The sequence below is a fragment of the Clostridium sp. chh4-2 genome, assembly GCF_002899675.1.
In the GTDB taxonomy this organism is placed as follows: domain Bacteria; phylum Bacillota; class Clostridia; order Lachnospirales; family Lachnospiraceae; genus CHH4-2.
In genome coordinates this window covers 1-53,373 of sequence record NZ_PKUU01000032.1, presented here as the reverse complement: position 1 = coordinate 53,373, position 53,373 = coordinate 1, and the positions used below count along the sequence as shown (strand labels likewise).

Annotated in this window: 55 protein-coding genes and 1 pseudogene; 8 read left to right on the top strand and 48 right to left on the bottom strand. The window is 46.0% G+C overall.

Annotation, left to right across the window (positions count from 1 at the left end):
- Positions 1-27: 27 nt before the first annotated feature.
- Together C0033_RS27255 and C0033_RS24485 are read right to left on the bottom strand one after the other, a co-directional pair.
- Positions 28-168 carry a hypothetical protein gene (locus C0033_RS27255; RefSeq protein ID WP_180994885.1) on the bottom strand — a complete coding sequence of 47 codons (141 nt, stop codon included), beginning with the start codon at positions 166-168 and terminating at the stop codon, positions 28-30.
- Positions 169-180: 12 nt separating this feature from the next.
- A complete protein-coding gene (locus tag C0033_RS24485) occupies positions 181-1,020 on the bottom strand; it encodes a YitT family protein (RefSeq protein WP_103230473.1) in 840 nt (279 codons plus the stop codon).
- A 248-nt stretch (positions 1,021-1,268) separates the two neighbouring features.
- Here C0033_RS24485 and C0033_RS24480 point away from each other — a divergent pair, with 248 nt between their 5' ends.
- From C0033_RS24480 to C0033_RS24470, 3 genes are read left to right on the top strand one after another with little or no spacing between them, the layout of a single operon-like run.
- Positions 1,269-1,895, top strand: coding sequence for an HTH domain-containing protein (locus tag C0033_RS24480; protein WP_103230472.1), 627 nt, complete (start codon positions 1,269-1,271; stop codon positions 1,893-1,895).
- Between the two features lie 17 nt (positions 1,896-1,912).
- Entirely contained in the window at positions 1,913-2,596 is a 684-nt protein-coding gene (locus C0033_RS26770) for a hypothetical protein (RefSeq protein ID WP_146043811.1), read from the top strand.
- The gene (locus C0033_RS24470; protein WP_103230470.1) at positions 2,584-3,759 is read left to right on the top strand and encodes an MBL fold metallo-hydrolase; all 1,176 of its coding nucleotides are present in this window, start codon (positions 2,584-2,586) and stop codon (positions 3,757-3,759) included. Before C0033_RS26770 ends, C0033_RS24470 begins: the two co-directional genes overlap by 13 nt.
- A gap of 104 nt (positions 3,760-3,863) precedes the next feature.
- Here C0033_RS24470 and C0033_RS24465 read toward each other — a convergent pair whose 3' ends face one another.
- The 32 genes and pseudogenes from C0033_RS24465 to C0033_RS24305 form a co-directional block, all read right to left on the bottom strand.
- Positions 3,864-6,104 (bottom strand): glycoside hydrolase family 3 N-terminal domain-containing protein, encoded by a 2,241-nt coding sequence (locus tag C0033_RS24465; protein WP_103230469.1) that lies wholly within the window; start codon positions 6,102-6,104, stop codon positions 3,864-3,866.
- A 248-nt stretch (positions 6,105-6,352) separates the two neighbouring features.
- Positions 6,353-6,583: an HPr family phosphocarrier protein gene (locus C0033_RS24460; protein WP_103230468.1), complete on the bottom strand. Its 231-nt coding sequence runs from the start codon at positions 6,581-6,583 to the stop codon at positions 6,353-6,355.
- A 115-nt stretch (positions 6,584-6,698) separates the two neighbouring features.
- A complete protein-coding gene (locus C0033_RS24455) occupies positions 6,699-8,234 on the bottom strand; it encodes a response regulator (RefSeq protein ID WP_103230467.1) in 1,536 nt (511 codons plus the stop codon).
- A gap of 5 nt (positions 8,235-8,239) precedes the next feature.
- On the bottom strand, positions 8,240-9,925 hold the full coding sequence (locus C0033_RS24450; protein WP_103230466.1) for a sensor histidine kinase: 1,686 nt from the start codon (positions 9,923-9,925) through the stop codon (positions 8,240-8,242).
- A complete protein-coding gene (locus C0033_RS24445; RefSeq protein ID WP_242984587.1) occupies positions 9,922-11,163 on the bottom strand; it encodes an extracellular solute-binding protein in 1,242 nt (413 codons plus the stop codon). The genes C0033_RS24450 and C0033_RS24445 overlap by 4 nt, the downstream gene beginning before the upstream one ends.
- A 211-nt stretch (positions 11,164-11,374) precedes the next feature.
- Positions 11,375-12,013, bottom strand: coding sequence for an orotate phosphoribosyltransferase (locus C0033_RS24440; protein WP_103230465.1), 639 nt, complete (start codon positions 12,011-12,013; stop codon positions 11,375-11,377).
- Positions 12,014-12,678: 665 nt separating this feature from the next.
- Positions 12,679-13,479, bottom strand: a complete 801-nt coding sequence (locus tag C0033_RS24430; RefSeq protein ID WP_103230463.1) for a DUF4253 domain-containing protein — start codon at positions 13,477-13,479, stop codon at positions 12,679-12,681.
- A 16-nt stretch (positions 13,480-13,495) separates the two neighbouring features.
- Positions 13,496-14,149 carry a pentapeptide repeat-containing protein gene (locus C0033_RS24425; RefSeq protein ID WP_103230462.1) on the bottom strand — a complete coding sequence of 218 codons (654 nt, stop codon included), beginning with the start codon at positions 14,147-14,149 and terminating at the stop codon, positions 13,496-13,498.
- 38 nt (positions 14,150-14,187) lie between these two features.
- Positions 14,188-15,198 (bottom strand): aromatic acid exporter family protein, encoded by a 1,011-nt coding sequence (locus C0033_RS24420; protein WP_103230461.1) that lies wholly within the window; start codon positions 15,196-15,198, stop codon positions 14,188-14,190.
- A 41-nt stretch (positions 15,199-15,239) separates the two neighbouring features.
- Positions 15,240-15,773: a hypothetical protein gene (locus C0033_RS24415; RefSeq protein WP_103230460.1), complete on the bottom strand. Its 534-nt coding sequence runs from the start codon at positions 15,771-15,773 to the stop codon at positions 15,240-15,242.
- 263 nt (positions 15,774-16,036) lie between these two features.
- Positions 16,037-16,567, bottom strand: coding sequence for a hypothetical protein (locus C0033_RS24410; protein WP_103230459.1), 531 nt, complete (start codon positions 16,565-16,567; stop codon positions 16,037-16,039).
- Between the two features lie 2 nt (positions 16,568-16,569).
- Positions 16,570-17,607, bottom strand: a complete 1,038-nt coding sequence (locus tag C0033_RS24405; RefSeq protein ID WP_103230458.1) for a DUF1700 domain-containing protein — start codon at positions 17,605-17,607, stop codon at positions 16,570-16,572.
- Positions 17,600-17,923 carry a PadR family transcriptional regulator gene (locus C0033_RS24400; protein WP_103230457.1) on the bottom strand — a complete coding sequence of 108 codons (324 nt, stop codon included), beginning with the start codon at positions 17,921-17,923 and terminating at the stop codon, positions 17,600-17,602. Before C0033_RS24400 ends, C0033_RS24405 begins: the two co-directional genes overlap by 8 nt.
- A gap of 181 nt (positions 17,924-18,104) precedes the next feature.
- A complete protein-coding gene (locus tag C0033_RS24395; RefSeq protein ID WP_180994884.1) occupies positions 18,105-18,767 on the bottom strand; it encodes a DUF1062 domain-containing protein in 663 nt (220 codons plus the stop codon).
- A gap of 134 nt (positions 18,768-18,901) precedes the next feature.
- Positions 18,902-19,183, bottom strand: a complete 282-nt coding sequence (locus C0033_RS24390; RefSeq protein ID WP_103230455.1) for a CD3324 family protein — start codon at positions 19,181-19,183, stop codon at positions 18,902-18,904.
- A gap of 327 nt (positions 19,184-19,510) precedes the next feature.
- Complete coding sequence (locus C0033_RS24385; RefSeq protein WP_103230454.1) at positions 19,511-20,002, bottom strand: metallophosphoesterase family protein; 492 nt, start codon at positions 20,000-20,002, stop codon at positions 19,511-19,513.
- A 63-nt stretch (positions 20,003-20,065) separates the two neighbouring features.
- On the bottom strand, positions 20,066-20,857 hold the full coding sequence (locus C0033_RS24380; RefSeq protein WP_103230453.1) for a nitroreductase family protein: 792 nt from the start codon (positions 20,855-20,857) through the stop codon (positions 20,066-20,068).
- Between the two features lie 83 nt (positions 20,858-20,940).
- Positions 20,941-21,531 carry a hypothetical protein gene (locus C0033_RS24375; protein WP_103230452.1) on the bottom strand — a complete coding sequence of 197 codons (591 nt, stop codon included), beginning with the start codon at positions 21,529-21,531 and terminating at the stop codon, positions 20,941-20,943.
- A gap of 109 nt (positions 21,532-21,640) precedes the next feature.
- Positions 21,641-22,165 carry a hypothetical protein gene (locus C0033_RS24370; RefSeq protein ID WP_103230451.1) on the bottom strand — a complete coding sequence of 175 codons (525 nt, stop codon included), beginning with the start codon at positions 22,163-22,165 and terminating at the stop codon, positions 21,641-21,643.
- A 228-nt stretch (positions 22,166-22,393) separates the two neighbouring features.
- Positions 22,394-22,672, bottom strand: coding sequence for a DUF4160 domain-containing protein (locus tag C0033_RS24365; RefSeq protein ID WP_103230450.1), 279 nt, complete (start codon positions 22,670-22,672; stop codon positions 22,394-22,396).
- Positions 22,665-22,934 carry a hypothetical protein gene (locus C0033_RS24360; protein WP_103230449.1) on the bottom strand — a complete coding sequence of 90 codons (270 nt, stop codon included), beginning with the start codon at positions 22,932-22,934 and terminating at the stop codon, positions 22,665-22,667. Before C0033_RS24360 ends, C0033_RS24365 begins: the two co-directional genes overlap by 8 nt.
- 100 nt (positions 22,935-23,034) lie before the next feature.
- Positions 23,035-23,514 carry a 23S rRNA (pseudouridine(1915)-N(3))-methyltransferase RlmH gene (rlmH, locus tag C0033_RS24355; RefSeq protein ID WP_103230448.1) on the bottom strand — a complete coding sequence of 160 codons (480 nt, stop codon included), beginning with the start codon at positions 23,512-23,514 and terminating at the stop codon, positions 23,035-23,037.
- Between the two features lie 14 nt (positions 23,515-23,528).
- Complete coding sequence (locus C0033_RS24350; RefSeq protein WP_103230447.1) at positions 23,529-25,442, bottom strand: leucine-rich repeat domain-containing protein; 1,914 nt, start codon at positions 25,440-25,442, stop codon at positions 23,529-23,531.
- Between the two features lie 10 nt (positions 25,443-25,452).
- Entirely contained in the window at positions 25,453-26,451 is a 999-nt protein-coding gene (locus tag C0033_RS24345) for an alpha/beta hydrolase (protein ID WP_347501220.1), read from the bottom strand.
- Between the two features lie 151 nt (positions 26,452-26,602).
- The gene (locus tag C0033_RS24340; RefSeq protein WP_103230446.1) at positions 26,603-28,450 is read right to left on the bottom strand and encodes a DUF6320 domain-containing protein; all 1,848 of its coding nucleotides are present in this window, start codon (positions 28,448-28,450) and stop codon (positions 26,603-26,605) included.
- 28 nt (positions 28,451-28,478) lie between these two features.
- Positions 28,479-28,967 (bottom strand): GNAT family N-acetyltransferase, encoded by a 489-nt coding sequence (locus tag C0033_RS24335; protein ID WP_103230445.1) that lies wholly within the window; start codon positions 28,965-28,967, stop codon positions 28,479-28,481.
- Positions 28,968-29,040: 73 nt separating this feature from the next.
- Positions 29,041-29,742, bottom strand: coding sequence for a response regulator transcription factor (locus tag C0033_RS24330; protein WP_103230444.1), 702 nt, complete (start codon positions 29,740-29,742; stop codon positions 29,041-29,043).
- A gap of 18 nt (positions 29,743-29,760) precedes the next feature.
- On the bottom strand, positions 29,761-30,342 hold the full coding sequence (locus tag C0033_RS24325) for a helix-hairpin-helix domain-containing protein (protein WP_103230443.1): 582 nt from the start codon (positions 30,340-30,342) through the stop codon (positions 29,761-29,763).
- A 97-nt stretch (positions 30,343-30,439) separates the two neighbouring features.
- On the bottom strand, positions 30,440-30,868 hold the full coding sequence (locus tag C0033_RS24320; RefSeq protein ID WP_103230442.1) for a DMT family transporter: 429 nt from the start codon (positions 30,866-30,868) through the stop codon (positions 30,440-30,442).
- 64 nt (positions 30,869-30,932) lie between these two features.
- On the bottom strand, positions 30,933-31,805 hold the full coding sequence (locus C0033_RS24315) for an ROK family protein (protein WP_103230441.1): 873 nt from the start codon (positions 31,803-31,805) through the stop codon (positions 30,933-30,935).
- Between the two features lie 77 nt (positions 31,806-31,882).
- Complete coding sequence (locus C0033_RS24310) at positions 31,883-32,722, bottom strand: bifunctional 5,10-methylenetetrahydrofolate dehydrogenase/5,10-methenyltetrahydrofolate cyclohydrolase (RefSeq protein ID WP_103230440.1); 840 nt, start codon at positions 32,720-32,722, stop codon at positions 31,883-31,885.
- Between the two features lie 81 nt (positions 32,723-32,803).
- A pseudogene (locus tag C0033_RS24305) lies at positions 32,804-33,280 on the bottom strand (PD-(D/E)XK nuclease family transposase); the annotation flags it as partial.
- A 262-nt stretch (positions 33,281-33,542) separates the two neighbouring features.
- Between C0033_RS24305 and C0033_RS24300 the strand changes: the two are divergent.
- Genes C0033_RS24300 through C0033_RS24290 form a run of 3 tightly spaced genes read left to right on the top strand, consistent with a single transcriptional unit; the run spans position 33,543 to position 35,955 of the window.
- Positions 33,543-34,343: an ATP-binding cassette domain-containing protein gene (locus tag C0033_RS24300; protein ID WP_103230438.1), complete on the top strand. Its 801-nt coding sequence runs from the start codon at positions 33,543-33,545 to the stop codon at positions 34,341-34,343.
- 15 nt (positions 34,344-34,358) lie between these two features.
- Positions 34,359-35,162 (top strand): ABC transporter permease, encoded by an 804-nt coding sequence (locus C0033_RS24295; protein WP_103230437.1) that lies wholly within the window; start codon positions 34,359-34,361, stop codon positions 35,160-35,162.
- A 4-nt stretch (positions 35,163-35,166) separates the two neighbouring features.
- Entirely contained in the window at positions 35,167-35,955 is a 789-nt protein-coding gene (locus tag C0033_RS24290) for an ABC-2 family transporter protein (RefSeq protein ID WP_103230436.1), read from the top strand.
- On the opposite strand, the gene C0033_RS24285 is transcribed toward C0033_RS24290, so the two are convergent.
- The 8 genes from C0033_RS24285 to C0033_RS24250 all read right to left on the bottom strand — a co-directional run bounded on the left by C0033_RS24285 (position 35,942) and on the right by C0033_RS24250 (position 43,429).
- The gene (locus C0033_RS24285) at positions 35,942-36,574 is read right to left on the bottom strand and encodes a cyclodeaminase/cyclohydrolase family protein (RefSeq protein WP_103230435.1); all 633 of its coding nucleotides are present in this window, start codon (positions 36,572-36,574) and stop codon (positions 35,942-35,944) included. The two genes, C0033_RS24290 and C0033_RS24285, sit on opposite strands and share 14 nt — an antisense overlap.
- Positions 36,575-37,004: 430 nt before the next feature.
- Positions 37,005-38,012 (bottom strand): choloylglycine hydrolase family protein, encoded by a 1,008-nt coding sequence (locus C0033_RS24280; protein ID WP_103230434.1) that lies wholly within the window; start codon positions 38,010-38,012, stop codon positions 37,005-37,007.
- A gap of 231 nt (positions 38,013-38,243) precedes the next feature.
- Complete coding sequence (locus C0033_RS24275; RefSeq protein WP_103230433.1) at positions 38,244-38,558, bottom strand: PTS sugar transporter subunit IIB; 315 nt, start codon at positions 38,556-38,558, stop codon at positions 38,244-38,246.
- Complete coding sequence (locus C0033_RS24270) at positions 38,555-39,868, bottom strand: PTS transporter subunit EIIC (RefSeq protein ID WP_103230432.1); 1,314 nt, start codon at positions 39,866-39,868, stop codon at positions 38,555-38,557. The genes C0033_RS24275 and C0033_RS24270 overlap by 4 nt, the downstream gene beginning before the upstream one ends.
- A gap of 70 nt (positions 39,869-39,938) precedes the next feature.
- Entirely contained in the window at positions 39,939-41,363 is a 1,425-nt protein-coding gene (locus C0033_RS24265; RefSeq protein WP_103230431.1) for a family 1 glycosylhydrolase, read from the bottom strand.
- A gap of 2 nt (positions 41,364-41,365) precedes the next feature.
- Positions 41,366-41,689, bottom strand: a complete 324-nt coding sequence (locus tag C0033_RS24260) for a PTS lactose/cellobiose transporter subunit IIA (protein ID WP_103230430.1) — start codon at positions 41,687-41,689, stop codon at positions 41,366-41,368.
- 22 nt (positions 41,690-41,711) lie between these two features.
- Positions 41,712-42,020, bottom strand: coding sequence for a PTS sugar transporter subunit IIB (locus C0033_RS24255; protein ID WP_180994883.1), 309 nt, complete (start codon positions 42,018-42,020; stop codon positions 41,712-41,714).
- Between the two features lie 269 nt (positions 42,021-42,289).
- Complete coding sequence (locus tag C0033_RS24250; RefSeq protein ID WP_103230428.1) at positions 42,290-43,429, bottom strand: amidohydrolase family protein; 1,140 nt, start codon at positions 43,427-43,429, stop codon at positions 42,290-42,292.
- 167 nt (positions 43,430-43,596) lie between these two features.
- On the opposite strand from C0033_RS24250, the gene C0033_RS24245 reads away from it, so the two are divergent.
- Entirely contained in the window at positions 43,597-43,974 is a 378-nt protein-coding gene (locus C0033_RS24245; RefSeq protein WP_103230427.1) for a LysR family transcriptional regulator substrate-binding protein, read from the top strand.
- 82 nt (positions 43,975-44,056) lie between these two features.
- Here the strand turns inward: C0033_RS24245 and C0033_RS24240 are convergent, their stop codons facing one another.
- The 6 genes from C0033_RS24240 to argC all read right to left on the bottom strand — a co-directional run bounded on the left by C0033_RS24240 (position 44,057) and on the right by argC (position 51,117).
- Positions 44,057-45,931 carry a BglG family transcription antiterminator gene (locus C0033_RS24240; protein WP_103230426.1) on the bottom strand — a complete coding sequence of 625 codons (1,875 nt, stop codon included), beginning with the start codon at positions 45,929-45,931 and terminating at the stop codon, positions 44,057-44,059.
- Between the two features lie 17 nt (positions 45,932-45,948).
- A complete protein-coding gene (locus C0033_RS24235) occupies positions 45,949-47,151 on the bottom strand; it encodes an aspartate aminotransferase family protein (RefSeq protein ID WP_347501221.1) in 1,203 nt (400 codons plus the stop codon).
- 34 nt (positions 47,152-47,185) lie between these two features.
- Positions 47,186-48,079 carry an acetylglutamate kinase gene (gene argB, locus C0033_RS24230; protein WP_103230425.1) on the bottom strand — a complete coding sequence of 298 codons (894 nt, stop codon included), beginning with the start codon at positions 48,077-48,079 and terminating at the stop codon, positions 47,186-47,188.
- Between the two features lie 110 nt (positions 48,080-48,189).
- On the bottom strand, positions 48,190-49,413 hold the full coding sequence (gene argJ, locus C0033_RS24225) for a bifunctional glutamate N-acetyltransferase/amino-acid acetyltransferase ArgJ (RefSeq protein WP_103230424.1): 1,224 nt from the start codon (positions 49,411-49,413) through the stop codon (positions 48,190-48,192).
- Between the two features lie 64 nt (positions 49,414-49,477).
- Entirely contained in the window at positions 49,478-49,954 is a 477-nt protein-coding gene (locus C0033_RS24220) for a GNAT family N-acetyltransferase (RefSeq protein WP_103230423.1), read from the bottom strand.
- 122 nt (positions 49,955-50,076) lie between these two features.
- Complete coding sequence (argC, locus tag C0033_RS24215) at positions 50,077-51,117, bottom strand: N-acetyl-gamma-glutamyl-phosphate reductase (protein ID WP_103230474.1); 1,041 nt, start codon at positions 51,115-51,117, stop codon at positions 50,077-50,079.
- 309 nt (positions 51,118-51,426) lie between these two features.
- On the opposite strand from argC, the gene C0033_RS24210 reads away from it, so the two are divergent.
- On the top strand, positions 51,427-52,653 hold the full coding sequence (locus C0033_RS24210) for an argininosuccinate synthase (RefSeq protein ID WP_103230422.1): 1,227 nt from the start codon (positions 51,427-51,429) through the stop codon (positions 52,651-52,653).
- Positions 52,654-53,373: the final 720 nt, after the last annotated feature.

Here is a 53,373-nt window from a genome sequence, read left to right as displayed (position 1 = left end):
GCCTGCCTTGTTCTGTCCTTACGGGCCTTAGTTGTTCTTAGGGGCGAATCCCGAATCCGATCTGGCTGCATCTTCCTTCCCCGGCCCGGACGGCCCCTCCGACCTTCGTCTCCCGGCTCTGCCTCCCGATTCCGGGCGTACCTTTCCGTCACCCCCGTTAAATAACAATTTGATTGATTTTTATTTATATTTTTTTTGAATCGTGAAGCCTCTTCCCTTTACTTCGCTGACCTGATTGATGATCATAAACGCCTGATCGTCGATCTTCATCACCAGCTCGTTCAGCTTTGATAATTCACGGCCGGACACCACCGCTAAAACCGCATAGGATTCATTTCTGGAATATCCGCCTTCAATCTCGAACAGCGTGGTTCCACGGTCCATTTTCTGCTGGATCTGCCTGCTGATCTCTTCGAACTGCTTGCTGATGATCTTCACCTGCATTTGGTTTCCGCCGATTAACAGCACCTTGTCCAGAACTACCGTATAGATCAGCACCAGAAGCAGTCCGTAAAGGATCTGTTCTTTATCCGCAAACAGCATCTGAAACAGCAGAATCAGACAGTCAAATGCATACATGCCCACGGATACGGGCAGCCGGAACTTTTTATTAAGAACCAGCGGCGGAATGTCCATACCTCCGGTAGATGCTCCCGACCGGATTACAAGGCCGATGCCTCCGCCGATCAGAAGACCGGCAAATATGGTGGCCAGCATCTTATCCTCTGTGATCACAAAATCACCGATCATTCTCTGAAGCTGCCCTAAAACCAGCGGATAGTAAAAGCTGCTGATTAAAGTGGTCACCGCAAACGCCTTTCCAAGAATAAAAAGCCCTAATAAAAACATCAGCAGGTTAAACACCGCCACGAAACCTGCAATCGGTATCCCGGCATGATAGTTGGCTACTAAAGCGAGTCCGGTAGTCCCTCCGGTAATCAGATGGCCGGGCAGCACAAAAAGTGCGACAGCCAGAGCATACAAGGTGTTTCCCGCTAAAATAAATAAAATCTTTTTCATCTGTTTTCCCTCTCCATAATGATCTTACCCTCACAGCCTGAAACGCCCGGCATAGGAGGTGACGGGTATGATTATCCCACATTTAAATAAATCCTGCAACCCTTACTGATGACACGGAGAACCATAAGAAGGTTATTTGAAAAATTATGATTATTTCATCTGCCCGAACTGAATTTTTTTATGCGTGCCATACTGTTGTCATGGTGATATGATATAATTTACTCATTCACACAGCAGGAGGATGGTATATGAAAACATTTCTTGCTCCTAACGGGGAGTATATCACTGTACCGGATGGCAGAGTGACGACATTCGGACTAAGCGAAGAACAGAATAAATTGGTGGAAAACGCGTTGCCTGCAAAGGGCTATGAGTTGTTTGACACCGATGCACCAACCGATTTGATTGCTATTTCTGCCACCGCTCTCATAATAAATGCAGCGGCTTTGGATGCAGACAGCAGAGAAATGGTTCTTGATTATTATACCGAAGCCGGCGGCTGTACGGATGAAACCGTGTTCTGGCTCGGTTATCCCAAGCCCCCACACAACTTGCAGGCAAAGTTCATGTGCTATGAAAATTTTGAAGAACTTGCTTCCACTTTAAAATACCGCCTTTTATCCGCACACAGTAAATCCAAAAAGGCGAAGAACTTCAGCAAACAGCTCATGGACTGCCTGCGGATTCTGTCACTCATCCGTTCCCGCCCCGGCATAAGAACACAGGAGCTGGTAAATGAATTGGAGTTATCAACAAGAACGGTTCAACGGTATATTTCCACATTGCAGGCGGCAGGCGAATGGATCGCATATGACCACTCGAAGAAAGGCTGGTATTTACAAGATGGTGTGTCCGTATTTTTCGGAGATTATTGATAGAAAGGATCTGCGTAATGAGCAAATGGAAAAATTCACAGCTATTCAAGGATAGGATCACAGTATCAAATTATGATATGCTGATAAGAGAACTCACTGCTGCAATTGACAGTGGTACATCTGATTTGACAGCTCTTCTCTTTGGCACACAAACGCCTGATTTATATTCTAATCATGGTACATACAAGCTCGGACACCATAATTATTGTGCGGGACTAAGCAGTGAGCGTTATACCGAAAAACGGCTGTGTAAATGTATGTACTATCGAAACAGCACATACTCCAAACGCTGCGGCAAGTGTGCGTTGCAAGAGCATTTTGATCTTATCGGTGATTATAAAATTACCGATTATGAAGTTCCCGCTTTTTATTATGGAGACGGCATCGGTAAAATTGATCTGATTATCAGCATGGACACTGTTCACTATGCAACAGAGGTCAAGCCCTACAAAGGCAACTCTGAATCCCTGCTGCGCATGATCGCAGAGATTATGACCTACACCGAGGGCTACCCGCCGGGAACCTATAAAAAAGCAATAGCATTTTTTGAAAAAAATCAAGATAATGGGGAAAAAACTGCACAGCAAAAGGAGTTTGAAACTGTTAATCCAGCTTTATTAACTTTGCTAGAAAAGGCGGATATTACCATATTCTGCTTTAAAGAAATAAACGGAAGCGCGTATCAGATATGCAAATTATAATCCATCGTGGAACACACCAAATCGGCGGCGCTGCAACCGAAATCCGCACAGCTGCAACCCGAATACTGATCGATTTGGGCGATGAGTTGAGCATAAATGAAAATTTCACATCCGCCCCCTTATCCATTCCAGGTGTTACAGATACAAATGGCAGCTGTGCTGCTGCCCTATTTACCCATAATCATATGGATCATATCGGACAATTAAAAAATATCCGTGATGGGATTCCACTGTATATGGGCCCTTTTGCAAAGGCCGTTTTGCTTGCCGCCTTGCCGAAATCTGATACCGCTTTGAAATCACGGGTTGAACAGGCAATGATATTTACGCAGGGAGAGCGTTTTCCAATCGGAGATATGTTCATCACACCCTTTTCTGTTGACCACTCTGCCTGCGACAGCTATATGTTTCTGGTTGAGGCCGGCGGAAAGAAAATTCTGCATACAGGTGATTTTCGTCTGCATGGTTTCCGCGGCAAAGCAATGCCGAAAATTCTTAATAAATTGATCGGTAATGTGGATGCGCTGATTATTGAGGGAACAGCCTTTTCCCGTACTGATGCAAAGCTAATGACCGAGCGGGAATTGCAGCAAAAGGCCAGAGCATATATGGAGCAGTACAACTATGTTTTTGTTCTCTGCGCATCCACAAATCTGGAACGAATATGTGCGCTTTCAAAAGCTGTGCCACAGGGTAAATATTTTATCTGTGACGAATATCAGAATCGGTTGCTCGACTTGATACAGCAGTATTGGGGCAATTACTCACCGCTCTATCGGAATATAAAAAAAATAATATACGGCGAAAATCTGCTGTCCCGATTCCATAAAAATGGATTTCTGATGATGGTGCGGGACAACCGCAATTTCAGAGAAATTATCCGCAGCTTTCCCGCAAAACAGAGCATTATACTTTATTCCATGTGGAACGGATATCTTACCAGACCGGGCAGCACAATCCCTGATTTTCTAAATCTGGCAGAACAATGGGAACCGCTGCATACCAGCGGTCATGCTTCACAGAAAGATATTCAAACGGTAATTGAAAAAGTAAATCCAAATATGATCATCCCCATTCATACCGACATGCCCGATATGCTAAAAATGCTTTGCCCGAACAGACACATTGTCATTTTGAACGATAGAGATCAGATCGATGTATGATTAAAAATGGCTTATTACACCTTGTTTAAACCGTATCCAGAGGCCGGCCACCTCCGCTCCGGTTTCCGTCCATACCATTTGCTTTTCCGGCGTACCTTTTGAGCTTAGAAATTCAAGCCAAAACCAAGTTCGTAATAATTGCCAAGTTCATCCCGGTAAGCATAGGCTTTTCCATTTTCATCTTTCATATCATCGGGCATATAGCGGTCTTTATCGTATCCCGGCACATCGTTTGGTGAAATGCATACTCCGCTTTTATCCACTGCGATCACGGAATCTTCTTTCGGCAGCGTGATGGGCATCTTTCCGGTTGGGTTATATGTACCGGTCACCACATCCAGAACCGCATCCGTATACGTATCGAATCCGGCTAACAGAGCGTCTGCATATGGCTCCACATTGCCCACCATCCAGGCCAGAGTGAAATTGATATTGGAGATAACTGCGCCGCCGTTTTCATGCACAGTTTCATAAATTTTTTTGATCCTGTCCACACCGGACAGGGTAGTTTCTTCGTGGAAAGTTTCCGCCGGACAGCCATTGCCGTCCACATCAGCCACTTGTTTTTTATCACAGATATCCAGCTCCAGATATCCCTTTGTCGCATTGAAATACTCGCCTGAACTGGGGTTTATTAATAAAAATGCATAGCCGGCATCCTCGTAAGAATCGGTCAGCACAAGGCCATGTTTACCGGCAATGGATTCTCTCAGCTTTTCCGTCTCCTGAACCGCAGCTTCTCCGTCCTTTTTAAAGCATTCCACATATACCTTTTTGCCGGACAGCTTCTCAGAATTAAGGGGAAGTACCCCGTCTTTATTCTTTAAAAGGACTACAGACTGCTGATGCACCCGGTAAGCGTCCTTCCAGTGTTTTTCTGTGGCAATCACTTCTGCGGCCGTTTCGGGATCGCGGTAAGGGTTTTCAAACAGCCCCAGTTCGAACTGTTCTTTTAATGTGCGGGCTGCTGCCCTGTTTAATGCTTCTTCCGATAAAGTCAGCTGCTCGGCCGTATACCCCGCAGGAACCGGATGTCCCTGGGTTGTATAATATCCGTTTTTCCATCTTTCGTAAGCTTCTTGTGCCGAAAATACGTCTAAAGAACCGCTGATCATATCCACGCCCGAATTGACTGCGAGAGCGATTCTGGACGGCACATCCAGTTCTTCCACGCCCCATGCCATCTTATTGGTGATGCCGGAATCGCTGTTTATGTATCCTTTAAATCCCATCTGTTCTCTTAAAAGAGTTTCCGTAAAGAACCGGTTAAATGCAAAGCCAAGTGGTTTCATCTCTATCTCATTGCCCAGCATATCATACTGTTTTTGGCTCTTTTGTGCCGCAGGTTTCGCATAATAGGGCATGATCGAAGACGCATGACGGTCCACCGCAGTTTGGAATGCGGGAATATGGTATTTTTGAAGGCTGTTTTCCGTTTGGTACACATTCCACTGTCCCTGCTCATAATGAGGATCGAAACCATTTTCCCTGGCTCCTCCTCCCGGGAAATGTTTGACTGTCACGGCTACTCCGTCCGTGGTTACCCCTTCCCCGCTTCCCTGGATGCCCGGAATCAGGCGATCCATAATTTGAGAAACCAATTGGGGATCTTCTCCAAACGTACCGTAACTTCTCTGCCATCTGGGATCAGTGACCACATCAGCCATGTACATATAGCCCTTTTTCATGCCCACTGCGTCCCATTCTCTGCGGATGCATTCTGCAAAGTCTTCAATCAGTTCCGGGCCGTTCCCCTTCACAGCCGCGCCGATACCCATAGTGCCCGGCCATGTGGCAAATACGCCCGCCGCGTCGTTCATTCCGAAAACCATCTCCCCATTTTCATTGCGGGAATTGGATGTGATCAGCATGGGAACCGCGTGTTCTCCTTCTTCGGCCAACAGGTTTAACTGGTTAATCCAGTCTGCCAGTTCTTCCGGTTTTGGATTCTGGCGGAAAATCAGATGGCGGATTCCCATCTCTTTCACCGTGTATGTAGTTCCATATGATTTTTCCACGTTAAATATGGACTCGTCTTTTTCAATAATCTCTTCATTCAAAAGACCGGTCGCGTCCACTTTTTCCTTGTCCTCCTGAAACAGGCCCATCTTCCAGGTATTCAGAAAGAGAAGTCCGAATTTCTCTTTCGGGGATAATTCCTCTGCCAGAGCTTTTGCCCTTTCTTCAGGCGTTTTTCTCCAATCCTTATAGACTGCCAGTTTGCCGTCTCCGTTTAAATCTTTGAAATACAGACCGTCCTGTTCGATCACGGGCTTTACGGTCACCCCGATTACAGGACCATTTTCATTGTTGTAATAGCGTATGCGTGAGGTTGCTTTTTCCATCGTTTTCCCATCCTTCTATCCTTTGCCGGCCAGCATATTTTATGGTTTTATTTTACCATAAGAGATTTTTTATAGTTAGGATTTTATTCTATTATTTAGGATTATTTCATAATTTGATGCGTTAAAAACCGCATACCCCTAAGTTAACATTAGCGCCTTTTTTCTCAGACCGAACCTACCCATATAATAAAAAGAGGCTTCACCACAGCCTGCGCCATAATGAAACCTCTCATATCCAATTCTTTTATCTATGCAACCAAATATTTTTCAATGTCTTTTTCCAGAGTACCGCATTCTTCATTATATACAATCAATTCTGAAATATTTCCCATACCAAGACCGATAACACCTAAAATTGACTTTGCATCAATGAGGATATGGCCTCTTTTCATATCCATATCGAACGGATATTTGGTCACGCAGTTCACAAATTCCAGAACTTCTTTTGGATCTTTGAAGCTTACTTTCATCTGTTTCATATTGCATCTCCTCTTTCTTTTCTCTTCTTTATTATGTTACCCATAATAATCGATTCGAAACAATAAAAACAGGGTAAATTTTTTAAAAAGGAGTAAATTTCTAAGCAAATTCGAGTTAAATTTCCCTTTTTCGATATTCTGCGGGCAGAACTCCCACCTCATCCCGGAACACCTTGCTCATGTATTTAGGATCGGAATATCCGGTCATGGCCGCAATCTGAGCCAGTTTTAAATCGGATTCCAGCAGCAGCTTTTTAATTTTTTCAATCCGGTAGGCGCGGATCGTTTCCGTAAATGACTTTCCCGTCTCTTTTTTAAACTGGGTGCTGAGATATTCATCTGAAACGTGCAGCTTTCTGGCCGTTTCCTCCAAGGTGATCCCCTGGCTGTAATATTCCTGGATCAGAAGCCGGGCTTTTTGCACCAAAGGGCTTACCTCATCCGCTTCACCGCTCTTTTCCTGATCCGTTAAAAAATTCAGTTCAAAAAATTCAGTTAAAGTATCTGCGATTTCCTTCCAGGTATTCGAAGCCGACAGGCGCATGAGCAGCTTTTGTGAAAAACCGCCCTCTCCCTGTCCGCCGTACTCCTTTGCCGCATGGGCCAATGTCATGAAAAAGCGGATAAATCCATCTTTAATATCTTTCGGCTCATATACCTCTCTGGTGCAGGCGCTGTTTAAAACCGCCAGACATTGTTTGTACTCCTCCATATCCCTGTTGGCCGCCGCACGGCGTATCTTATTTTCCAGATCCATGGGAAATTTAAACGGCACAGGAGACAGCCCATCGATCAAATTCCGGCTGATCAGAGTTCCGGCAGGAAGAAGCAGATTCCATTCCAACTCCTCCATCATCTCTTTTAACAGATCCCGCAGACCGCCCAGACCTTCACATTCTCCCCAAACGCCAACGATCCTGCTGCCCAGATTGGAGACCAGCATAGGAAAAACCGACTGCCGGAAATAATTTTCCAGCCCGTCATCCGTCCTTTTCTTATAGATGATCACAGCCACAGCCTTCTTGTCCTCTAGCGTCATCACCACACTGTCGAATTTCTGCGTATTGCTTCCCACATTTTCCAACAAATGCACAGCCGCCTGGCAGGACTCTTCATATATCCCGTCCAGCCACACAAGAAGCATTTCCACAGGATCGGCGGCATTAAAACCGTATTTATCCTTGAGTATCTCTTCCAGTATATCATCCTCCGCCAAAGCCCCTGTCAGACTGCTCTTAAATACATACTCCAAAGAATAGATCTGTTCCTGAAACCGCTCCTTATCCAGAGATTCTTCCACCTGATGAAGCGCCTTTTTCAGTTCCGCAATCTTGATAGGTTTCAGCAGATAATTCTCAATCCCCAACTCTATGGCCTTCTTCGCATAATTAAAATCGGAATAGGCGGTGAGAACGATCACCTTGCAGTCAATCTTCTCTTCCCTCACCTTTTCGAGCATGGTGAGACCGTCCATATCCGGCATCTGAATATCCATAATCACTAAGTCCGGCTTTATCTCCTTTATCAGCTTCAGCCCTTCCACTCCGTCGGCGGCTTTTCCGGCCACCTGGTATGTGCTGTCAATTCTATGAAGAATGTTGGCTAATCCTTCCCGAATCGGCTTTGCATCCTCTACCACCACGATATTCATATCGCTTACACCTCCTCTGCGGGTATGAAAAGATGAACCCTGGTATAGCTTCCCTGACAGCTTTCAAAATGAAGCGATGCCTTGCCCGAATAATAAAGCCGCAGCCTTCTGCGCACATTGACGATGCCCAGATGTTCTCCCATAACGGCGTTCTTATCGTTCAGCTGTCCGAGAAGACCTTCGCTGATTCCCTTTCCATTGTCTTCAATGATGATGTGAAGCTGATGATCTTCCACGCTCATTGATATTTTGAGGACGCAGTCCCCTTCTTTTTTGTACAATCCATGTTTGATCGCATTTTCCACAAATGGCTGCATCAAAAGCTTATGAATCCGGCAGTTCCATGCCTCATCGGTAATGTCGATCTGAAGATCCAGCTCTCTTCCCAGCCTGGCGCTTTGTAGGAGAATATACTGTTCCAGCCAGCTGATTTCCTGGCGGATCGTAGTTCTGGCCCCTGCATTTCTCACCGCATACCTGAGAATATCGGCCAGCGCGCCCACCATCTCGCTGATCTCATACTGTTCGTTTTCAATGGCTTTCCAGTTGATCGTGTCCAGGGTATTATATAAAAAATGAGGATCGATCTGGGCTTCCAACGCGGACAGCTCCGCATTCTTCTGCTCCAATACCGCCTGTTTGATCTGTTTTAAAAGCTCATCCAGCTGTCCCACCATCTCATTAAAACGGGAGGCAATTCTCTGCACTTCAATTGACATCGTTTCCTGTATGGGAATTCTAACCGAAAAATCTCCGCTTTCAGCCGTGTTCATGGCCTCCACCACCGTATCCACAGATTTCAGAATCGGCCTTGTGATATAATCCACCAGAATTACCATGATCCCGATAATCCCCACCGCGATCAGCAGATAGTAACCCGCCTGTCCCCATATGGCTTTCCTGTATTCGCTGAGCTCATAAAGGCTGACGATCTCCCAGCCGGATCTTTCATTCATCTTGGAAACCATCTGCATTCCGGGCTGAAATACCAGTTCTTTCTCCTCTCCGATCAGTATTTTTTCAGGAGCGCTGACAATGGAATCCCCATCTAACAGAAACACCTGGTTTTTACCGCCAAAATCCACCGCGTCCCTTAACTCGTTCTCATTGATGCTTATCACAACCGTTCCGATCGGTTTATGAATATCCCTGTAGTCCACCAGCCTTCTGGCTATCTGGAACATATAAATCTCTTCGTCGCCTAAAAGAACAGGTTCCCGTTTCCATCTGTAAGCCACACCTTTTTCCACGATTGGAACCGGAATCTGGGTAGTCCAGCTGCTCTTTGACGACGAGGATGAGAGGGAATCATAAAAGAAGCGTTTCTGATTGATCGTGTCCACAACAATCCCCTCCACGCTTACATTGCTGTTGCAGATATGGCTCAGCCTCCTGCGGAGCATACTGCCGTTTACATCCAGATCGTCTTCATTTATATTGATATTTTCCACGATTTCAATAATCTGATCGTCGGTACACAGTTCATAAAGAAGTGTCTCATACTTATCCAAAACCAAATCCAGACACTGATCGGACTTTTCCATGCTGTTTTGAACTTCCCGTTCCATGCTGCCCTTGATACTGCTCCAAAGCCTGTACTGGGAAATCAGGGCAAAAAGGCCGATGGTAAATACAGATGAAAAAAAGATGGCCGGAATCAGCATTCCTCTCAGGCTCTTCGCTTTTTTCATTGGTTCTCCTTCCTGATTTCCGAGATATTAAAAGCAGCTTCTTCTAAAATATCATCCAGAGTACCCTCTCCGATAATCACCTGGCTCAATGTATCCGTGACAACCAATGAAATCTTCGGCCACATTTTTGTAAATTCTCTGGATCTGGCCGATTTATAGTAATCGATAAATTTCCTCTGCATCTCATCCGTTGGATACTGCCGGCTCTGCACCTCCTCAATCGGAGCCAAAAGTCCGAAATTATCCATATATCCGGCCATTCTGTCCTTATCTGCAAGAAACTTTAAAAATTCTATGGCTTCTTTCTCATGATCACCGGAAGTAACTCCAAATATCTCACCGCCTGAAACCGTAACTTCCTCCTCGCCGGAAGGCACGGAAACCACTCCAAATTCCAGATCCGGTCTATGCTCTCTTATCGGCCCGATCGCCATTGAAGTATTGAACATCATAGCGATATTGCCTGCCTCAAACTGCTTCATCAAATCGCTGAGCGTAAGGCTGATGCACTGCTTTCTTAAAATGCCGCTGTCCCTAAGGTTTACAAGCAGCTGAAACGCCTGCCTTCCTTCCGGTGAATTAAGCGTATCCACATCCGCTCCCATGGACCACAAAAGCGGCAGAAAACTGAACATAGCCTCCTCGCTTTGAAGCGCCGACATGGCAAATCCGTCCACGCCTTCTTTCGTCATCTTCACCGCCGCATCATAAAACTCCTCCCAGTTCTCCGGCGGCAAACATCCTGCTTCTTCCATCATATTTTTATTGTAATAGAGGGCCAGACAGTTCACACCAAACGGCATCCCATAAATTCTGTCTTCAACCGTACACGGTTCAACCGCCTGGGGAAAATATTCCTGAAGCTGAGGAATCTCATCTGTCAAATCCACAAATGCCTTCATTCCATGCATATATTTAAAATCCGAAGAATCCATCAACGCCAGATCCGGCATTTTATCATCCGCCGCGCTGAGAGCAAGTCTCTTTTTAAACGATTCATCCGGTATATACTGGGCCCTCACTATAATCCGGTCCTGGGATTCATTAAATTCATCGATCAGATTGGCCAGCTCTCTCTGTATTTTCCCGATATCCCAATAATACCACAGCACCACTTCGGTTTTTTCCGGCTCCTTTGGCACACTCTCCTTCGCGCATCCGGTTATACACAGAAGAAAAACCAGGATTCCCGCCGCCAGCAGCCTTCCCGCCTTAAAATGTCCGTATGTCTCTGCCAAAGCATCGCCCTCCTGTCATCTGATAATACCATGATTATATCACTTTGTATTTCCCTTCGACACTGTCAATTTTCTTATTTTTCCCATTATCCTGAATTTACCAGCTGCCCAAACGCCCCGGCAAACGCAAAAAGCCGCGCTCTTTTGTATATCCGGCTTCTCGTCCGTAATACAAAAGAGGGCAGCTTCTGCTGTTTTTTATCAGTTTTACCTACAGTTTCGAATAACCAAAACTATTGACCAGCGCATCCAGCTTTATCCCCTTTTTACAGTATGGGCATTCCCTGAAATCGTATGCTTCATAATCCGGAAGATCACGTTTCCCGAATATTGCATTAATATGTAATCCCTCGATCTCATCCAACGCGCTGAAAATCGCCGATACCCCCTGAAGAGCGCCTCCATAGTACTGAATACATTCGATTCCCTTACTGATCGTCTTTCCCGTTGTCACCGACGCCATCAATAAAATGATGTTCTTTCCGGTAATCATCGGCTGTATATTCTCCCTGAAAATCATCTGGCTGTTGCTGTTATACTCCGGTGTAACAATATAAATGGTCTGATGTGCATTTCTGGACATAAAACCGGCCTGAGTTAATTCTTCCGCCAAATAGGCTCCGATAATCTGAGTCCCGTCCAGACATACAATCGTGTCCACCACCGTATCATACACATACATCCCCACCAGCGCCTTCGCAGCCTGCTGCGCTTCACTCTGCCTCGCCTTCAATGTAGTCATATCAAGATAATAATTAATATGGGAATGATTGGTAGCGAAATGGCCCGGCGTAACCTTTAAAGGCACGTTATTGGCTGTTGACATGATCTTGTAAGTTCTGCTGTCCATAAATACCCCCTGTCCGCAGTTTTCTTTTATGCCAAAGAAACTGCTTTTCTTTTATTATACCAAAATTAACATAAAGGGTGAAGGCTTTTCTGAAAATGCCTTCACCCTTTATGTAAAAACTTACTTACTATTCCGCAAAATCTTTCTTACTCAGCTAGCCAAGCACCAGCCGGAAAGAAGGGGAAACCTGGGCGGGCGGCGGAACTAGAGAAAGACAGGGGATTGTGTGCAGACCCTTAGTGATACTTGGGCGGCAAGAGCGGAAAAAGGCAGACAAATACTGAATTCCGAAGAGGCTGCTGAAAAAGTGTTTTGCTTAAAATTCATTCCCCATTTTATGTCAAAAATCCGGGGTTTTTAATTATGTTTTCACCACTTCATATCAAATTATTGTGTATAAAATGGGATGACATTTTTGAATTTACAAAATCTGGGACTTTTTCAGCAGCCTCATTCCGAATCAGTATTTGAGGCGCCCTTGAGCGATGAAGTCATAAAGAGTTCACCGCGAATGGCGCCGCGCTGCCTTTTTCCGCTCTTGCCGGCCTAGTATCACTTAGGGTCGTAACCCGAATCCCCTGTCTTTCTCTAGTTCCGCCGCCCGCCCAGGTTTCCCCTTCTTTCCGGCGTACCTCAGCCAGCTAAATAAAGATTTACCCCATATTTTAATCCCACCAGAAAAACCAAAAGGGGCTTCCTTTGATACTTGCCTTTAGATAGTCTAAATCTCCCACTCCCTGAAAGACAATATCCGCACAGTAAATCATCATCTCTTCCGACAGTTTTTCCACTGCCTCCCTGTCTGTGACCGGTTCCTCCAGATAATACTGCAGCGTGTCATATCCAACTGCACATGGAACAGCGCCATACAGCTCATACCACCTCTTTGCAACCGCTATGTGTTCCTCCGGAAGCGGACATTCATTGTAACCGCCAAAGGGCACATAAGCTAAAACCTCATACGGCTCTTTTGCCGGAACCTTCAGGATCAGATACGTGCCTCCGTACCCGGGCAGATAAAGGTCACTTTGGATATCCGGATCATCTTCCCAGGAATAATCAGGATCAGTAGCCTCTTCCTCCGCCCATTCCATCCACAACTCATAATTTTCCCGGTTTTCCTCAAAGAATTGGCCTGCGTCCACCTGTTTTGCCTTTTCCAGCATTTCTTTTGCATAATTTTCCATAGAACCGTACTCCATTACTGCTCTGGAAACACTGTCCTCCATCACCCCAAACTCATCTTTCTGAACGATCAAAGGAATGTATCCCTCTCCCTTCCACTCTTCCAGCTTTTCCAAATATAAGGTCTGTATGTAATAGGAATCCGTTCCGGCCTCAATGCATTCCAGCCCCAAATACCCGCTCTGGTAAGAAGCCGCCTGTTCTCCCGGCAGCTGCACATATCCGGTAAAAAACGGCATCATCATCACAAATGCCATAATCAAAAAGCGCACCATATCCATCCCCCAGCTTTCCCTGCTATTTAATGACCAACCCCAGCCTTTTTGCCAGTTCCGCAGCCTGATACAAGTCCACCACAGCTCCCTTTAATTCCGAACAGTCGTCGGAAATGGAAATGCCCGCAATGTCACATGTTGTAAAATCCATTTTCTGCATGGAGGTCTTAAAAAAGCTTGCTTCCGACAGCCGTACCCGGCTCCAATACACCATTTTGCATCTGCATTGGGACAAACCGGCTCCCCTTAATTCCGAATCCTCAAACCGTATTTTCTCCAGCTTGGAAGAATCAAAATTGGCATAGCTGAAATTACAGTCCTTTACCGTCAGATTCTGTATGCTGTTTCCACAGAATTTGGCTCCCATTCCTTTGGAACCGATAAACCGGCACCGGTTAAAATAGCTGTCGCTGAAATCACAGTTAGAAAAATTACAGGACTGAAAAATCACATCCGTAAACTCTCCTTTTTTAAACGAACAGTCCAGAAAGAGACAGTTTTCAAACTTCACCTTTGATATGCAGATAGTATCAAATACCTCTCCCTGAACATCCAGTTTGGTTAACAGCTTCTCTTCCAGCCGCTCTTCCCTTTCACAGCAGCCCTGCATCAGTTCAAAGCCGTCGACCACCGTTTCCAGCACCGGCGGCATCCATGGATCAATCATCTTTGTCATACTAAAATCCCCACCTTTAGTTTTCTCTTATATTTCTCTTATACGTCCTGGCAATTCCTGTCTTTCCAGAATTCCCGGATCTCGTGTTCATCCAATTCCTCTACAAATTCCTTTTTCATAGCCAAAAACTGCTCTAATTCCATCAGAATCTGAAACAAAACAGCCCTGTTTTCAAATTCCAGCCGTTCTGTGGGAAGCGGCTGCTCCCTCATATCCATTTTAACAGCTTCCAGCTCTTCCAGCAAATCGACCGCATTGTTATATTCATGAAAACTTTCACTGATATGTCCCATCACACAGGCGATCTGTTCCGCCTGGGGCGGCAGCATCGCAAGCCTGCAAAGCTGCTTTTCGATTCTTGTAAGCACCAGCGCCTGACCTTTTCTCATGTTCATATAGCGCAGATAATATCTGGTTTCTGAAAGCAGGCTGTTCTCCATATCTTCATAGGCCCGTCTTTCACCCAAATCCAGCTCTTTTTCCAGACAAAGCAGCGGTTCTGACTGGCCGCATCTTCTCTCCCTGCCCAAAAGAGCGGCAGACATGCTACCCAAAATCTCTTTCATCCGGTCTTCAATCTGTTTCTGGCTCATCTTAATCTGTTTTTTCTTGCCCGGAATGTAGAGGTTTAAAATCACCCCGATTCCGGCTCCCACCAAAAGCAGCAGAACCTCATTTAAAATATCCCCCGCTCCCATGGACCGTTCTGCCAGAAAATGAGTCATCAACACCGTATTGACCGAGATCCCCTCCTGCATATGAAATGTCATACAAGCCCATGCAAAAAACAGCAGGAACACAGCAACCGCCAAGGCTCCATAACCAAACAGCCGGAAACATACAGCCGACAAAAGAAGCGCCAGCACAAAAGAGGCCAGACGCCTTCCAACCACACGAATCGTTTCCTTTTTTGTGTCCTGAATGCTGAGCAGTGTAATCACACCGGCGGAAGCGCTGTATCTCAGCCCTAAAACTTCCGCAATAATAATAGAAATCCCTGTACCCGCCGCTATCTTTAGTATTTTCAGATAATCCGGTTTTCTTTTCACTCAGCCTTTACCTCACATCAAATGATACGCCAAACGTCCCTTTACGGGCGTATAGCGTTAATTGCCATTATCCAAAACAGGCATAAAATCAAATACGCCAAAACCCGCATTCCGGTTAAGCGCACCTTCCTGAATTTTAAATTCAGAAAGCAGATCACAACGCCTAGGGCCGCCCAAATCCCATAAACCCAAACCGGCCAGCCAAATATCCTGGAATGATCCGTTTTTAAATACATACCCAGGATTCCCAAATATCCGGTCCAGTTATGAAATGAATTGCAGATGCCAAAAAAATCATCAGGAAAATCGAGAACCAATTCCGGCAGAACCAACAGTTTGATTCCCACCGAAAGCACCAGCACAATTCTGAGAACTGTCTGCAAATCTTCCGGCAGCATCCAAATCCCCCCGGACACAGCTACTGCAAACAAAAGCGGAAGGATCAAACATCCAGCCGGCGCCAGAGATCCAAACAAATCCCCCGGTGAAAAATGTGAGGAATTCAAACTCCCCAGCTCATTTAAAAACTTCTCATCCGGGCTTCTGTAATATCTGACACTTTTTCTCTTCTTCATACCTTATCTCTACTTCCTTGGTTAAATTTTGTAAATAAATCCGTTTGTTTCCTCAAATATATCTAGCAGCATCATAAATATCTGATCAGAACTGCCATAAAAAAATTCCAGGCTGCCTGTTCATAACAGCCTGGAATCTCATGTTCAAAGTTCCTAATTATGAGTCAATCTTCAGCCAAAATATCTTTGAAAACATTTTTATTATACTACTATGATTTCAAAAACACAATGTCCGAACATTTCCAACTACCATTTTCAATTTATCAATTTATCGAAATGCGCCCCGCCCGATCCGAAGACACCTTAATCACAACCCTGTCAACGTCATCATAAGAATAGGTATAAATAGTCCTGTTCTTTATGCTTTCCAAAATTTCATCTTTCACTTGAAAGAATTCCGATACACCGTCAGAGGAATCATAACCGGTATAGCCCAGCACAAAAACTGACTTTTTAGGAACTTCCGTCCCGGCCTCCTCCTCAGAATCTTCCTGTTCATCCATAAAAGGCTTAATGTTATCTGTATTGCAGGTCACCTCAACAGTAATCTCATCCTTAGCCAGAGAACTGTCTTCCACAACCTGAATCCTGTCCAAACGGTATCCATACGGCCAGATTATAATCTCTTCTGCATCCTCCGGCACGGTCTGCTGCAGCTTTACCGTCGCCATCTCTCCTCCCAACTGAATATTCCCGCCGTAACGGAAGGAAGAAAATTCTGCGAAAGCAATTCCGCCGCCTATTCCCATCATCAAAAATCCAATGATAAAGACAATGATCAACCTTTTTCTCACCTTCACTCCTCTTTCCCCACTTTCTTTGAAAATAAAAAGCTGCCCACAAACCAAACAAAAGCAAAACCGCTGAGCAATCCGCCCAATGATATGACGGTCACTCCAACCAAAGGATATCCCAGGGCTACCAAAACGATCAATGTCCCGAATGCGATAACCAGAAACAGCAGCATCAACAGCACAGGAGTGAGACAGCATACGATAATCCCCTTAACCAACAAGGAAATGCAGGCCTTAATTACGTTGCAGACCAACTTTACAAATCGCTTTATGCCTTTCCCGCCGGAAGCAGGTTCTTTTCCGGAAAATCCCGGCAGCGTGAATAAATTCTTCATCCATTTTGCCGCGCCGCCAAGCCGTCTGCCCGCCTTCTTAACGGCCGGTACATGTCTGCGTTCTTCTTCAGCCCCGTCCTCTTCCCTATCCACTGCAATTTCCTCTTCCCCATTCTCTTCCGGCTGCCCGGCATCCCGCCTGTGCCTGTGTGAAGAAATATATGTATACAAAACTGAAACCGAAAAGAACAAATAAAAGAGATGAAAAACAATAATCACCGCTCCTGACAGCAGATAATCAAACGGTCTGCCGCATATGGAATAGAGAACATCCCCAAACCAAATGTCCAATGCGGCAAGCGGCAGGTAAACGGCGAATAGGGCGGTAAAAATCAGGCAGCACCTTATCACTAATTTAAAATTTCCCACGGAATTGTCCTTAAAGATATTTCCTGCCGCCTGGGAACATCTGTGAAATAGTCCGCCCACTTTATGCCCCGCTTTCGTCATCCTCTTACCGATTTTTCTCCCGTCTATCTGAATGATCCTTTTATCATAGTCGGGATTAACGTTGTAGGCATCCAGAATCTCAGCCGCCAATTCCTCTAAATCTCCGAAATCGTGAATGGCATCCTCCTCGCTAAGCCCGCTCTCCATCTTCAGTTCTATATGCTGTGCGTATTCGCTTAAAATATCATCCCGTTCCTTTTGGTTCAAAACCTGAAGTTTCTTCTCCAAATATTCCAAAAATTCCGACTTAGTCATCCCTGTCACTCTCCTTTATAAACTGATTCACTTTCCTGTTAAAATCAACCCACTCCGCCTTTAAACTATCTTTATAAAGCAGACCTGCCGCAGTCAGATGATAATATTTTCTGGGAGGCCCTTCCGTAGATTCTTTTAAATATGTCTCAAAATAATGTTCATTGGTCAGCCGTTTCAGCAAGGGATAAATGGTTCCTTCATTCACATCTATCACTTTTGACACCTCGCTGACCAGTTCATATCCATACATATCCTTTTTAGTCACTGACAGCAAAACAACCAGTTCCAGGACGCCTTTTTTAAACTGTGCATTCATTTTTGCTCCATTCCGAATCGGTTCAACCTTTTCATCTGCTTTAGTATTATATTATAGCTAGTACTATGTAATGTCAAGTACTATATTTTTATTAATAGCAGATGACAGTTCTTATCCGCACCTGACGCTGAGATACCAACTCACTTTGACATCAAAAAAGGCTCAAAAGTCATGACCTGACTTAGAGCCTTTCCGGTTCGTCTTGAACACAATTCATTCTGATCCCCATTTTCATCCCGTTTTTCACTTTTTCCCGCAAGAAATTCCTCTCGCCTTTCCTCCTGCATCCGCCGTCCTTCCGGTCCTCATGTTCCGCTTCATCCTGACAGAAAATAATAGTTTCCCCAGCCCACCGCTTTATAACGCTTCGCGATACCCCCAACTGGACGGCCAGAAGATGATCCACTCTAAGTTTCGTGGGAAAAGGCACTTCTAATTCCACTTCGCGGATTCCTTTCTCCTCATTTTCACCGCATCCCCAGTCCTGAAGGATTTCCACTCTGTAATCCTGATCACGCAGAACGATTTCCGCTCTGTTTCTGGCAAATACACCGGGATCTCTTCCATATTTTTCTGCTAAATAAGCGTCATTTCTTAAAAATCCAAGATATTCTTCCTGATTTAAAGCATCCGCCGCCTTTCGCTCATAGACCGTCATATTCCAGGCGGTGCCGCAGGTTTCGCACCTGAAAATCAGCCAAACATCGATTACCCTTCCATTGGCATTCACCCGGAACTTTTCGCTGTTTATAAATTCCCGTTTTCCATTGCACTTTGAACAATTTCTCTTACCCCGCGGAAATGATACCGGACTGATTCTCCATACCTCTTTCTTAACACACATATTCATTCCTCCACAGCCACTCTATCATGTCTGCGGAGCACAGAATACCTCGTTCTCCCCTCTGCAAAAAAGACGGGAACCGTATCGCCGTAAAAAGCGGCATGCCGATCCTGCGATCGGCATACCGCCTGTTGTCATATCTCATTTTCTTGTCGTTTTAACAGAAGGATTCTGTGAATGCTTTTTTCCGACAGATAATACATCCCGGCCAGCTGTCTCACGGAAAACCCTTCCTGATATTTCTGATAAATCTCTTCATTTCTGGAATCCAGCTCTTCTTTAATCGAAGTTCCTTCTCCCCAATTTTTCTTATTTTCCTGTTTTCTGGGGATATAAACATATCCTCCGTCTATGTATTTCTGGATCAGTTCCACCAATTCACACGGCAAAACCTCCGTTGCTTTCTGATAGCGCATCGCTGCCTCCCAAACTTTTTTTCTGTCCGGAATAGCAAAGGCTATACAATTACTCTATCTTTTATTTCACTGCATAAGCCTGTTGCTATGCAGTCATAACCTCTTTACTCATATAAAGCTGCCCTCCTTTTTGAACCAATGTTCCTATTATGACATGTTTTCTCAAAACTGCACGGACAATTATGCGGCACATCTTTGGTGGAAAACAAGTTTCAAACTGATTCCAGTATAACCGATAATTAAGCCCAAGAAAACCTTATTTTTTTACCAGAAATAACCTTGGGAATTTCCGTTTTTGAACTGGATAAACTTCCCCTGTACCTACGGTTATATCCTCCACTTCTTCATCCCGTCTTCCGTTTCCAGCTTCACCACTCTGCGGATTTTTCCCGGATCTTCCACTTCCACCACCGCCATGGTAACCGGCTGGTGAAACCGCCTGGGGCCGCAGCTTCCCGGATTCAGCCAAATTCTCTCCCCATCATTTTTCTCCTCGTACTTGTGGGAATGGCCATAAATGACCAGATCGTAATCTTTCAAATCCTCAGCGATTTCTTTTTTATTGTGGATCATAAATATCCGCAGCCCATACAGCCGGAGGCTCAAATGCTCCGGCAGATATTCAGCCCACTCTTTATCATTATTGCCCCTCACCGCATAGACCTCTGCAATTGTTTTAAGCTTGTCTAAAATCTCCTGGCGGTTGATGTCCCCGCCGTGCAGAATCACATCGCATGCGGCCAGCGCTTCCTTAACCTCGTCCCTGATAAGCCCGTGAGTATCTGAAATCACCCCGATCCTATAAATTTTATCCGGCATAGTTTTATTCCTCTTTTAACTCTTCTATCATAGTTTCACTTCATCTATCATTAATTACAATCATTATTTCCAGATAACATTCCCCGGTTTCCTAGGCGCCGTCCTTTGGTAAACCACGTCGGGATAGCCGACCAAAAGACAACAGCAGATATTCTTATCAGACAGCCCCAGCCATTCGACGGCTTCCGGATTCTTTTTAATTGCCCGCACCAAAAAGCCGTTATAGAGCACACCAAGACCTTCTGCCACAGCCATCATCTCAATATTTTGAGCCGCAAGCCCTCCATCCCAGGAGTTATTGGTGGCAATCACTAAAAGCGCCGGAGCGTTGAAAAACAGACGGTCCTGTTCCGGATCTTTCCGGTATGTCTCATAGAATTTATAAATGGAAGATTTCATATCCGCCTGCTCCGGCAAAAGCGCATCCGCAAAAGCCAGCCATCCGTTCCATGCATACGGTTTAAATTCCTCCAGCTTTTCCTGCACCACCACATAGCTGACGCTTTGGGTATTAACCGCTGTTGCCGTATATCTGCCGGCTTCAATCAGCCTCTGAAACACATCCCGTTCTACCTGGCGCTTTTTGTAACTTCTGATGCTTCTGCGGAATTTGACCGCATTTAAAAAATGTTCCGGCGAGAGGGTAAAGCTGCTTTCTTCATACTCCACCACATCCTCCATGTCATATTCCGGTATCGCCACCGCTTTCACAGGGCATATGGCCACACAGTGACCGCATTGAATACAGCTTCCCTGCAGCTCTGCTTTCCCCTGGTCTATATGTAATACTCCCGATACACAATCCTTTACACATTTTCCACATCCGATACATAATGCCTGGTCAATCACTACCATACGCTGTTCTCCTTTTCTTATTCTTTTGATATTAAAATCTTCCAAAATGTTTATCAGAAATTGATAACCGGCTCTCCTTTGGTCTACCGGTAAAAACGGATTGTCACCGCAAAAACCTGCTCATAGTCATAATCCTGGTATACTTCAGGAGTGTAAAAATATTGAACCAGATAGTAATTAACAGGATTTCCAGACGTAACAACCTGAAGAATCAATGGCTTTTCCTCATCATAGCCGATTTTCTCATGACCGCTGAGCACTCCTGCTGCCCAGCCCATATCTCCACAGTCTGCAACAGCATCCGTGGTATATGAGCTGACCACTCCTGTCTCAGAATCTTGCAGGGCCACCCTGATACCATCTCCGATATTGTCAAATCCCAGCGCAATTCTTCCCCTTTTATTCATTACCTGCCTGTTTTCCCTGGAAATCACGCTCCAACTCCCGTCTTCCAATTGATATGTGCTGATCTCCACACCAACAGGCGCATTCTTCACTTTAAAATCATAGATACGACGCCGTTCACTGGTATTAAAGAGCTCCGCAGCATGGTTTTCTTCCTCTGACAGCATAGCTTCTTCTATATACATGGACGATATTTCGGGCAGCGTTTTAAGATCAGCAGGGGACACTATAAAAAAGAAAGCCACTATGCTCAATATCAATTTTTCCATGCTTCAGCTCCTTTTGGCAATCAAGCCCTACTATTCTTGTATTATAAGCGATCCGGATGGGTTTTTAAATACAAAAATCTTTTTTATAGGCTTGAATGCAAGGAAGATATCACACCGGCCGCCTCAGCTTCAGAAATGTTATCGTTGTCTGAACTTCTGTAACCGTAGCAATACTGTTATAGGTCAATGAAAACCTGGTTTCGGAAGGGGCGTAGATGATGAAGTTTGCGGAGCCGCTGCCGCTGAACCGTCCTCCACCGCTCCAGTTCCCTATCATAAAGTAGATACCGTTGATGATAAACGGGGCATTATTGTAAAATGGAGTGATTTGAAAATAGCCCGGATTTTCAAAAAGGCCGGATACCTGGTAAGATACCAGATAATATCCTGCTGCAAGGGTAACCCGCTCCCCATCGGCGCTGGTTATCTGCCCGGTTGGATCTTCAACAGCCGTATTCATGGGAAGGAGAGTGCCGTCCTTAGGCGCTAATGCGTAGTTGTTGAATGAAGCGAAGACATCATCCGGTATGGCCGGCAATGGATTTATAGGACAGTTACAGCAGTGTCCGGCACCACAGCCGCATCCTCCGCCACAGCAATTCTTTAACTTACAATCAAGGTCATTATTTGTCATAACTTAACACCTCTTGCTCTCAATTTAATGGTGAGCAATATATATTACTCACTACCATTGTATGAGAAGGACAAGAAATGGTGCCGTTTCCGTTTACGGGCTGTTTTACAGCTTTATTAAATCTAATAAAAAACTGACTACTGATTTTTAATCAATAGCCAGTTTTTTATGTTAATAAATATGATCACAGTTCCTAACTCAGATAAACGAGTTTTCTAATAATCCATTCTAGCAGTAAAACTTTATATCATCTACAACAAAGAATTTTTTCCATTCAGCACAAATTAAAAAGAACTGGGCAGAGACAAACTCCATTAACTCATTTAGCTCCTTTTGAGGAATATGACTTCCATTATTGGCTACAATACAGCCTCCTGATTTCGTCAGCCATAATTTCGTCCCATTAGGACTTGGTCTGCCTTTTGCTATGTGTACATGAATTGGCTCGCCATTTTCATTTGACCAGAAATAAACTTTATATCCACTTACTGTAAATAAATTAGGCAATCTGTATTCCTCCACTTATAGCATATTTATACAGCAAATGAGCATTACTTCTTAAAAGCTGTTCAAACATTGCTATTTCCTCATCTGAGTAACCATCTCTCAATATCCATTTATAATCAGGCAATTCACATCTGGCTGAATCAAATCCATCTTCTGTGGGCCTTTCAAAATGTACAATCACTTTCTGTTTTCCATTTTCTTCAATCAACTGAGAATGTACAATCTCTGTTTCATCCGCCAATGTCATATATGGATACATCATAGCTGTCCACCTCCTCGTTACTCTCTTATTAAATTATAAGATATTCCGTCCCCCAAATCAAGGCTGCTTCTAAAACTCCTGTCTCTCATACTTCTCTCTGTTACTTATGATACGGTTCCTTCTTTATAATCCTCCAACTCCGGTAAATCTGCTCCAGCAGAATCACCCGCATCAGCTGATGAGGAAATGTCATTTTTGAAAAGCTGAGCAGATAATCCGCCCGGGCCAGCACATGTTTTGACAGGCCCAAAGATCCGCCGATCACAAATACAATCTGGCTCACTCCGGACACGCCCAGGCCGTCGATCTTTTCCGCCAGTTTTTCCGAAGTGAGCATCTGGCCCTCGATAGCAAGGGCGATTACATAGGAACCGTCCCTGATCTGAGCCAGAATCCGCTCTCCTTCCTTGTCTTTGATCTGGGTTTCAACCGTTTCGCTGGCATTATCCGGCGTTTTTTCGTCCGCCACCTGAATGATCTCCAGTTTGCAGTACCGGCTCAACCGTTTGCTGTATTCATCAATGGCGTCTGCGAAAAATTTTTCTTTGATTTTACCAACTGTTACAAGTGTAATTTTCATTCCGTACCCCTTGCCTATTTAATTACCGTAACCGATTCACTGAGAACCTGATAATTTGAAATCGGATCTCCTGTGCAGTTGACGGTTTCCAGCTTATTAAGGAGTTCCAGAGGTTTTAAGTCGGTTATGTAATTATCGCTGATATCAAGGGTTTTCAATTCCGGTAGAGATGCCGCAAAATTAATCTGCGTCAGCTTATTTCCGGTTATGCTGACGGTTTCCAGGCCGGTATATGCAGCGATAAAGTCCGTATGCTCGTCTAAAGTCACTTTATCGTAATCCACGTAAGTGATTCCGCCGCCGCCGCTAATTTTAACATTTTTATACAGTTTAACTCCGTTTAATTCCAGACGTTTTAACGCCGGGTTGGCAGCCAGCTTATCAAAGTTAATTTCACACTCCATGCCATTTAAGATGAGGGTATCCAGCGTTGGAATCCCAAACAGTCCCGACACGTCTTCATAGGTAGACATTCCGGTCAAATCCAGTTTTGTAAGAGCCGGCAGCTGAGACGCAAATTTCCATCCAGCCGTATCCCCGTACACACGTGAACATTTCAGCTCTTTCAGATTGACAAGGCCTGCAAATGCACCCGGATCATCAATTCCACAGCCCTCCAATGACAGCTGCTCCAACGCTCCAAAATTCCTGATAAATGAAGTCGAATCAAATCCTCCCAACGTAAGCGACTTTAGATTTACAAGACCGCTCATATCCGGTTTTTCACACCCGTAAGGAATATCCAGTGAAAGCTGCTCCAGATTGACAAGCCCAGAGATACTGCTGCAGTCTTTCATCTCATAACACCGCTCTACCACCAGGGAAGTCAGGCTCTCCTTACCGTTCAGCCCATTGAGGTTTAATACATTGGTATGGGAAATTGTTAATTTTGTTAAATTTGCCATCCCCTCCACAAATCCGATATCCCGGATTCCCTCTGACTGGATATATAAATCCTCCAGCTGGGTCATAACCGAAAGGAAAGAGAAATCCGTTACGTCGTCACAGTTTTCCAGCTTCAGGGCTTTTAAGTTTTTCAGTTTTACAAGCTCGGTCAGATCCGTCAGGTGGCTTCCGTAAAGGCTGAGACCTTCCAGATCCGTGAAAGAATCGATTCCCTCCAGGCTCTTGATAACGCCGTTTATCTCCAGTTCCTTTAATTTTCCGGGATCTTTTAATAATGCTGCCGCCTGAGTTAAGTCCTCGCTGTAACATCCAAGCCCTTCCAATTCAAGGCCTGCAAAATCCGATTTAGAAACGTAATTATTGATTTTCAGCTTCTTCACTCCCGTAAAACGGACAAACTGTGAGGTTTCCACCTTTTTTCCTTCTCCCGGGAAGGAGATCCAGGTTAATTCTGCCCCCTCTTTTTTGTATGGATTGTCAAAACTGTAGCCGATTCTAGTTTCATCCAGCGTGCTCTTTACTTCTAACCAGCCGATTTTCGCAAGTTCTTCTTCCGTAACCTGATCCGCCGGTTTTCCAAATACTTCTGCAGCAAAAGCCGCCAGCCCGCCGGTCAGTTCCACCTTTACAATCTCTTCTTTTTCCGTTTCCTTTACGCTGCTTCCCGTTTTGGTAACAGCTTCCGTCTGGGCCTTTGCTTTGGCCTCCCGGTTCATCTCCATTCTTCTCATGATGCCTTTACCGTTCATCAGCAGCACGCATACGATAAACGCCACTGCAAGGGCCACGCCCCGTTTCCAGCCGTATGGTTCCCAGCCGGTCTTTTTCACTTCACTCTTAGGCTGAGGTTCCCGCGGCTGATACCAGGTCTGCTCCGGCCCCCTCATGGTCACATTATCATTTTCTTCCTGCTCTATGATGTATCTGGATTTACAGTATTCGCAAACTGCGATATTTGGATTCTCCTCATCAATCTTCAGCGGTCCGTTACAGGAACTGCATCTTAATTCTGTTATCTTCATCGTATTTTCCTCACTCTGTCATACTCCCGACCCTTATTTTATTACGTACCCTCTTAACCACTTTTCCGTTGGGCTTTCTCTTGATCTGATAGATAATCTGTATAAACTGCCCCACTTCCGACCAGGCCTCCCGGCTCTCCGGAAAAAGCCCAAGACTCATCTGAAATACATGAAACATTCCTTCATAAACGGAAAGCCTGCGCTTTACTCCCGCCTTTTTTGCAAGATCGGCGCAGGTCAGCGTATCACTTAAAAGCATCTCATAGCTGCCCACCTGAAACAGCATGGGCGGAAATCCCTTAAAATCACCGAACACCGGCGAAAGATAGGGGCTTTTCGGATCAGCGTTCCCGATATAGGAGGAATTGTACAGCATGCTCTCCCTGGAATTTCCAAACAAAGGATCCAGTTCATAGTTTGTATCATAGCTTTCCCCACTGCATGTCACATCCGCCCATGGCGACATCAGAATCACTCCCCCCGGAAGGGCGATCCCGTGATCCCTCAGATAGAATAAAAGCGCCATAGACAATCCGCCTCCGGCAGAATCACCCGCTACAATCACCTGTTTCGGATGATATCCCTTTTCATGGATCAGCCACTTATATGCGTCATACGCGTCTTCCAATGCGGCCGGATAAGGATGCTCCGGCGCAACCCGGTAATCCACGGTGAGCACATCCCCTCCAAAACTCAGCTTTGAATACTGAACCGCAAACTTTCTGTAAATGTTCTTCATCGGCCCGATATATCCGCCTCCATGAAGCTGCAGAATCACACGGCCCGTATATACATTGGCCGGCCTTAAATACTCCATTTTAAAATTCTTTGTCTCTATGATCTCGTACTCATATCCGGCCGGACAGATCCAGGCCGGTTCTACCGGATTTTTACGAAACTCTCCTGTCTGAATTGGTCTTTTGAGTGAAGTTTCCATCACATCGTGAATCATATCCCGCATCAGATTCCCGCGTACACTCACACGCTTGTCTCTCATCTTCGCTCCCATCTGCGTGCCTTGCACGCATTCACCTCTTATTTGTAATTGTTCAGTAACAGTTACTTTTATATCTCCTATGATTCGGGTGTCAAAAGGTCTTGCCCCTGTAAATTGTCTGAATTGTTTGTCAGGGGCAAGACCTTTTGACACCCGAATCCTCTTATAAGTGAAATCTTCTGATCAATTCATTTTTAAAGCTTCTGTCTCCAAGCAGGATCGTGAGCGCAAGGATCAGCACGGAAAGGATCACCGTGATAATGGCCATCACCGGATTGGTCACAAGGCCTGCCGCCCACAATATAATTGGAACAAAACTGAATATGGTGATCGCAATCTGATACATAAAATAGCTCTGCCAGTTCAGTTGATTCACCAATATTAAAAATACTACCGCAATATCTGCGAATAGAATGGTGCTGGGGATCGCATAATTCACCGACCATCCCTGATACCCTAAAACCCAGTCAATCATAAAAAGCAGAGCCTGAAGTCCCAAAGTCTGTATCATCACCGACTTGCCCAGATTGGCATGTTTTAAAATGGAATACCGGAACGTAAGGCCCGCATACAGAATTCCCGGTATGGCGATTCCAGACCACCATAAACCGGAAAACGTAACATAATTAACCACTCCCACGATCACGGCCGCAGTGAGCAAAACCGCGTAGAACAGATTGATCAGCTTTTTCCATTTTTTCCGGTTGTACTCAATCTGGGGATACATTCCCTTATCGCACTCTTTTTTCGCAATTCCGTTGCTCTCCACCTGGACGCCGATTCCGTCTTCCTTCAGTTTGTCAAAGAAACGGTCCTCCAAACGGCTGTCTTCAAATACGCTGGTAAAGGAAATCATCACATCCTGCCCATAAGCGCAGACGCCGCATTTGGCGTTCTGCCGTTTGGATACGCCGATGATGAGATGAAACTGTTCGATCTCGTCCCGGTATTCTTCATCCACGGTTATAGGGCCGATATTGGACAAGGTAATCGTATGGGCTCTGTCATTTCTCCTGAATATAAAGCCCAGAGCCAGCCACTTGATAAACAGCGGAATAACCCTCACATACCACTTCTTTTCATTGGAAACATTATAGGAAATGGTTTCCTCCAGCTTTTCTTTTACAATCTTATCATCCATCTGTCCGCTGACCTCTTCCAGGATGCGGTCAAACGGCTCGTGCTCCTCTTCCGGATGAAAATCGATGGCTGTCACAGCAAAAAAATTGGAAGTGGTGGTGGACCCAAAAAACGCCCTCAGATTGATGGGAAGATTCACCCCTATATGCTGTTTTCCCGGCTGTCCTCCCAGATATTCTTCATAGATGGACCAGATCAGACAGGCCGCCAGATATTTGGTAATGCTGACCCCTTTTTCCTTGCAGACCTTTTTCAATTCGTCCAGCTTCACACAGCCGTGTATGATGTTCTCCGCTCCCTGGGCCAGATACTCCCCCTCCAGGTGATATGCCGCCCTGGAACTGTACCTCTTTTTGGGCATCTTTTTATAGTTTTTCAGATAGCTGTCTTCCACATCTGTAATGCAGGCGTCGCTGGGCTTTCCGCCTTCCATATTGACGCCCCGTTTCAGCTGAAGATAACGGTAAGTAAGCTCCCTTAAAAAGTTTACCGCCCCCATACCGTCCGTTATTGCATGAAAAACTTCCAGATTAATCCGTCTTTCATAATAGCTGACCCGGAATAAAAACAGATTATTGCTTTTAGGTGCAATATACCGGCAGGGATAAGTGCTCTCCCGTTCAATATACGGCGTTCTCTTATTATGCTCAAAATAATACCAGAAAAAACCGCGTTTCAGCTTAACCTGAAATCCCTCAAACCACGGCAGCACCTCATTCAGCGCCTGCTGCAGGAGATCAGGGTTCACCTCTTCCTTCAATGTGACCGAGATGCGGAACACATTGCTCAGATTCTCATTTGCTATAAGGGGAAATATCTTTCCCGTGTTGTCCAGTTTGTGCCATCGCCTTCCCTGGGGATTTCGTTTCATAGGCCTACCTTCTCCCTGATTATCCGATTTAAAATTCCAGAATCATGTCATACCAGACCGCTCCGCCATGAGTTGAACCGGAAATACCCATATTCTTATAGCCAAACTTTTCATAATAATGAATCAGCCGGTCTTTGCAGGTGAGAATCAATCCCTTTCTGCCCCGTTTCCTGGCATCCTGGATCAAATATTCCATAAGCCCTGCCGCAATTCCCTGCTTCCTGTACTCCGGCAGCACATCCAGGCCGAAAATGCTCTGATACGCGCCCTTGGGATCGTGATATCCGCTGTCCGCAAACATCTCATCGCAGATCACCTTCTGATCCGTCACGCAGCCGTTGATAAACCCGATAATCCGTCCTTCCTCTTCCGCTACGAAAAAGCTGTCCGGAAATGTTTCGATTCTCTGTTTAAAAGAAGACCGGTCCGCCGCTTCCGCAGCCGGAAAACAAGCCGCCTCCACAGCGGTCACTTCCTCCAAATCAGTCTCCTTAACGGTTCTGATCATATAATCCATCTGATTTCCTCCTTTGTGTCCACAAAAAGGAGTTGTCGCAATCCGGAAACTCCCGGCGCGACAACTCGATCAATTATTTAATTCTGAAATAATACCCCACACCCCATTTGGTATGAACGTACTTGGGATCGCTTGGGCTGGGCTCGATCTTCTCCCTCAGCCTTCTGACATGAACATCCACGGTTCTCACATCTCCGGATTCCATGGCTTTATTCCCCCATACAGAAGAAAGCAGTGCCTCACGGCTGTACACCTTATTCGGATTGCACACCAAAAGCTCCAGCAGGTCAAATTCCTTGGCAGTCAGATTGATCTCTTTCTCGCCGATAAATACTCTCCTGCCTTCCACATCCAGCTTTAAGTCGCCTGCGGTAACCACTTTGCGCTCCTGCTGCGCATCTCTTCTGCTCTTCTTGGAGTTTCTGCGCATAATAGCCTTAATCCGTGCCTTAACCTCTAATATGTTAAATGGTTTCGTGATATAATCATCTGCTCCATACTCCAGTCCCAAAATCTTATCCATGTCGTTACCCTTTGCGGTAAGCATGATAATTGGCATTTCAGAAAATTCGCGGATCGCCTGGCACACCTGATAACCATCGTATTGGGGAAGCATCACATCCAATAAAACCATATCATATTCCGTTTTCTTCGCCAGGTTAATCGCCTCTTCGCCGTCATAGGCACAGTCAACTTCCATCCCATCCTGTTCCAAACTAAAACGGATTCCCTTCACAATTAATTTCTCATCATCTACCACCAATACTTTTGCCATAATCCACCTCTTCTTTACCTATACAACTATGTCATCCTTTATCTTTTGAAATGCGGCATCCTTAATACCGGGAACCTTCATGATGTCTTCCACTGACTGAAACTCACCATGTTTGTCCCTGTAACTGATAATATCAGCCGCTCTGGCTTCACCTATCCCTTTCAAAGTCATCAGTTCTTCCTTTGTAGCAGTGTTCAGATTTACCTTTTTGTCATAGCTCCCGCCAAATGGCTCAAGCTCTGCTTCTTCGCCAACCGCAGGCACGATTAATTTCATCCCGTCTTTTACTGTTTCCGCCATATTCAGATAATCGGAAGCGGCCCGGTCCGTATAACCGCCTGCCAGCTCCACCACCTCGAAAATACGGCTTCCTTCCAAAACTTCATACACCCCCGGAGCGTTCACCTCTCCGCAGATATGTACATAGCAGCAGTCAGGCGGTGCAGTTTCTCCCGCCGTCTCCGAAAAAACGGACGTTTCCAAAACTGCTGTCCCTAAAAACGCCTCTTCACGGCCGCTTTTCCCACTGCAGCTATAGCATATGCCTGCCGCCAGCATGCATATGACAACCAGTACTGTCTTTCTGTTCATTTGTTCCATGGTATCCCTCCTTAAATTGAATTGGATACCACTTTCAGCCATATTATTATTCTACCTAAATACCCCATCAAATACAAGCACATTTTCTCTTAAAATATTACCGTTTAAAGATAATGATTCCGGCGATTGCCACCGCCGCTCCCAGCAGTTTTTTCCACTCAAATCCTGCTTTATCCACGCCGAATAAACCGAACACTTCGATGGCATAGGCGACAATAATCTGGGCCACCACTATAATCAGGGCAGCCTGCGCCGGTCCCAAGGTTCCCATACTTTTAATTACGGTATAGGTGATCAGCGCACCCATAATGCCTCCGGCCAGCATGTACCATGGCCTCACCGCAAAGATCCCGGCAATCGGTTCTCTGCCCGAAAAGAACCACATCACAATACACATAATAAAAGCGGTCACCTGAACCCATCCGGCGGACACCCAGATGCTTGTCTGTTTTGTCACTTCCGTATTGAATACGCCCTGAAGGCTCATAAGCGCGCCTGATATCAGCGCGATAATTATTCCCCACATATTAAAAAACCTCCTGTACAAGTTTGCTCTTAGTTTCTCTTGTACAGAAGGTTTTATACATTTTTTAAAGATTCAGTTCATCAAGCGCTAATTTTAAAGCTCCCATAATGCCCTGATTGTCATCCAGACTCGGCAGCACGATATAGGATTCCAAATCCTCCAGCTCTTTTGTCCGGATATAAGCATTCAGCTGTTCCTTCACCTGCTGGCGGACCAGAGGCATCATCTGTTCCTGATGCATAACGCCTCCGCCCAATACGATTCTCTGCGGTGAAAGGATTACGATATAATCCACAAGCGCCTGGGCGATGTAGTAAGCCTCCATCTCCCAAACTTCTTTTTTATCAGCCAATTCCACGCCCTTCTTACCCCAGCGCGCTTCAATCGCCGGGCCTGCGGCCAGACCTTCCAGACATGTTTTATGATATGGGCATTTTCCCTCATACGTATCATCCGGATGTTTTCTCAAAAGAACATGTCCAGCCTCCGGGTGAAGCATGCCGTGAAGCAGTTTGCCGTTAGAGATAACGCCTGCTCCGATTCCCGTTCCGATGGTGATATACATGCTGTTTTCCAGCCCTCTTGTAATTCCCCAGGTGGCTTCGCCGAGAGCCGATCCATTTACATCCGTATCGAAACCGACCGGAATATGAAGAGCGTCTTTTAACGCACCCACGATATTATAATTGGCCCAAGCCAGCTTAGGCGTTGTGGTAATATAGCCATATGTTTCCGAACTTCTGTTTAAATCAATCGGTCCGAAACAGCCCACTCCCAGCGCTTCGATCTCCTTGTCCTTAAAATAATCGATGATCTTAGGCATTGTAATATCCGGCGTTTCTGTTGGAATAGAAATACGCTCGAATATCTCCCCGTTTTCATTGCCTACCGCACAGACCATCTTGGTTCCGCCTGCTTCTAATGCTCCTAATTTCATAGTTCATAATTCCTTTCCCTTAAAAATTATTTATATGTAATCGCCGCCTGACTCCAAGGCCAAAACGGCAATCGCTCCTAATGTTCTGCCGCCGCGGCTCTAACCAGATGTTTTGCTAAAACGGCAGTGGTCACAGCTCCAACCCCTCCGGGAACCGGTGTCGCCATGGACGCTTTTTCCTGAATCGTATCAAAATCCACGTCCCCGCACAGCCTTCCGTCTTCGTCCACATTGATGCCGACATCGATCACCACCGCATCCTGGCCTACGAAGCTTCCGTCCAGCATTCTGGCTTTTCCTGCCGCAGCCACCAGAATCTCCGCATTCCGGCAGGTTCCCGGAAGATCCTTTGTCCTTGTATGGCAGACGGTGATTGTGGCGTTCTCCTTTAGCATCAGCATGGCCAGGGGTTTTCCAACCACCATGCTCCTGCCCACAATCGTCACCCGTTTCCCCGAAACCGGTACCTCATAAGCTTTCAACACCTCGATCACGGCTTCGGCCGTACACGGCGCAAATCCGCTGGTATCGCCCGCAAACACCTTGGCGATATTCACCGGTGAAATGCCGTCCAAATCCTTTTTCGGATCGATCATCTTTTCAATATCCTCTTCTTTGATCTGCTTTGGAAGAGGTCTTAACAGAAGAATTCCGTCTATATCCGGATCTTCATTGATCTTTGCAAACTCTGTCTTAAACTGGCTGTCGCTGATGCCGCCGTCAAATACAAAGGACTGAACTCTAAGACCAAATGAGTCCATCTTCTTCATTGCTCCCCGTTCATACGACATATCATCCGGGTTCTCCCCAACCCTGACAATGGCTAACTTAGGCACATATCCGCCTAATTCTCTTAACTGTTCCTGTACCTCTTCCTTAATCCCGGCAGAAACCTGCGCACCCTTTAAAACCTGCATGGCGGCCAACCTCCTAAGATATTTTTCTAACAAACGTAATCATATCATCCTTCGAATTAAAAAGAAATAGCTGAATTGGCTCTATTCCTTATATTTTTCTAACATTTCATTCCTAAACGCTGTATCCGTTTCCAAACGGTCAAACTCCGCCTGTCCCATTCCGTCTTTCATCATGGATTTCAGTAACCGCAGCATGAGACGTTGTCCTTCCTCAATTCCTTCTGCAATTCCTTCTTCCCGGCCCTTACCCGTATAATAATTCCTTATGGTAGTCTCATCCGACAGAGCCATCTCCTTTTTAAGATACAGGTATCTTAAACTTTCATCTGAATTGATCTTCTCCATCTCTTCCACAGTCGCCTTCATATACTCATTATTCTCTGCCATCTCTGTCAACACCTTCCAATCTTTGGCCGATATCAGTTTGGCCCACTTATAAACCTCTTGCTCCGATTCCTCTTTTGAGGCATGTTCCAGTTGGTTTAAGTATAACATACGCAGCCCCAGCTTGTCACTATACACGGTATGGGTTTTCTCATCCATCAGCCGGATCGTGGAATAAAAATGATCCGCATCAGTAAATCAAATCCTAAAATGCTGATATGAATGCATTCCTCTAATTCTTCATAACTCCGGCCTTTAGAAAAACCGTCCGTATACATCAAGTGATAATAAAAGCATTGACAACCGTTGCCTGCAGTGGTATATTAAAGTTCTTTCTCACCACGGAATCTCCGGTTCTTTCGCCGGGGAAAGATACCGCTCACGGTATCTCACCGCTTGGCAAGATATGTAAAAATATTACTACCAGGAGGAAATTATGATTCAAGTGGAACACATCCAAAAGACCTTTAAGGTCTATCGCAGAAGCGCAGGCTTCTCTCAAGCCGTCAAAGCATTATTTCACAGACAGGCAGACACCATTCACGCATTGAACGACATCTCATTTACGATTCAGGAAGGGGAGATGGTAGGCTATATCGGGCCAAACGGCGCCGGAAAAAGCTCTACGATCAAGATTCTCAGCGGGATTCTGACCCCTGATTCCGGGACTTGCCTCATCAACGGACGGGTTCCATGGAAGGAACGCAGAGAGCATGTAAAAGACATTGGAGTTGTCTTCGGACAGAGATCACAGCTCTGGTGGGACGTGCCCATCATCGACTCGTTCTGCCTTCTAAAGGATATCTACCAGGTTCCGGACAGCAGTTTTAAACACACTCTGGACGAACTGACAGAACTGCTCTCCCTGGAAACCCTCATCAAAACTCCGGCCAGAATGCTGTCTTTAGGACAGAGGATGCGCTGCGAGATCGCCGCTTCTTTGCTTCATACCCCCAAAATCCTGTTTTTAGACGAACCCACCATCGGGCTGGACGCCGTATCCAAACTGGCTGTACGGGAATTTATCATCCGCCTAAACAAAGAACACAATACCACCGTGCTTTTAACCACCCATGATATGCAGGATATTGAGGCCCTTGCCAAACGGGTGCTTCTGATCGGAAAAGGACAGCTTCTGCTGGACGGAAACCTGGAGGATCTGAAATCCCACAGCCCCTATGAACATGCCGGACTCGACGAAATTGCGGCCGCACTATACCGCGATTACGATATTTAGGCGGGAGGTGCAGTTTTGAAAAAATACTTATCATTTTTCCGAATCCGTTTTATTAACGGCCTTCAATACCGGGCCGCCGCCGCCGCCGGAGTGGCAACCCAGTTCACCTGGGGATTTATGGAGATCCTGCTTTTCAGAGCCTTTTATCAAAGCGGAAGCCGGGATTTTCCCATGACATTTCCCGCTTTGGTCAGTTATATCTGGCTTCAGCAGGCATTTCTCGCACTTTTTATGACCTGGTTCTGGGAATCGGAATTATTTGATTCCATCACCACGGGCAATGTGGCCTATGAGCTTTGCCGGCCTGTCCGGCTGTACCATATGTGGTTCGTCCGGGGACTTGCGGTCCGTTTGTCAAAAGCGGTGCTGCGGTGTTTTCCGGTGCTGTTTTTTTCCCTGTTGATGCCAAAACCATTTCGTTTGATTCTTCCGGCCAGCCTTTCAACTACACTGCTGTTCTTTTTATCCATGGCGCTGGGGACCCTGGTTGTGGTCGCTTTTGGAATGCTGGTTTATATGTCCGTTTTTTACACGATTTCATCGCAGGGAATTAAGCTTATGGTAACTTCCCTGTCTGAATTTTTAAGCGGTGCCGTGATTCCCCTTCCCTTTCTGCCGGACGGAATCAGGCAGGCGGTGGAACTGCTTCCATTCGCCTCCATGCAGAATGTGCCGTTTCGGATCTACAGCGGGGATCTTGCCGGTGGAGCTATGATAAAAAGCCTGTGCCTTCAGGTTTTCTGGCTGGCCGTTCTGGTTCTTGCCGGCAGTTTTCTGGAATCCAAGGCTTTAAAACGTGTGATAATACAGGGAGGCTGAGCATATGATAAAATCCGTAAAATTATATTTTCATTTTCTGGTCATACATGTGGAAAGCATGATGCAGCATAAAGCGTCTTTTTTCCTGACCACATTGGGACAGTTTTTAATCTCTTTCAACGTATTCCTGGGCGTCTATTTTATGATGGCAAGGTTTCATCAGGTGGAGGGATTTTCCTATTCACAGGTGCTTTTATGCTTTTCCGTCTCCCTGATGGCGTTTACTCTGGCCGAAACATTTTTCCGGGGATTCGATACCTTTCATACCATGATTGGAAACGGCGAATTTGACCGCATTCTGCTCCGGCCCCATGGAACCGTTTTTCTGGTTTTGTGCAATAAAATAGAGCTGACCCGGATGGGCCGGCTCCTGCAGGCAGTTGTGATGCTCTTGTTTGGAATCCGTAAAAGCCAGGTGGACTGGACTCTTTTCAGAATGTTCACCATACTCCTGATGATTGTGAGCGGCACTTTAGTGTTTGCCTGCATCTTCATCATCTACGCCTCCATCTGCTTTTTTACGCTGGAAGGACTGGAGTTTATGAATATTTTCACAGACGGAGCCAGGGAATACGGCAAATATCCGGTCAGCATCTACGGAAAAACGGTGCTGACCATCTGCACTTATCTGATTCCCTTCGCCCTGTTTCAGTATTATCCGTTTCTATACGTGATCGGACGAACTCAGAATATCCGCTATGCGCTTCTGCCGTTCCTGGCCCTTTTGTTCTTTATTCCGTCCTTCCTCCTTTGGAAAACGGGGCTCCGCCACTATCAGTCTACCGGTTCGTAAGTGTTTTCGTCACCCCTTCGTAGATCTTATCTGCCTCTGCCGTACCGGCTTTTACCAGCTGTGCGGCATGGGCGTTCAATTCCTCTGCCTTTTCCCTGTTTTTCATGGATTTCGTATTGATATACACATTCATCACAGCGCCCAAAAGTGCTGCTCTGGCAAACTGAACAGCCACGCCCACATCGGACACTGCCATCCGGCTCCCCTTTTCGGCCAGAATTTTCAATATCTCCATGATCTCCACCGATTTTTCCATGATCTCAAGAGGAACCAGGCTGGCCGCCAGAAGGTTCTTTTCCAGCACAATCTCTTTTTCAGCCTTTTGCTCTGGCGTCTCGGAAGGCAGTCCGTAGGAAGCAGCCAACGGGGCGAACACTTCCGCATCCCGGTCTGCCAATATCATCATGTCTTTTCCTAAGGCTTCCAGCTGCTTTAAGAGGTCCTGAACCTCTTCTTCCACATCCGCATATCGTTTTTTCCCGACCGTAAGATTTCCAACCATGCTGCCAAGAGCTGCACCAAGGGCTCCTCCAAGGGCAGAGGCGCCGCCGCCGCCGGGGACCGGGGCTTTGGACGAAAGCACTTCATAAAACTCGGATATCTTCATCTCTTTTATCATATATTTCCTCACTTTCCTTTGTACCAGGGGTTGTCTGTTGGGTTTATTATAGACCGCAGAGGGTTTTCACGTCAATGTGCAGTAATTTTTTTCTCTGAGCGGGAGGGGGGAAGTTCCCAGCCCCGGCCTGCTGTGCGGCCTGTTTCCGGGCTTGGGGTTCATGAAATTGTCCGCCCAATATTCCGGATTCGGGCATAAGAGGAAGTAAGCGTGCGGGATTTTTCTAAAAGCCTTTGGGAAAGACCGCAACTCGCTTCGCTCAAACAAGCGGCTCTTTCCCGCAGAACGAAAAATTCCGCGCGCTAACATCCTCTAATGCCCTGCATAGTCATATTGTGTGGACAATTTCATGAACCCCAAGCCCGGAAACAGGCCGCACAGCAGGCCGGGGCTGGGAACTTTGGCGGCTCTGGAGGTATGTGAAGAATAATTACTGTGTGGGTATTAAATTAGGAAATTTGATTGGGCGGATTAAGGGGCCGAGATCTAAAGGAGAATTGTCTTTGGTATTTATAGGGGATAAAGGTTCTTGGATGATTTGGCTGTTGGTATAGGATTTGGCGTAGTATTCTGGGGTGGAGAGGTTTAGGAAGGCGGTGTATTGAGTGTAGTCTGCGGTGTTTTCCGGCGTTATGACGGGGCCTTTGGGGATTGTGACGCTTTCTAAGATGTGAAAGCAGGCGGTTATGGCGGCGTCTTTGTCGTCGGGGATGGTTGTGTGGCTTTTTAGGAAGGCGGTGCGGACGAAGCGGGAGGGAGGGGTGTAATCTCCGGGGAGGCCAAGGCTGCCGGCTCCCTGGCCGAAGGGGGTGAGGGGGACATTGTCCCACTGCGTTTCTTTTTGTTGGCTGGTGGTAAGGTTCATGTAATTTCTCAGGTTGGTCATGTGCCATTGAAAGCCGGGGCTGTTTGACAGGACGCCGATGGGATTATCAAGGATTTGGAGGCCGGCTTCGGTCGGTTCCACGGTTATACAGGCGCCGGTTTTATCTGCGATGATCCAGTGGAGGGGAGCTATGGAATTGGTGATGGAATCTTTGGCTCCCGTGATTCTGACGGTGGGAAGCAGCGTGGCGGCGTCATGGACGGAGGAACACATTCCCAGCAGAAAATTTACCAGTTCGACGGCAGCTACGGAGACTTGTTGGTTTCCTTCCAGTTCCGGTGTGTTATGGTACCGGGCGTATCCGGGGAAATATAAAACGGCTGCGGCCAGACCGGCTTCATTAACACCGTCGGCAAAGATGATCTTTGAGATGTCCTGGCCGGTTCCTATGTAGCCGTACCGGTTTTTGAGCCGGAAGGTTCCGGGTGTGTTGATCCATTCATAATTGGGAGGCATTTTGTATACGTGGGGAGCTAAGGGGTAGGAAAAATCCATGGTTCTTCCAAAGAAGACATCTCCCCGGCTGTTTTTTATCATTGCTGCAGTGCACATAGGCGGTTCTCATTTCCGGATTGTAAAATCCTGATTTCATGTTCTTTACACAGTATATCGGATGAATAGAGAAAATATTAGTAAGAATTATCCTTCCGGCAGCTTTGCAAACCGTCTGCGAGGCAGACAAAAAGCTGCGGAAATGATAATAAAATAAACTTTATTACCGCGTTCCGCAGCTTTTATGTACATAACAGCAGGGTTGCCGCTTTACAGCTTGCAAACGGCCTGTTACTGCTGTTTAAATTCTTCGATTGCCTTTAATGTGTCTTTGAGAATCTTATCTCCGCGCATCATACCGTAATCACGGGTATCGATTGCGAGAACCGGGATCTTGTTCTCCACTTTTTCTTTTACTTCGTCCAGCGCATAGCGGATCTGAGGTCCTAACAGGACTGCGTCGGCCCCTTCTTTATGATCGTCCAGATCGCTGACCGGAACGGCGACTGCTTCCAGTTCGATCTGCTGGGCGGATGCCGCGGCTTTCATCTTATTCATCACCATGCTGGTGGACATTCCGGCATAACATACTAAAACTATCTTCATTCACTGATACCTTCCTGTTCTTCTTTGTATACTTTATTATCATACACCTTAAAGAAAGGATAGTAAATAACTGCATCCATGATTATTAATAAAACCACCAGAATAACCGCCTTAAAATCCATCGTAGCTAAAAATGCTCCGATCGGTGCAAACAGGTTCCATCCCGGCTCCACAAAGCATCTAGATATAATTCCGCTGGACATGCAGATATAAGTGATGATCGCGTTTAATGTCTGAGCCACGATAAATGGGAACAGCATCAGCGGATTCAATACGATCGGAAGTCCGAACAGCACCGGCTCATTGATATTGAAAAGCGCGGGTACAATGCCGATTTTTCCCACGGTTTTTAGCTGAGTTGACTTGCTGGTGAGCAAAAGCGCCGCAAGTGCAAAGGTAGCTCCTGCTCCGCCGATGGTAACGAATACCCACCAGTATGGGGAACAGAATACGAAAGGCAGATCCTTTGCGGAAGTTCCCGCAGCATAAGCCGCTGCATTCATAGCGAAGTTGGAATCCCTGATTGGGGAAAGCACTGCGCCGATGGCCGTATCGTGGATACCAAACCACCACAGAACCTGCTGGAGAACGGAAACGATGGTTACTCCAAACACGTTGTCAATGAATTTGATCAGCGGTGTGATCAGGCTTAAAACCAGCTCAGGCAGTATGACACCGCTCACATTTTTCACCAAAGTGGTGAAGAAGGTTGCAACTAAAGAAATAATTGCGATTGGCACCAGCGCCTCAAAGGAAGCAGCCAGAGCCGGGGGCACGCTGTCAGGCATCTTTATGGAGCCCACCTTGTGCTGAATCAGGAAACGGTAAAATTCAACCGTAATAATTGCCACGATCATGGCTGAAAACAGTCCGGTGCCGCCGAAATAGCTGTTGGAAAAACCGCCTTCCACGTAATCGGTGTTGAACAGTAAAAATGTGATCAATGTGGTGATGGTCGGCGTATAAGGCTGTATCTTATAATGAACCGATAAAAAGTATCCGATTCCGAGAGCCACATAGATGGCCAGCGAACCCAGCGTTACGTCAAACAAAAAGTTCAGCGGACCTCCTACAGCCGCAGCCAGCCCGGCCCAGCCTTTGAAAAATCCATAGAGCAGGCTTCCCGCCTCCATCGTGGTGTAATCCATAGGCGGTTCCGCGATAATCAGCGCAAAGCTGCCGATCATCATTAACGGCATCGCCGATAAAAATGAACTCTGAATCGATTTTAAATACTTATTCCTTGCGATTTTGTTTGCCAAAGGCAGAATGTGTTTCTCAATCCATTTAGTGATTCCTTTGTTTTCCATCTCATCTTTCCCTTCCCATTTGTTATTGTTATGATCCTTTATGCCGTTATGAGCGCATTTTGCTTATTTTTCAGCGGCCGCCCGATTCCTGGTTCTCATTCCGGATGAAATCCCGGTACCAGTAATAGCTTTTCTTAGGAGTCCGTCTGCAATTATCATCAAAATCCACTCTGACTAAGCCATAGCGTTTTTCATAACCGTTAATCCAGCTGTACAAATCAAATGTAGACCACACATAATAGCCCTTCAGGTTAAATCCATCCCGGATGGCCCTCCGCATCTCTTCCATATGCCTGCTCAGGAAATCAATCCGTCCGTCGTCTTCCACCATGCCGCTTTCCGCCGGTTTTTCATACATGCCGACTCCATTTTCCGTGATGTAGACAGGCACATCGCCATATTTTTTCCTGATGTCCGCCAATTCGTCATAGATTCCTTTGGGATAGATCTCGCAGTCCCATGCCGTGTATTCGCTGTCAGGATCTTTGGCCTGTTCAAACCAGCCCTTGATGATTAACTCCGCCCTGTCGTCCCCTTTTTTGCCGGTATTATTGGCCTTTAATATGGTTTCTCCCGACGTGTATGGCTTGATTAACGCGCGGCTGTAGTAATTGATTCCGATGAAATCCACGATGCCGTTTTTAAGGATTTCCTCGTGCTCCGGCTTCATGAAAGACAGGTCAAATCCCTCCTCCACCAGTTTTTCAAGCAGATCCTGAGGAAAATGTCCCAGCATCGGCGGGTCCAGCACCCAATTGTTAAAATAATTATCCGCCAAGCGTCCGGCCTTTTGGCACGCTTCGCTTTCCTCATAAAGATCCACATTGGCGCTGGCATGTACGATTCCGATCTGCCCCTTTGCCTTGGACTCCCTGAACGCTTTTACCCCAAGGGCGCTGGCCAGCATCACATGATAGGCCGCATGGATCATCCGCTGGAAATCCTTCACATTAGGAGGATAATTTCCGATGGCATATCCGGAAGTGATAAAATAGCTTGGTTCATTGATGGTCACCCACAGATTCACCTGATCTCCGAATGCATCAAAACATACTTTCGCATATTCGGCAAATGCATACGCAGTTTCTACATTCTCCCATCCGCCCTTTTGAGCCAGAGAATTGGGAAGATCCCAGTGGTATAAGGTAACATTAGGTTCCACCCCGTATTTAAAGCAGGTGTCGATCACCTTCCGGTAATATTCGATTCCTTTCTGGTTCACCTTTCCGGTTCCGTCCGGCATAATTCTGGGCCATGCCAGGGAAAAACGGTAGGTGTTCTGTCCTCCCTCCGCCATCATCTTAATGTCCTCTTCAAATCTGTGATAATGGTCGGAAGCCACATCCCCGGTAGTATAGGTGATGCAGTTTTTGTCGCTGTGGCAGAATTCATCCCACATTCCCAGCCCTTTTCCGTCTTCATCCCAGGCCCCTTCGCACTGGTAGGAAGCGGTGGCCGATCCCCATAAAAATTCTTTTGGGAACTTTACATCCATGTTTACTCCCCCTTTTTCTGAATCATCTGATACATCTGAATCATCTCTTTTGCCAGTTCAAGCACGGTCATGGCAGTCATCACATGATCCTGCGCATGCACCATTAAAAGACTCATAGGAAATGGCTCTCCGCCCGCTTCCTTTGAGATAATATCAATCTGGGACCGGTGAGCGTTCTGGATGGCCTGCTCCGACTGTTTTACCAGCTGACCGGCTTTTTCAAAATCTCCGGTTCTGGCCGCCTTTAAGGCCTCCATCGCAAAGCTCCGGCCCTCTCCCGCATTTACCACCAATTCCATTACGATTAATTCCTGATTCGTATCCACAAGATTACCTCCTTGGCTCTATTTATTCTGCCTGTTCCAATTCCTTTTTTATTATTTTTAATATGCTTTTTGCATCCATCATTCCATATAAGACGGTGTCCAGGGCGATCACCTTTTTCTCAGGGTATTTGTCCCTGAATTCCTCCAGCCGGTGTCTTACCTGAGGCCCGAGGACGATGAGATCCGGTTTTTTTTGAAATTCATCCACATCGAATGCGGAACAGGCGTCGATTTCACACTCATATCCCTCTGCCGCAGCCTGCTTTTCCAGCTTTCTCACCAGAAGGCTGGTGGACATTCCCATGGCGCATAATAATAAGATCTGTTTCACAATTTTCCTCATTTCTATGGGGTATCTATTCAGCAATCCTTACATTATCTGAATAAAAATACAGTCTGATGATTATAGAATACCTGTTTTTCGTCTTTGTTGCCATACAGGATTTTACCGGATTGTATGTGGTAATTTTTAATCATATAATACTTTGCAGAAATCGCTTCTCTATGATGAGAAAAAGAGCCGCTGCTGCCGTTTTGACATCAGTGACTCTTCTATAAATAATTTTTATTTCCAGCCCTCTTTTTCAGAGGTCTTTGGTCTTATCCGAAATACACCTGGCTGTAAACCACATTTCCGCCTTTTATGGTCATCTGTGGCACAATCATCTCATGCCCTTTCAGTTCATTGATTCCATCCGTCCAATCGCGGTATGTGATCTCCCGCTCTTCCACTTTAAAAATCACCAGATCCGCTTCTGTTCCCGGTTTTAGGGAAGCCAGATCTTCCCGTCCGATCAGTCTGGCGGGCATGAGCACCGCAGCATCCAGAATGCGTTCCAGAGACATGCCAAATGTCAGATATTTGGACAGCACCCGGGGAAGGCTGTGGAGTACGCCCTGATAATAGGAAACCGTATTGACGTCCGAGCTGATGATATCCGGATAAAATCCCTGTTCGATGGCGGTCTGGGCCACTTTTAAATCAAAGTTATTTTTTCCGTTGCAGGCGTCGAAAAGCACGCCCCGCTCTCTGGCTCTTAAAATTCCTTCCCTCACATTTTTATTCCGGTCCAGAATCGTTTCCTTTCCTTTATTCTGGTATGCATGGCAGATCACATCACCCTTTCTCAGAATCGAAGCCATCTTTTCCAAATTCATGGCGGGGTCCGTAATATGTACCACCAGATTGCATCCCAGTTCTTCTCCCAGCTCCACCGCCTTTTTAAGGGAGGCTTTTGCTGTTTCAGGAGACGCGATATTCGCTGAAAGTCTGATTTTTAATCCGGTTAAGGTATTGGGATATGTGCAAAACAATTCTTTTATCCGCTTTACATCCATGAGTTCGGGATCCAGATTTTCCGTATACCGGCTGGTTAGCTGGCCTCCGGAGGCCACCAGAAGCTGAGCCAGAAGCCGCACATCCGACCGGTCAATCACTGCCTTCTGAAAAATCTCATAAGAAGACGCGCCGCAGGTGCCCGCATCCACCGCAGTTGTCACGCCGCAGGGAAACGAGGCCGCATCCGCATTGACTCCATTTTCGGCTCCTCCTTTAAAATAGTGCACATGATAATCGATAAAACCAGGAGCAACATAACATCCTTTTGCATCGATCACCTGACATTCCGGTCCGGGAAAGCTCTCTTTTAACCGCCCATTTTCAATATAAATATCCCGGTTCTCCATGAACCCTTTTAACGGGTCATAAACCCTGCCGTTTTTAATCACATAATTATACATCTGTCTTCTGCCTCTCTACTCAGCATCTTTTACCGCCTGCAGCGCTTCATCCGTAAGTTCATCTCCAAGATTTTTACGAACCATGTCATATACCACTCCGGCTTTTTCCTGAAGCTCTTCCAAAACCGGGGCATCCAGCGTGATAATCTCACAGCCTGCGTCAATACATGTCTGCAGACCTTTCCTGCTTTAAGGAAGATTCATTTTCCCTTATCTTCCCAGAATCCACCATGCGCGCAGTGATCGACCCGCTGTTTCACAACGCCGGATTCAAACCCAAAATACTGTTTGAAACTTCCATGAATCATGCTTTGTGCAAGATGGTCAGCCGCGGATTATGCTGTACGATTCTGCCTCAATTTTATGCGGTCCAGTATCATGATATCGCCTGGTTCCGCCTAAACGGCAATTCTCAGTGGAAATGGTGCATCGTATATCCCAATGGAATTCAGCTGAATGCCGCCGCACAGTATCTGATCGAACTTGCCCGCGGTTACGGCGCAAAAGAAGAGCAAAAATTAAGAGAATGGAGAGGTTTTATCTGATCCGGCGGATATGCCTTTGATCCGTTCTCCATTCCCTTTTTTGCAGCTTTGCATTGACCGGCAGGCTGCCTGCTTATAAAATTTATTTTTCCCTCAGCAAATCCATAAAAACCGCAAATTCCGGATGGCTGATCAACTGCCGGATGGCCTCTTCTTTTAAGAGCAGCTCAGTTGTCACCTTATAAAATTCCTGTATCCGCGAATGTTTCCCCTCTGCCAGTGAAACAAGCAGAACCACCTGCACCTGGTTCTGTACCCAGTAAATCGGTTTTTGCAGGATTCCCACCGCCACAAATGTGGTGTCCGTCATCATTTTATACGGATGCGGCAAGGCCACCAGATTGCCGTAATCCGTATGAGCCAGGTCCTCCCTTTTCAGCACGGAATCGTAAAATTCCTCCGGAAGCGTCCGAAACCGGCTGATCTTTTCACACATGGAGGCGATCACCTCTTCTTTGCTGTTTCCCTCCAAATCAGGGAAAAACAATTCCCCGCTGTAGTAACCGTTCAAAAAATCCATCTCATTTTCCTGAAGTTTTTCCCGGATTTTTAAGATCTCGCCGTCACTTAAAAAAGTCTGTATTTCCATAATCGGCCGCGGAATTTTGGATTTTACGGGCACTGTGGTCAAGACATAGTCGATATCGGAAAAATCCATGTCCTCAATCTGATAAACCGTGCAGATTTTGATTTCTTCGATATACTTACCGAATTCTTCCATATATTTATATTTTAAAAGCTGGGCGCTGCCCTGTCCCGATGAGCATACCATCAGGATCCTCTTCTTCTGAATCCCCTTTTTATCCCGCTCCATGGCCAGCGCAAATTGCAGGGCTATATAACCGGTCTCTTCATCCGAGATGCTGCTATGGTAATATTCCATCAAAGGGATCACCGCCTGGCCAGCTGCCGTGTAGGGAAACATATAATTCTTCTTGATTTCGTCCAGCATGGGATTTTGGATTTTCAGCTGATATCTGAGCCGGATATCCATGGGCACCATATGGTAGTTAAGGGCCATCCTCAATTCCAGATTGCGCCGATAATCCAGCCCGAACGTCTCATAAACCGTATTCACCATCCGGTCCACCAGTTCATCCAGATACTGAGGAATCACATAATTGGTATCTTCCCACCCGGCGGCGGCAAACGTCCGGTTTCCCGCCATCAGCACCGCCAGATACAAGGTCTCACATTCCGGAATCACGATGGATTTTACCTCTCCCAATTCCTCCGCAAGCACAGACGCAGCTTGAAACTCCGTCCGCTCTTTCATAAATTCCGCCTCTTCCGGCATGCGGACAAAAAATCCCTGTTCCATCCTCTTTACACTGATCTTTACATACAGATACAGCTCTCTTAAAGCCGCCTCCGTGATCTCCAAATGGAATTGTTTTAACACGTTTAAAATCAGCTGCAGCGTCTTATCTCCGCTTTCAGCCTCATATTTCTTTGATAAATGCTCTGAAATACATCTCCGCATTCCCAGTTCCTGCCCCAGAACCTTCATTCCATATCTGGATTTCTTCTCGACAATCAGCCCATAGCCGTCCAAAATGGACTCGGCCTTTCTGAGATCGTTCACCAGAGTCTGTCTGGATATGTACATCTTTTCCGCCAAATCATCCATTTTCACATAGGTCTGAGCGCTCAAAAGCTCATTCAGCAGATATTTTACCCGATGCTCCGGCGTAGTCAGCCCCATCCTGCCCTCAGGCTGCCTGCATTCTTCCAAAAACTTTTGAAAACGGCCTTGATCTTCAATTTCCAGGCAGTATCCATAACGCTGTTTGGAACGAAGAACGGCACCATTTGCAATGCATATGGTGCCCAGCTCTTTGATTCTGGTTCTGACTGATTTTTCACTGAGATTTATCTTTTCCGCCAGCTGCCTGGCCGTTTTGTATTCACAGCCAAGCAGCTCCGACAGAAGCATTTCCAATCGTTCATCTAACACGTATCAATCCTCAACTTTTACTGTAAAGACGATTCAATCGCTTTTTCAAGCCTGATTATCATCTCATCAACGTCTGATTTTTCAATCACAAGCGGCGGCACGAACCGGATAATGTTGCTGCCGGCGCTGATTAAAACAAGTTTTTGCTCTATCAGAGCATTTTTCACAATTGGGGCCACCGGAATGGAAAGTTCCAGGCCCTGAATCAGCCCTTTTCCGCGGCTTTCCACCACAGCATCGTACTTATCCACCAAACCGGCCGTTTTTTCTGCCAGATATGCACCGATTTCCTTCACATGATCCACCAGTTTTTTCTCTTCAAACAGGTCTAACACCTTGCTGGCCGCCGCACATACCAATGGATTTCCGCCATAAGTAGTTCCATGGTCTCCCGGAACCATGGCTGTCGCCGCCTTTCCGCACGCCAGAAATGCTCCAACCGGCACGCCGTTTCCAAGAGCTTTTGCCACCGTCATCACATCCGGCTTCACGCCGTATCCCTGCCATGCAAACATATCCCCGCTCCGGCCCATGCCGCATTGGATTTCATCCAGCATGAGAAGCATATCATGGTCATCGCAGAGCTTGCGGACGCCTTTTATAAATTCATCATCAGCCGGATAGATCCCGCCTTCTCCCTGAATGGTTTCCATCAGGACGGCACATGTTTTTTCATTAACGAGTTCTTTCACACTGTCCAGATTGTTGAACTCAGCAAACTTAATATTGGGAATCAAAGGGTAAAACGGCTCCTGGTAATGGTCATTTCCGGTAACGGACAAAGCCCCAAGGCTTCTTCCATGGAATGAATGCTTCATGGCGATGATTTCATAATCAGGCGCCATTCCTTTATTATACGCATACCGTTTCGCGATCTTTAACGCGCCCTCGACTGCTTCCGTACCGCTGTTGGTGAAAAACACCCGGTCCATCTGAGAGACTTTAAGCAGCTTTTCTCCTGCCTCGATGGACGGCTGGTTATAAAACAGGTTGGATGTATGAAGCAGCTTATCCACCTGATCCTTTACCGCCTTGCTGAAATCGGGATCATTGTATCCCAACGCCATAACAGCGATTCCCGCCCCGAAATCCAGATATTCCTGCCCTTCGGAATCGTAGAGATTTACGCCCTGACCGTGGTCAAATATCACCGGAAAACGGTTATATGTCTTATAAAATGACTGTTCTGCCTTATTTATATATTCTTCTTTATTTATCATCATTTTCACCTCTTATTTTCCGTCTGCGCCGCATTTAATCGTGGAAAAACCGCTCCTCTTTGGTATTTAAAATCGCGGTTCCAATACCTTTATTGGTGAATATCTCCAGCAGCAGACAGTGAGGAATGCGTCCGTCCAGAATATGTACCCGTGAAACGCCCTCATGAATGGCGTCAATACAGTTCTGAAGCTTCGGAAGCATACCGCCTCCCAGCATGCCGCTGGAAACAAATTCCTGCGCCTCATCCACCGTCATTTCTGAAATCAGGGAATCTTTATCTTCAAAATCCTTATATACCCCTTCCACATCCGTCAGAAATGCCAATTTTTCAGCATTGACGGCACGGGCGATGGCACAGGCGGCATCGTCGGCGTTCACATTGTAGCTCAGATAATTATCATCATAACCGATGGGACAGATAATTGGAAGGAAATCTTTTTCTAAAAGATCGTAGATGATCTTAGGGTTCACCTCTTTGATCTCGCCTACATAGCCAATATCCTCTCCCTTGGAGTATTTCTTATCGCATTTTAATAGCATGCCGTCTTTTCCGCTGATTCCAACCGCCTGAATCCCCAGTTCGTTGACTAACTGAACCAGGCTCTTATTCACCTTGTTGAGAACCATTTCCGCAATCTCCATGGTGGGCTCGTCGGTTACGCGCAGACCGTTGACAAATTTGGGCTCCATGCCTATCTTATTTACCCATTTGCTGATCTCTTTGCCGCCGCCATGGACGATAATGGGTTTGAATCCTACCAGTTTTAACAGCACGACATCCTGGATGACGTGCTTTTTCAGTTCTTCATCCACCATGGCGCTGCCTCCGTATTTGACTACGATGATTTTGCGGTTGAAACGCTGGATATAGGGTAATGCTTCGATTAAGACTTCTGCTTTCTGCATGATATTCTGATCTAATTCCATAATACTCTCCTTTTTTACACTAAGCGTGAAGGCATTTTGCGAAAAGCCTTCACCTTTTACTTTAAACGTGAAGGCTTTTCGCAAAATGCCTTCACGTTTCATGTTAAATCTTACGAGCGGTAATCCGCATTAATCTTCACATAATCAAATGTAAGGTCGCATCCCCAAGCCGTCGCACAGGCATCTCCCATCTTCACGTCCGCAATGGCTGTCACCTCAGGCTCAGACAATATCTTAGTCGCCTCTTCCTCACTATAATCCAGCGCAACTCCATTCTCAATAATCTGCATCTTTCCGGCCGCACTTTCAAAAAACAGATCCACCTTTTCCGGATCAAACTGTGCACCGGAGTAGCCCATCGCACACAGAATACGTCCCCAGTTGGCGTCATGGCCGAAGATCGCCGCCTTAGTCAGGCTGGAAGTAATGATTGACTTAGACAGAATCACCGCCTGTTCCTTACTCTCCGCGCCGATCACCTTAACTTCAAAAAGAGCCGTACAGCCTTCCCCGTCTCCCGCCATCTTCTTAGCCAGAGTTTCATTGATATAATTTAAGGCCTGTTTAAACGCATCATAGTCAGCTCCCGCCTCCTTAATTTCCGGATTCCCGGCCATGCCGTTTGCCAGCAAAAGAACCGTATCATTGGTAGAGGTATCGCCGTCCACGGAAATCATGTTGTATGTATCTTTAATATCCTCGCTCAGCGCCTGCTGAAGCATCTCTTTGGAAATGGCCGCGTCCGTTGTAACAAATGCCAGCATCGTGCACATATTCGGATGAATCATGCCGGAACCTTTGCACATTCCTCCGATAGTAACCGTCTGTCCGCCGATTTCAACCTGTACCGCCACTTCCTTTTTTACGGTATCCGTAGTCATTATCGCCTTAGCCGCCGAAGTTCCGCTTTCCAGGCTGCTGTCTAAAAGAGGCGCCATCGCTTTCACTCCGGCCGCTAATTTATCCATGGGAAGCTGTTTTCCAATCACTCCCGTGGACGCAACTAATACGGCATTTTCCGGAACCCCCAGCGCTTCTGCTGCCGCTGCCGCCGTATCTTTGCAGTATCCAAATCCCTCTGCGCCCGTACATGCATTGGCAATTCCCGCATTTACCACAACTGCCTGGGCATATAAGGAGTTTTTCACTATGTCCTGATCCCATTTCACAGGGGCCGCCTTCACCACATTCGTTGTAAATGTTCCGGCCGCTTTACACGGTGCTTCGCTGTAGATCATAGCCATATCGGTCCTGTCCTTATATTTAATTCCTGCTGCTGTTGAAGCTGCTTTAAATCCTTTTGCTGCGGTAACACCGCCTTCTATCTTTTTCATTCTATCCTCCGTCCTGCCAGATGAATGGCAATTTCGTTTTGAGCAATACATTTTATCTGCTGTGTTACGGTCTGTGAATCTTAACCGCCGTGCTGTTTCCTACAAATTCCGTGATATTCATTTCATTTAACGTATAATCGTAATAATTTATATCATTCCGGAAGGTCCATCCAAGTTCCTGCCAGAACTTATTTCCCAATTCATTATCCTTAAATGCAACCAGGCTGACTTTATTAATGCCTTCTTCTTTCAGCGCTTTCGCCGCAATTGACGCCATCTGCTGTCCGATTCCCATCTTCCGGTAATCCTCCGCCACGCATACGTGATAGAAACATCCGCGGCGCCCGTCATGTCCGCAAAGGATCGCACCAATAATCTTTCCCTCATCCTCGGCCACAACGCTGGTGGTGGGGTTTCTTCTTATAAAACGCTCTACGCCTTCCCTTGAGTCATCCATACTTCTGATCCCAAAACCGGCTATACCCGACCATAATTCATAAACCTGATCGTAATCCTCTGTTGTCATCACACGAATATTCATAATCTCCTCACCCTCTTTTTTTACCTGAAGGGTGAAGGCATTTTCGAAAATGCCTTCACCCTTTAACTTAAAACCTCAAGGCATTTCTGAAAATGCCTTCACCCTTTCGTTTAAAATTCCCTTTACGGAAACATAGGAACCAGCTTCAATCCCTTATTCTCTTCCAATCCAAACATCAAATTCATATTCTGAACTGCCTGCCCCGCAGCTCCCTTCACCAGATTATCCATAGCGCCCATCATAATAATCCTTTTCGTTCTGGGGTCAATCTTAAAATTCACATCCACAAAGTTGCTGCCCTTCACCCATCTGGTCTGCGGCGTCACATCTTTATTCAAAACCCGTACAAAATACTCATCCGCATAATATTTATCATAAACCGCCTTAACTTCCTCATAAGAAACGTCTTTCACCAGATTCGCATAAGCGGTAATCAAAATGCCTCTGTCCATAGGCACCAAATGAGGTGTGAAATTAATCACCACCGGTTCGCCCGCCGCATAGGAAAGCTGCTCTTCGATTTCCGGCGTATGTCTGTGAGATGCCACTCCATATGCCTTTATGCTCTCATTCACCTCACAGTAAAGGTTATCCACCTTGGCTCCACGGCCTGCGCCGGAGGTGCCTGACTTGGCGTCGATGATGATGGAATTGGGATCGATCAACCCTTCCTTTACCAATGGGTAAATGGATAAGAAGGAACAGGTTGGATAGCAGCCCGGATTTGCAATCAATCTGGCTTTTTTAATATCTTCCCGGTTGATCTCGGGAAGGCCGTATACGGCTTCTTTTATGTATTCCGGCGTCGGATGTTTGATTTTGTACCATGCTTCATATGTATCCACATCTTTGATTCTGAAATCCGCGCTCAAATCAATAATTTTTACTTTCGAAAGAATCTCTTCATTAACAAGGGATGCGCACAGGCCCTGTGGAGTTGCGGTAAATATTACGTCCACTTTGTCCGCCAGTTCTTCCATATTATCGTCCATACATTTCGCATCCACGATCTCGAACATGTTCTGGTATATGGATGCGTATTCCTGTCCTACATAGCTTTTAGAGCCGTACCAGACGATCTCCACGTCGTCTCTCTGCATCAGAAGGCGAACCAGTTCTCCCCCTGCATATCCGGTTGATCCTATAATTCCAGCTTTAATCATATTCATTTTCCTCTCATAAACATACATATTATTTTACAGCCATTATCTTTATTCTCCTATTATAATGACTTTTTTCCTATAAAGAAAGTACCATTGACAATTCTTTCCAAGAGGCGTCAAAATGCTGCACCGCTTTGATGATTCATAATTATACATTATCAATGCATAATATGCAAGTTCTTTTTAAAAAAATGATTTTGCTATTGCATTTTCATAAAATATGTTGTATATTTATGAAAGTTCGAAAAAGCAATTCGAAAATAAACAAACATGGTTTACTACATATAAACATTGAAGGAGGAAATGATTATGAAAGAGAAAGTTGTATTAGCTTATTCCGGCGGTCTTGATACCACTGCTATTATCCCTTGGTTAAAGGAACATTTTGATTATGAGGTTATTTGCTGCTGCATCGACTGCGGACAGGGAAATGAATTGGACGGTTTAGACGAAAGAGCTAAATTATCAGGCGCTTCCAAATTATATATCGAAGATCTGGTTGATGATTTCTGCGATAACTACATCGTGCCTTGCGTTCAGGCCAACGCTGTTTATGAAAACAAATATTTACTGGGAACTTCCATGGCCCGCCCTGCAATCGCTAAAAGGCTGGTTGAAATTGCACGTAAAGAAGGCGCTTCCGCAATCTGCCACGGAGCTACTGGAAAGGGAAATGACCAGATCCGTTTTGAGCTTGGCATCAAAGCCCTGGCTCCTGATTTAAAGATCATCGCTCCATGGCGGATGACGGATGTATGGACCATGCAGTCCCGTGATGACGAAATCGAATACTGCAAGCAGCACGGAATCAACCTTCCGTTCTCCGCTGACTCCAGCTACAGCCGCGACCGCAACTTATGGCACATCAGCCATGAGGGCCTGGAACTGGAAGATCCGGCAAATGAACCGAATTACGATCATTTATTAGTTCTTGGCGTATCTCCTGAGAAAGCTCCTAATGAAGGCGAATACGTTACCATGACATTTGAAAAAGGGATTCCGGTAAGCGTAAACGGAGAAAAGATGAAGGTTTCCGACATCATCAAGAAATTAAATGAATTAGGCGGAAAACACGGCATCGGCATCGTGGATATCGTTGAAAACCGCGTTGTAGGCATGAAATCCCGCGGCGTTTATGAGACTCCGGGAGGAACCATCCTGATGGAAGCTCATCAGCAGCTGGAAGAACTGGTATTAGACCGCGCTACCATGGAAACCAAGAAAGAAATGGGCAATAAATTCGCTCAGATCGTTTACGAAGGAAAATGGTTCACTCCTCTTCGCGAGGCAGTTCAGGCATTTGTGGAATCCACTCAGGAATATGTGACCGGAGAAGTAAAATTCAAACTTTACAAAGGCAATATCATCAAAGCCGGAACCACATCTCCGTATTCCCTGTACAGCGAGTCATTGGCATCCTTTACAACCGGCGATCTGTATGACCATCACGACGCCGATGGATTCATCACATTGTTCGGTCTTCCGCTGAAGGTACGCGCTATGAAGATGCAGGAAGTTGAGAAAAACAAAAAATAGAGTAAATCTTTATTTAGTTTAGAAAGGTACGCCGGAAAGAAGGGGACACCTGGGCGGGCGGCGGAACTAATAAGGAATAGGGGATTCGAGTTTCGACCCTAAGAGGTACTAAGGCCGCCAGAAACGGAAAAAGGCAGAGCGGCGCCCATTCGCAGTGAACTCCTGATGACTTCACTGCTCAAGGGGCGCCTCAAATACTGATTCGGTATTCAGTATTTGTCTGCCTTTTTCCGTTTCTGCCAGCCAAGTACCTCTAAGGGTCTGCAAACGATCCCCTATTCCTTATTAGTTCCGCCGCCCGCCCAGGTGTCCCCTTCTTTCCGGCTGTTGCTTGGCTAGCTAAGAGAAAAAAAGATTTGGTGGATGGGAAAGTAGATTTTTACATCAACCGTGAGGTCTTTTTCAGAAATACCTTCACGATTTAATGTAAAGGGTGAAGTCTTTTCGTGAAATGCCTTGACGTTTAAAGTAAAACCTGAAGGCATTTCCGAAAATCCCTCAACGATCTATGTAAATGTGATTCTACATAAATACCTACTCACCAATATTGTTTTTAACCAAGCCAGCGAAAACCAGCCCGGAATCGGGAGGCGGAGCCGGAAGACGAAGGTCGGAGGGGCCGTCCGGGCCGGGGAAGGAAGATGCAGACAGATCGGATCGTATGGAACCCCTTTAGAACATCTTAGGCCCGTAAGGGCAGAACGAGGCAGGTAGAAACTG

Coding starts and splice junctions, on each gene's coding strand:
- C0033_RS24485 (WP_103230473.1), bottom strand. CDS start 1,020: ATGAAAAAGATTTTATTTATTTTAGCGGGAAACACCTTGTATGCTCTG.
- C0033_RS24480 (WP_103230472.1), top strand. CDS start 1,269: ATGAAAACATTTCTTGCTCCTAACGGGGAGTATATCACTGTACCGGAT.
- C0033_RS26770 (WP_146043811.1), top strand. CDS start 1,913: ATGAGCAAATGGAAAAATTCACAGCTATTCAAGGATAGGATCACAGTA.
- C0033_RS24470 (WP_103230470.1), top strand. CDS start 2,584: ATGCAAATTATAATCCATCGTGGAACACACCAAATCGGCGGCGCTGCA.
- C0033_RS24465 (WP_103230469.1), bottom strand. CDS start 6,104: ATGGAAAAAGCAACCTCACGCATACGCTATTACAACAATGAAAATGGT.
- C0033_RS24460 (WP_103230468.1), bottom strand. CDS start 6,583: ATGAAACAGATGAAAGTAAGCTTCAAAGATCCAAAAGAAGTTCTGGAA.
- C0033_RS24455 (WP_103230467.1), bottom strand. CDS start 8,234: ATGAATATCGTGGTGGTAGAGGATGCAAAGCCGATTCGGGAAGGATTA.
- C0033_RS24450 (WP_103230466.1), bottom strand. CDS start 9,925: ATGAAAAAAGCGAAGAGCCTGAGAGGAATGCTGATTCCGGCCATCTTT.
- C0033_RS24440 (WP_103230465.1), bottom strand. CDS start 12,013: ATGGACAGCAGAACTTACAAGATCATGTCAACAGCCAATAACGTGCCT.
- C0033_RS24430 (WP_103230463.1), bottom strand. CDS start 13,479: ATGGATATGGTGCGCTTTTTGATTATGGCATTTGTGATGATGATGCCG.
- C0033_RS24425 (WP_103230462.1), bottom strand. CDS start 14,149: ATGACAAAGATGATTGATCCATGGATGCCGCCGGTGCTGGAAACGGTG.
- C0033_RS24415 (WP_103230460.1), bottom strand. CDS start 15,773: ATGAAGAAGAGAAAAAGTGTCAGATATTACAGAAGCCCGGATGAGAAG.
- C0033_RS24405 (WP_103230458.1), bottom strand. CDS start 17,607: ATGACTAAGTCGGAATTTTTGGAATATTTGGAGAAGAAACTTCAGGTT.
- C0033_RS24400 (WP_103230457.1), bottom strand. CDS start 17,923: ATGAATGCACAGTTTAAAAAAGGCGTCCTGGAACTGGTTGTTTTGCTG.
- C0033_RS24395 (WP_180994884.1), bottom strand. CDS start 18,767: ATGTGTGTTAAGAAAGAGGTATGGAGAATCAGTCCGGTATCATTTCCG.
- C0033_RS24390 (WP_103230455.1), bottom strand. CDS start 19,183: ATGCGCTATCAGAAAGCAACGGAGGTTTTGCCGTGTGAATTGGTGGAA.
- C0033_RS24385 (WP_103230454.1), bottom strand. CDS start 20,002: ATGCCGGATAAAATTTATAGGATCGGGGTGATTTCAGATACTCACGGG.
- C0033_RS24380 (WP_103230453.1), bottom strand. CDS start 20,857: ATGGTAGTGATTGACCAGGCATTATGTATCGGATGTGGAAAATGTGTA.
- C0033_RS24375 (WP_103230452.1), bottom strand. CDS start 21,531: ATGGAAAAATTGATATTGAGCATAGTGGCTTTCTTTTTTATAGTGTCC.
- C0033_RS24370 (WP_103230451.1), bottom strand. CDS start 22,165: ATGACAAATAATGACCTTGATTGTAAGTTAAAGAATTGCTGTGGCGGA.
- C0033_RS24360 (WP_103230449.1), bottom strand. CDS start 22,934: ATGATGTATCCATATATGACATTGGCGGATGAAACAGAGATTGTACAT.
- rlmH (WP_103230448.1), bottom strand. CDS start 23,514: ATGAAAATTACACTTGTAACAGTTGGTAAAATCAAAGAAAAATTTTTC.
- C0033_RS24350 (WP_103230447.1), bottom strand. CDS start 25,442: ATGAAGATAACAGAATTAAGATGCAGTTCCTGTAACGGACCGCTGAAG.
- C0033_RS24345 (WP_347501220.1), bottom strand. CDS start 26,451: ATGGGAGCGAAGATGAGAGACAAGCGTGTGAGTGTACGCGGGAATCTG.
- C0033_RS24340 (WP_103230446.1), bottom strand. CDS start 28,450: ATGAAACGAAATCCCCAGGGAAGGCGATGGCACAAACTGGACAACACG.
- C0033_RS24335 (WP_103230445.1), bottom strand. CDS start 28,967: ATGGATTATATGATCAGAACCGTTAAGGAGACTGATTTGGAGGAAGTG.
- C0033_RS24330 (WP_103230444.1), bottom strand. CDS start 29,742: ATGGCAAAAGTATTGGTGGTAGATGATGAGAAATTAATTGTGAAGGGA.
- C0033_RS24325 (WP_103230443.1), bottom strand. CDS start 30,342: ATGGAACAAATGAACAGAAAGACAGTACTGGTTGTCATATGCATGCTG.
- C0033_RS24320 (WP_103230442.1), bottom strand. CDS start 30,868: ATGTGGGGAATAATTATCGCGCTGATATCAGGCGCGCTTATGAGCCTT.
- C0033_RS24315 (WP_103230441.1), bottom strand. CDS start 31,805: ATGAAATTAGGAGCATTAGAAGCAGGCGGAACCAAGATGGTCTGTGCG.
- C0033_RS24310 (WP_103230440.1), bottom strand. CDS start 32,722: ATGCAGGTTTTAAAGGGTGCGCAGGTTTCTGCCGGGATTAAGGAAGAG.
- C0033_RS24300 (WP_103230438.1), top strand. CDS start 33,543: ATGATTCAAGTGGAACACATCCAAAAGACCTTTAAGGTCTATCGCAGA.
- C0033_RS24290 (WP_103230436.1), top strand. CDS start 35,167: ATGATAAAATCCGTAAAATTATATTTTCATTTTCTGGTCATACATGTG.
- C0033_RS24285 (WP_103230435.1), bottom strand. CDS start 36,574: ATGATAAAAGAGATGAAGATATCCGAGTTTTATGAAGTGCTTTCGTCC.
- C0033_RS24280 (WP_103230434.1), bottom strand. CDS start 38,012: ATGTGCACTGCAGCAATGATAAAAAACAGCCGGGGAGATGTCTTCTTT.
- C0033_RS24275 (WP_103230433.1), bottom strand. CDS start 38,558: ATGAAGATAGTTTTAGTATGTTATGCCGGAATGTCCACCAGCATGGTG.
- C0033_RS24270 (WP_103230432.1), bottom strand. CDS start 39,868: ATGGAAAACAAAGGAATCACTAAATGGATTGAGAAACACATTCTGCCT.
- C0033_RS24265 (WP_103230431.1), bottom strand. CDS start 41,363: ATGGATGTAAAGTTCCCAAAAGAATTTTTATGGGGATCGGCCACCGCT.
- C0033_RS24250 (WP_103230428.1), bottom strand. CDS start 43,429: ATGTATAATTATGTGATTAAAAACGGCAGGGTTTATGACCCGTTAAAA.
- C0033_RS24245 (WP_103230427.1), top strand. CDS start 43,597: ATGTCTGCAGACCTTTCCTGCTTTAAGGAAGATTCATTTTCCCTTATC.
- C0033_RS24235 (WP_347501221.1), bottom strand. CDS start 47,151: ATGATAAATAAAGAAGAATATATAAATAAGGCAGAACAGTCATTTTAT.
- argB (WP_103230425.1), bottom strand. CDS start 48,079: ATGGAATTAGATCAGAATATCATGCAGAAAGCAGAAGTCTTAATCGAA.
- argJ (WP_103230424.1), bottom strand. CDS start 49,413: ATGAAAAAGATAGAAGGCGGTGTTACCGCAGCAAAAGGATTTAAAGCA.
- C0033_RS24220 (WP_103230423.1), bottom strand. CDS start 49,954: ATGAATATTCGTGTGATGACAACAGAGGATTACGATCAGGTTTATGAA.
- argC (WP_103230474.1), bottom strand. CDS start 51,117: ATGATTAAAGCTGGAATTATAGGATCAACCGGATATGCAGGGGGAGAA.
- C0033_RS24210 (WP_103230422.1), top strand. CDS start 51,427: ATGAAAGAGAAAGTTGTATTAGCTTATTCCGGCGGTCTTGATACCACT.